This window comes from Microterricola gilva (assembly GCF_004217495.1).
In the GTDB taxonomy this organism is placed as follows: Bacteria; Actinomycetota; Actinomycetes; order Actinomycetales; family Microbacteriaceae; genus Microterricola; species Microterricola gilva.
The window spans coordinates 1,026,443-1,083,789 of the sequence record NZ_SHLC01000001.1 but is presented as its reverse complement, the minus strand read 5'-3'; the positions used below and the strand labels follow the sequence as shown (position 1 = coordinate 1,083,789).

The 57,347-nt window shown below is 68.4% G+C and carries 51 protein-coding genes (2 of these 51 running past the window's edge); 11 read left to right on the top strand and 40 right to left on the bottom strand.

Translation table 11 applies throughout. The features are described from left to right. Positions 1-408, top strand: partial view of a FadR/GntR family transcriptional regulator gene (locus tag EV379_RS04860; RefSeq protein WP_130505143.1) — the 3' portion only. 354 nt of this gene lie to the left of the window's left edge; 408 of the gene's 762 nt are visible here — the last part of the coding sequence; the start codon falls outside the window, past its left edge; it ends in the stop codon at positions 406-408. Between the two features lie 63 nt (positions 409-471). Here the strand turns inward: EV379_RS04860 and EV379_RS04855 are convergent, their stop codons facing one another. Further along, on the bottom strand, positions 472-2,001 hold the full coding sequence (locus tag EV379_RS04855) for an NCS2 family permease (protein WP_130505142.1): 1,530 nt from the start codon (positions 1,999-2,001) through the stop codon (positions 472-474). Between the two features lie 86 nt (positions 2,002-2,087). On the opposite strand from EV379_RS04855, the gene EV379_RS04850 reads away from it, so the two are divergent. Continuing rightward, positions 2,088-3,362 (top strand): uracil-xanthine permease family protein, encoded by a 1,275-nt coding sequence (locus EV379_RS04850; protein ID WP_130505141.1) that lies wholly within the window; start codon positions 2,088-2,090, stop codon positions 3,360-3,362. Positions 3,363-3,450: 88 nt separating this feature from the next. On the opposite strand, the gene EV379_RS04845 is transcribed toward EV379_RS04850, so the two are convergent. From EV379_RS04845 to EV379_RS04815, 7 genes are all read right to left on the bottom strand, one after another. Next, a complete protein-coding gene (locus EV379_RS04845) occupies positions 3,451-3,786 on the bottom strand; it encodes a peptidase (protein ID WP_130505140.1) in 336 nt (111 codons plus the stop codon). Next, positions 3,783-4,961, bottom strand: a complete 1,179-nt coding sequence (locus tag EV379_RS04840) for an inorganic phosphate transporter (protein ID WP_130505139.1) — start codon at positions 4,959-4,961, stop codon at positions 3,783-3,785. Before EV379_RS04840 ends, EV379_RS04845 begins: the two co-directional genes overlap by 4 nt. A 140-nt stretch (positions 4,962-5,101) precedes the next feature. Further along, positions 5,102-5,611 (bottom strand): 8-oxo-dGTP diphosphatase, encoded by a 510-nt coding sequence (locus tag EV379_RS04835; RefSeq protein WP_130505138.1) that lies wholly within the window; start codon positions 5,609-5,611, stop codon positions 5,102-5,104. A gap of 10 nt (positions 5,612-5,621) precedes the next feature. Beyond that, positions 5,622-6,653: a 6-phosphofructokinase gene (locus tag EV379_RS04830; protein WP_130505137.1), complete on the bottom strand. Its 1,032-nt coding sequence runs from the start codon at positions 6,651-6,653 to the stop codon at positions 5,622-5,624. A 108-nt stretch (positions 6,654-6,761) separates the two neighbouring features. Further along, entirely contained in the window at positions 6,762-8,888 is a 2,127-nt protein-coding gene (locus EV379_RS04825; protein ID WP_130505136.1) for a DEAD/DEAH box helicase, read from the bottom strand. 163 nt (positions 8,889-9,051) lie between these two features. Further along, positions 9,052-9,411, bottom strand: coding sequence for a DUF6804 family protein (locus EV379_RS04820; protein ID WP_130505135.1), 360 nt, complete (start codon positions 9,409-9,411; stop codon positions 9,052-9,054). 122 nt (positions 9,412-9,533) lie between these two features. Then, a complete protein-coding gene (locus tag EV379_RS04815) occupies positions 9,534-11,438 on the bottom strand; it encodes a DUF2207 domain-containing protein (RefSeq protein ID WP_130505134.1) in 1,905 nt (634 codons plus the stop codon). 63 nt (positions 11,439-11,501) lie between these two features. On the opposite strand from EV379_RS04815, the gene EV379_RS04810 reads away from it, so the two are divergent. Together EV379_RS04810 and EV379_RS04805 are read left to right on the top strand one after the other, a co-directional pair. After that, positions 11,502-11,780, top strand: a complete 279-nt coding sequence (locus EV379_RS04810) for a metal-sensitive transcriptional regulator (protein WP_055833353.1) — start codon at positions 11,502-11,504, stop codon at positions 11,778-11,780. Beyond that, complete coding sequence (locus EV379_RS04805) at positions 11,773-13,134, top strand: M20/M25/M40 family metallo-hydrolase (protein ID WP_242616240.1); 1,362 nt, start codon at positions 11,773-11,775, stop codon at positions 13,132-13,134. Before EV379_RS04810 ends, EV379_RS04805 begins: the two co-directional genes overlap by 8 nt. 2 nt (positions 13,135-13,136) lie before the next feature. On the opposite strand, the gene EV379_RS04800 is transcribed toward EV379_RS04805, so the two are convergent. From EV379_RS04800 to EV379_RS04775, 6 genes are all read right to left on the bottom strand, one after another. Continuing rightward, positions 13,137-13,727, bottom strand: a complete 591-nt coding sequence (locus EV379_RS04800; RefSeq protein ID WP_130505133.1) for a GDSL-type esterase/lipase family protein — start codon at positions 13,725-13,727, stop codon at positions 13,137-13,139. A 495-nt stretch (positions 13,728-14,222) separates the two neighbouring features. Then, positions 14,223-15,095: a glycerophosphodiester phosphodiesterase gene (locus EV379_RS04795; RefSeq protein ID WP_130505132.1), complete on the bottom strand. Its 873-nt coding sequence runs from the start codon at positions 15,093-15,095 to the stop codon at positions 14,223-14,225. A 177-nt stretch (positions 15,096-15,272) separates the two neighbouring features. Next, complete coding sequence (locus tag EV379_RS04790) at positions 15,273-16,133, bottom strand: aldehyde dehydrogenase family protein (RefSeq protein WP_130505131.1); 861 nt, start codon at positions 16,131-16,133, stop codon at positions 15,273-15,275. Continuing rightward, positions 16,130-17,674, bottom strand: a complete 1,545-nt coding sequence (locus tag EV379_RS04785) for an aldehyde dehydrogenase family protein (RefSeq protein WP_130505130.1) — start codon at positions 17,672-17,674, stop codon at positions 16,130-16,132. The genes EV379_RS04790 and EV379_RS04785 overlap by 4 nt, the downstream gene beginning before the upstream one ends. A gap of 12 nt (positions 17,675-17,686) precedes the next feature. Next, positions 17,687-18,676: a deoxyribose-phosphate aldolase gene (gene deoC / locus EV379_RS04780; protein WP_423203255.1), complete on the bottom strand. Its 990-nt coding sequence runs from the start codon at positions 18,674-18,676 to the stop codon at positions 17,687-17,689. Positions 18,677-18,747: 71 nt separating this feature from the next. Beyond that, positions 18,748-19,692 carry a sugar-binding transcriptional regulator gene (locus tag EV379_RS04775; protein ID WP_130507305.1) on the bottom strand — a complete coding sequence of 315 codons (945 nt, stop codon included), beginning with the start codon at positions 19,690-19,692 and terminating at the stop codon, positions 18,748-18,750. Between the two features lie 119 nt (positions 19,693-19,811). Here EV379_RS04775 and EV379_RS04770 point away from each other — a divergent pair, with 119 nt between their 5' ends. Then, complete coding sequence (locus EV379_RS04770; protein ID WP_130505128.1) at positions 19,812-20,774, top strand: ROK family protein; 963 nt, start codon at positions 19,812-19,814, stop codon at positions 20,772-20,774. Between the two features lie 38 nt (positions 20,775-20,812). On the opposite strand, the gene EV379_RS04765 is transcribed toward EV379_RS04770, so the two are convergent. Further along, positions 20,813-22,027: an MFS transporter gene (locus EV379_RS04765; RefSeq protein WP_130505127.1), complete on the bottom strand. Its 1,215-nt coding sequence runs from the start codon at positions 22,025-22,027 to the stop codon at positions 20,813-20,815. A gap of 23 nt (positions 22,028-22,050) precedes the next feature. On the opposite strand from EV379_RS04765, the gene EV379_RS04760 reads away from it, so the two are divergent. Continuing rightward, positions 22,051-22,698: a hypothetical protein gene (locus EV379_RS04760; RefSeq protein WP_130505126.1), complete on the top strand. Its 648-nt coding sequence runs from the start codon at positions 22,051-22,053 to the stop codon at positions 22,696-22,698. A 187-nt stretch (positions 22,699-22,885) separates the two neighbouring features. Here EV379_RS04760 and EV379_RS04755 read toward each other — a convergent pair whose 3' ends face one another. Genes EV379_RS04755 through truB form a run of 4 tightly spaced genes read right to left on the bottom strand, consistent with a single transcriptional unit; the run spans position 22,886 to position 25,607 of the window. After that, entirely contained in the window at positions 22,886-23,821 is a 936-nt protein-coding gene (locus EV379_RS04755) for a bifunctional riboflavin kinase/FAD synthetase (protein WP_130507304.1), read from the bottom strand. Further along, positions 23,821-24,267 (bottom strand): hypothetical protein, encoded by a 447-nt coding sequence (locus EV379_RS04750; protein WP_242616239.1) that lies wholly within the window; start codon positions 24,265-24,267, stop codon positions 23,821-23,823. The genes EV379_RS04755 and EV379_RS04750 overlap by 1 nt, the downstream gene beginning before the upstream one ends. 36 nt (positions 24,268-24,303) lie before the next feature. Next, entirely contained in the window at positions 24,304-24,672 is a 369-nt protein-coding gene (locus tag EV379_RS04745; protein WP_130505124.1) for a hypothetical protein, read from the bottom strand. Next, a complete protein-coding gene (truB, locus tag EV379_RS04740) occupies positions 24,669-25,607 on the bottom strand; it encodes a tRNA pseudouridine(55) synthase TruB (RefSeq protein WP_130505123.1) in 939 nt (312 codons plus the stop codon). Before truB ends, EV379_RS04745 begins: the two co-directional genes overlap by 4 nt. Positions 25,608-25,673: 66 nt before the next feature. Between truB and EV379_RS04735 the strand changes: the two genes are divergently transcribed. Continuing rightward, on the top strand, positions 25,674-26,711 hold the full coding sequence (locus EV379_RS04735; protein ID WP_130505122.1) for a ketopantoate reductase family protein: 1,038 nt from the start codon (positions 25,674-25,676) through the stop codon (positions 26,709-26,711). 27 nt (positions 26,712-26,738) lie between these two features. On the opposite strand, the gene EV379_RS04730 is transcribed toward EV379_RS04735, so the two are convergent. Beyond that, positions 26,739-27,353 (bottom strand): nucleoside/nucleotide kinase family protein, encoded by a 615-nt coding sequence (locus tag EV379_RS04730; protein ID WP_130505121.1) that lies wholly within the window; start codon positions 27,351-27,353, stop codon positions 26,739-26,741. A 71-nt stretch (positions 27,354-27,424) separates the two neighbouring features. Here EV379_RS04730 and EV379_RS04725 point away from each other — a divergent pair, with 71 nt between their 5' ends. Then, entirely contained in the window at positions 27,425-28,318 is an 894-nt protein-coding gene (locus tag EV379_RS04725) for an HhH-GPD family protein (protein WP_130505120.1), read from the top strand. A 131-nt stretch (positions 28,319-28,449) separates the two neighbouring features. Here EV379_RS04725 and EV379_RS04720 read toward each other — a convergent pair whose 3' ends face one another. From EV379_RS04720 to nusA, 8 genes are all read right to left on the bottom strand, one after another. Continuing rightward, positions 28,450-29,754 (bottom strand): ABC transporter permease, encoded by a 1,305-nt coding sequence (locus EV379_RS04720; protein ID WP_130505119.1) that lies wholly within the window; start codon positions 29,752-29,754, stop codon positions 28,450-28,452. Further along, the gene (locus EV379_RS04715; RefSeq protein ID WP_130505118.1) at positions 29,751-30,452 is read right to left on the bottom strand and encodes an ABC transporter ATP-binding protein; all 702 of its coding nucleotides are present in this window, start codon (positions 30,450-30,452) and stop codon (positions 29,751-29,753) included. The genes EV379_RS04720 and EV379_RS04715 overlap by 4 nt, the downstream gene beginning before the upstream one ends. Further along, positions 30,449-32,110: an efflux RND transporter periplasmic adaptor subunit gene (locus EV379_RS04710; protein ID WP_242616238.1), complete on the bottom strand. Its 1,662-nt coding sequence runs from the start codon at positions 32,108-32,110 to the stop codon at positions 30,449-30,451. Before EV379_RS04710 ends, EV379_RS04715 begins: the two co-directional genes overlap by 4 nt. 3 nt (positions 32,111-32,113) lie before the next feature. Then, complete coding sequence (locus tag EV379_RS04705) at positions 32,114-33,094, bottom strand: hypothetical protein (protein WP_242616237.1); 981 nt, start codon at positions 33,092-33,094, stop codon at positions 32,114-32,116. Positions 33,095-33,323: 229 nt separating this feature from the next. After that, the gene (rbfA, locus tag EV379_RS04700; RefSeq protein WP_130505116.1) at positions 33,324-33,791 is read right to left on the bottom strand and encodes a 30S ribosome-binding factor RbfA; all 468 of its coding nucleotides are present in this window, start codon (positions 33,789-33,791) and stop codon (positions 33,324-33,326) included. A gap of 124 nt (positions 33,792-33,915) precedes the next feature. Beyond that, positions 33,916-36,768, bottom strand: coding sequence for a translation initiation factor IF-2 (gene infB / locus EV379_RS04695; RefSeq protein WP_130505115.1), 2,853 nt, complete (start codon positions 36,766-36,768; stop codon positions 33,916-33,918). A 90-nt stretch (positions 36,769-36,858) separates the two neighbouring features. Next, positions 36,859-37,116, bottom strand: a complete 258-nt coding sequence (locus tag EV379_RS04690) for a YlxR family protein (protein ID WP_082491918.1) — start codon at positions 37,114-37,116, stop codon at positions 36,859-36,861. Positions 37,117-37,198: 82 nt separating this feature from the next. Further along, positions 37,199-38,197 carry a transcription termination factor NusA gene (gene nusA, locus EV379_RS04685; RefSeq protein ID WP_130505114.1) on the bottom strand — a complete coding sequence of 333 codons (999 nt, stop codon included), beginning with the start codon at positions 38,195-38,197 and terminating at the stop codon, positions 37,199-37,201. A gap of 174 nt (positions 38,198-38,371) precedes the next feature. Between nusA and EV379_RS04680 the strand changes: the two genes are divergently transcribed. Then, complete coding sequence (locus EV379_RS04680; RefSeq protein WP_130505113.1) at positions 38,372-39,862, top strand: alanine/glycine:cation symporter family protein; 1,491 nt, start codon at positions 38,372-38,374, stop codon at positions 39,860-39,862. A 368-nt stretch (positions 39,863-40,230) separates the two neighbouring features. Here EV379_RS04680 and serA read toward each other — a convergent pair whose 3' ends face one another. The 10 genes from serA to EV379_RS04630 form a co-directional block, all read right to left on the bottom strand. Continuing rightward, positions 40,231-41,823 carry a phosphoglycerate dehydrogenase gene (serA, locus tag EV379_RS04675; protein ID WP_130505112.1) on the bottom strand — a complete coding sequence of 531 codons (1,593 nt, stop codon included), beginning with the start codon at positions 41,821-41,823 and terminating at the stop codon, positions 40,231-40,233. 135 nt (positions 41,824-41,958) lie between these two features. Further along, positions 41,959-42,321 carry a bacitracin resistance protein gene (locus EV379_RS04670; protein ID WP_130505111.1) on the bottom strand — a complete coding sequence of 121 codons (363 nt, stop codon included), beginning with the start codon at positions 42,319-42,321 and terminating at the stop codon, positions 41,959-41,961. Then, positions 42,318-42,848 (bottom strand): DNA polymerase III subunit gamma/tau, encoded by a 531-nt coding sequence (locus EV379_RS04665; RefSeq protein ID WP_130505110.1) that lies wholly within the window; start codon positions 42,846-42,848, stop codon positions 42,318-42,320. The genes EV379_RS04670 and EV379_RS04665 overlap by 4 nt, the downstream gene beginning before the upstream one ends. Next, positions 42,845-43,597 (bottom strand): copper homeostasis protein CutC, encoded by a 753-nt coding sequence (locus EV379_RS04660; RefSeq protein WP_130505109.1) that lies wholly within the window; start codon positions 43,595-43,597, stop codon positions 42,845-42,847. The genes EV379_RS04665 and EV379_RS04660 overlap by 4 nt, the downstream gene beginning before the upstream one ends. Positions 43,598-43,602: 5 nt before the next feature. Continuing rightward, a complete protein-coding gene (locus tag EV379_RS04655; protein ID WP_130505108.1) occupies positions 43,603-44,970 on the bottom strand; it encodes an alpha-L-fucosidase in 1,368 nt (455 codons plus the stop codon). Then, positions 44,970-46,547 (bottom strand): M81 family metallopeptidase, encoded by a 1,578-nt coding sequence (locus EV379_RS04650; RefSeq protein WP_341273544.1) that lies wholly within the window; start codon positions 46,545-46,547, stop codon positions 44,970-44,972. The genes EV379_RS04655 and EV379_RS04650 overlap by 1 nt, the downstream gene beginning before the upstream one ends. A gap of 14 nt (positions 46,548-46,561) precedes the next feature. After that, positions 46,562-47,542, bottom strand: a complete 981-nt coding sequence (locus EV379_RS04645) for an ROK family protein (RefSeq protein WP_130505106.1) — start codon at positions 47,540-47,542, stop codon at positions 46,562-46,564. A 1-nt stretch (position 47,543) separates the two neighbouring features. Continuing rightward, positions 47,544-48,500: a carbohydrate ABC transporter permease gene (locus tag EV379_RS04640; RefSeq protein ID WP_242616236.1), complete on the bottom strand. Its 957-nt coding sequence runs from the start codon at positions 48,498-48,500 to the stop codon at positions 47,544-47,546. Continuing rightward, entirely contained in the window at positions 48,490-49,401 is a 912-nt protein-coding gene (locus tag EV379_RS04635) for a carbohydrate ABC transporter permease (protein WP_130505105.1), read from the bottom strand. Before EV379_RS04635 ends, EV379_RS04640 begins: the two co-directional genes overlap by 11 nt. A gap of 34 nt (positions 49,402-49,435) precedes the next feature. Further along, positions 49,436-50,686, bottom strand: coding sequence for an ABC transporter substrate-binding protein (locus EV379_RS04630; protein ID WP_242616235.1), 1,251 nt, complete (start codon positions 50,684-50,686; stop codon positions 49,436-49,438). A gap of 281 nt (positions 50,687-50,967) precedes the next feature. Between EV379_RS04630 and EV379_RS04625 the strand changes: the two genes are divergently transcribed. Beyond that, positions 50,968-52,137 carry an ROK family transcriptional regulator gene (locus EV379_RS04625; RefSeq protein WP_130505104.1) on the top strand — a complete coding sequence of 390 codons (1,170 nt, stop codon included), beginning with the start codon at positions 50,968-50,970 and terminating at the stop codon, positions 52,135-52,137. Positions 52,138-52,235: 98 nt separating this feature from the next. On the opposite strand, the gene EV379_RS04620 is transcribed toward EV379_RS04625, so the two are convergent. Both EV379_RS04620 and EV379_RS04615 read right to left on the bottom strand, forming a co-directional pair. After that, positions 52,236-53,528 (bottom strand): alpha-L-fucosidase, encoded by a 1,293-nt coding sequence (locus tag EV379_RS04620; protein WP_278044020.1) that lies wholly within the window; start codon positions 53,526-53,528, stop codon positions 52,236-52,238. An 82-nt stretch (positions 53,529-53,610) separates the two neighbouring features. Continuing rightward, a complete protein-coding gene (locus EV379_RS04615; protein WP_130505103.1) occupies positions 53,611-53,955 on the bottom strand; it encodes a hypothetical protein in 345 nt (114 codons plus the stop codon). 113 nt (positions 53,956-54,068) lie between these two features. On the opposite strand from EV379_RS04615, the gene EV379_RS04610 reads away from it, so the two are divergent. Next, positions 54,069-57,347, top strand: the 5' portion of a protein-coding gene (locus EV379_RS04610) for an nSTAND1 domain-containing NTPase (RefSeq protein WP_130505102.1). 924 nt of this gene lie beyond the right edge of the window; only the first 3,279 of its 4,203 coding nucleotides appear in the window; it begins with the start codon at positions 54,069-54,071; its stop codon lies off the right edge, out of view.

The window sequence follows — 57,347 nt, the reverse complement described above, 5'->3', positions numbered from 1 at the left end:
GAGATCGAGGACACGATCGTGCTCCGCAGCATCCTCGAGTGCGGTGCGGCCAGGCAGGCGGCCATGTGCGAGCTCAGCGGCGTCGACAGGGAGCGGCTCTGGCAAGCCCTCGAGGACTGTCGGGACGCCGCCCCGAGCGACTACCGCAGGCACGACTCCAGGCTGCACCTTCTGATCGCCGAACTCGTCGGCTCCCCCAGCCTGGTTCCGCTCGTGGCCGATGTGCGCATGCGTGTGAACGAGCTGCTCGACGACATCCCGCTGCTTGCCCCCAACATCGCGCACTCGAACGAGCAGCACGAGGCGATCGTGCGTGCCATCCTGCGCGGCAATCCGGATGCAGCGGCCGAGGCCATGAGCGAGCACATCGCCGGCTCGGAAGCCCTGCTGCGCGGCTTCCTCGGCTAGCACAACGCCAGAAACGACGAAGGGTCGGGTGCCAGCGGCATCCGACCCTTCTATGCGTCTCGACTACGCGCCGAGCATGGCCTCGATCGGGCCGCGCACGAAGTAGAGCAGGAAGCCGGCCGCGACGATCCAGAGCAGCGGGCTGATGCCCTTGCCCTTGCCGGAGAGCGAGCGGATGAGCACCCACGCGACGAAGCCCGCGCCGATGCCGTTGGCGATCGAGTAGGTGAGCGGCATCACGATGATCGTGAGGAACACCGGCAGCAGCACGGAGAACTCGCTGAAGTCGATGTCCTTGATCTGGGTCATCATCAGGGCACCGACGATCACGAGGGCGGCGCTGGCCACCTCGGAGGGCACGATCGAGGTGAGCGGGGTGAAGAACATGGCGATCAGGAAGAGCAGACCGGTCACGATGTTCGCGAAACCGGTGCGGGCGCCCTCACCGATGCCTGCGCCGGATTCGATGAACACGGTGTTCGAGGAGCTCGAGCTGAAGCCACCGGCGACCGCGCCGATGCCCTCGACGACAAGCGCGCTCTTCAGGCGGGGGAAGTCGCCGTTGGCGTCGGCCAGCTTCGCCTCGTTGGAGAGGCCGGTCATGGTGCCCATCGCGTCGAAGAAGTTGGTGAACACGAGGGTGAAGACGAGCATGAGGGCGGCCAGGGCGCCGATGCGCTCGAAACTGCCGAAGCTGACGTCGCCGACCAGGCTGAGGTCGGGAAGGCTGACCCACTGCGCAGGGAGTTCGGGGACGGAGAGGCTCCAGCCGCCGGGGTTGGGCTTGCCGTCGACGAAGGACGGGCCGAGCTTCATGACCGCTTCGACGATCACGGCGATGACGGTGCTGCCGACGAGACCGATGAGCAGTGCGCCCTTCACCTTGCGGGCAACGAGCACGCCGGTGATCAGCAGGGTCACGATGAAGACGAGCGTCGGAACGGTGGCGACCGAGCCCTCGACGCCCAGGCCGACGGGCGGCGAAGCGGCACCGGTGGAGGTGACGAAGCCGGCGTTGACGAGTCCGATGAACGCGATGAACAGACCGATTCCGACGGTGATCGCGAGCTTCAGCTGGATCGGGACGGCCTCGAAGATCAGGCGGCGCAGGCCGGTGGCGGCCAACAGCACGATGATCAGGCCGTTCACGACGACGAGGCCCATGGCCTCCGGCCAGGTGACCTGACCGACGACGCTCACCGCGAGGAAGGAATTGATGCCGAGACCGGCGGCGAAGCCGAACGGCAGACGGGCGATGAGGCCGAACAGGATCGTCATCACACCGGCCGTGAGGGCGGTGACGGCGGCGACCTGCGGGAACGCGAGCATGTCGCCGTTCACGTCGGGGTGGCCGCTCAGGATGATCGGGTTGAGGATCACGATGTACGCCATCGTCACGAAGGTGACGATGCCGCCGCGCATTTCGGTGCCGAAGGTGGAGCCGCGTCGGGTGATTTCAAAGTAGCTGTCGAGTCGAGACTTCAACCCTGTCGGTGGTGTGGTTGGCGTCTCAGTGGCCGTTGACTGCGAGATGGCTAGCTCCTTGCGCTGAAAAGGTGTGAATTCCCCGGCCAATTCTAAGGGTTTTGCCATCAAACGCACGAAATCGCCGCCAACACTCCCTACGATCGTCTGAGGCCATTCGCCGTCAACCCCCCTCACAGATCGGAATCTGCAGCATGCACCTGCCCTGGACGCTTCACGGCGATGGAAAGAACGTGGAGGCGAGCGCGGTCGTGCTCCCCGCGGAACGGCTCAGCTGGCCGCGCACGATCGGGCTCGGCACCCAGCACGTCGTCGCCATGTTCGGTGCAACGTTCCTCGTTCCGATCCTCACCGGATTCCCGCCGAGCACGACGCTGCTGTTCTCCGGTATCGGAACGATCCTGTTCCTGCTCATCACGGGCAACCGCCTGCCGAGCTACCTCGGTTCATCCTTCGCCTTCATCGCCCCGATCACCGCGGCAAGCGTCGGCACCGACCACAGCAACGCGCTGTTCGGCATCGTCGTCGTCGGAGCGATGCTCGCGGCCGTCGGCCTGATCGTGCAGGTCACGGGAACCGGCTGGATCGACGGTCTGATGCCACCGGTCGTCGCCGGTGCCATCGTGGCCCTGATCGGTTTCAACCTCGCCCCGGCCGCCGGCGCCAACTTCGCCAAGGCCCCGCTGACGGCGCTCATCACGCTCAGCGCCGTCATCCTCAGCGCCGTGCTGTTCCGCGGCATCCTCGGTCGGCTCTCGATCTTCATCGGTGTCGTCGTCGGCTACCTGGCCGCCGTGCTCTTCGGCGAGGTCAACTTCGACGCCGTCGCCGCGGCCCCCTGGTTCGGCTGGCCGACGTTCGCCTTCCCCGGGAACCCGTTCACCGATTCGGCCGTGCTGGCGACCCTGCCAGCGTTCATCCCGGTTGTGCTCGTGCTGATCGCGGAGAACGTCGGCCACATCCGCGGTGTCGCCCAGCTCACCGATCCGAGCGTGAACAAGCTCACCGGCCGCGCACTGTTCGCGGACGGCCTGGCGACGATGCTCGCCGGAAGTTTCGGCGGCTCAGGTACGACCACGTACGGCGAGAACATCGGCGTGATGGCGGCAACCCGTGTCTACTCCACCGCCGCCTACTGGGTGGCCGGCATCTTCGCGATCCTGCTCGGCCTCTCCCCCAAGGTCGGCGCCGTCATCAACACGATCCCTGCCGGCGTGCTCGGCGGCGTGACGACCGCGCTCTACGGCCTCATCGGCATCATCGGTGTGAAGATCTGGCTCGACAACAAGGTCGACTTCAACAAGCCGATCAACCAGTTCACGGCCGCGACGGCCCTGATCGTCGGCATCGCCGACTACACGATCAACCTGGGTTCGTTCACCTTCAACGGCATCGCGCTCGGCACGATCGCCGCCATCGTGATCTACCACGTGATGAACGCCGTCTCGCGTCTGCGCGGCACCGACTAGCCGGAGCCGGGCGCACCCGCGCCAGATACGACAGAACCGCCGTAGACATGTCTACGGCGGTTCTGTCGTATCTACGGCGCTACGGGGTTCAGCCCAGCAGGTGCTCGCCGATGATGAGGTAGATGCCGACGAGCACGGCGATGCCGCTGATGCCGAAGCAGACCCACGCACCGTACAGAGCGGCCCGCTTCTGGCCGGCGCTCAGCGGGCTCTTGCGTGCCGCCTTGGCCGCGCGCTTCTCCGCGTGGCGGAGCTCAGCCGGCGTGATGACGGTGATGGCGTCGGTGAATTCGGCCGGTGTGACGATGGGCGTGCGCCCTGACACCGTCAGCAGGCGAATGCCGAGTGAGAACGCCGCGACGACGATGCAGGTGCCGACGAGGGCGGAGATGAGGACGAGGCCGAAGGCCGACCAATCGATCACGGCTTGACCTTCTTCTTCGGCTCGGGGTTCGTGCTGATCTGGACGGCGAGGCCGGAGTCTGCCACCTCGCTGACGACGTTGTGGTGCGAGATCTCATTCCGGCGCGAGCGGAGGAAAATGCCCAGGATGACAGCGACACCGACGACGGTGTCGATGATGATGCCGATCGGGCCGAGCAGCGCGACAAACGCAGCGACCGCACCGACCGCGGCGGCGGCCGGCAGGGTCAAGAGCCAGCCGACGCCGATGCGCCCGGCCGTGCCCCAGCGAACGGTCGAGCCGCGGCGTCCGAGGCCGGAGCCGATCACGGAGCCGGAGGCGACCTGCGTGGTCGAGAGGGCGAAGCCGACGTGGCTGGACGCGAGGATCGTCGCGGCCGTTGCCGTCTCGGCCGCGAAGCCCTGCGCGGGCTTGACCTCGGTCAGGCCGGTTCCCAGGGTCTTGATGATGCGCCATCCGCCCATGTAGGTGCCGAGCGCGATCGCGATGGCACAGGTCACGATGACCCACCACTGCACATCGGAGCCGGCGGGCTGCGTGCCTGCTGCGACGAGGGTCAGCGTGATGACACCCATCGTCTTCTGGGCGTCGTTGGTGCCGTGGGCGAGCGCGACGAGCGAGGAGGAGAAGATCTGCGCGTAGCGGAAGCCGTCGCGCCCGTCGGGCTTGCCGTCGTAGCGTCGCGTCACGGCGTAGGCGATCTTGGTCGCCAGATAGGCGATGAGGCCCGCCGTCAGCGGGGCGAGCAGCGCGGGCAGGATCACCTTCGAGGTGAGGACCGCGAAGTCGATCGCTCCGGTCCCGAAGCCGACGAGGGCAGCGCCGATCAGGCCACCGAAGAGTGCGTGGCTGGAGCTCGACGGAAGGCCGAGCAGCCACGTGAACATGTTCCACACGATCGCGCCGATGAGGCCGGCGAAGATGAGCTCTGGTGTGATGAGGACACCGTCATCACCCTCTTTGATGATGCCGCCGGAAATCGTCTGGGCGACCTCGGTGGAGAGGAATGCGCCGACCAGGTTCAACAGGGCCGCGACGGTGACCGCGACCTTCGGCTTCATCGCACCGGTCGCGATGGGGGTTGCCATCGCGTTGGCGGTGTCATGAAAACCGTTAGTGAAATCGAAAAACAGTGCAAGCGCGATGACGAGCACGACGATCAGGGTGATATCCACCGGCGTCTTTCTTTAGGGGAAGAGGAGGTCGGTGAGAGTTCACCGGAAATTCACGAGGAATGGCTTGCCGAAATCGAAGAACTGCGGAACACCACGTCGATACTTACACCCGAATCGACAGAGGTCAACCTGAGTCTGGGTCAGTCAGATTGCGGAGTGGCGGAGAGTGTCGCATCCACGACGCTTGCGAGGTCTTCACCGAAGGTGAAGCTGCGGTCGACCCCTCCGCCCAGCAGCACCGCCGGCAACCAAAAGCGGGCGTCATCCCACATTTCCGCGTACGGAACGGCGTCCAGATCGAACCACTCAGGATTCAATTCATCCGATTCGCTTGGATGACGCTCCCACCGTTCGCACACGAACACGTGCGACGCCTGGCTCCACGATTCCCGGTGCGGGAAGTGGTAGCTGAGCCTGCCGCGGGCTTGCAGATCCTCCGGCCGCACGACGACGCCGGATTCCTCGGCGACCTCGCGCACCGCGGCATCCGTCGGCGTCTCCCCCGGCTCGAGTTTGCCGCCGAGGCCGACGAAGTTGCCCTGGCCGAGGCCGAACTTCTTGCGCCCGAGCAGTACCTGCCTGACGCCGCGCTCGTCGGTGCGCAGCAGGTAGACGACGCAGACCTCTGGCAGGGCGGGAGCAGACGACACGGCCGGGTTCCTAGCCGAAGAGGATGCGGGCCTCGTCGAAGCGGTCCTGCGGCACGGTGTTGAGCCCGCCCGTTGCCTCGGCGATGCTGACCGTCTTGATCTCGGTTCCCCGGAGGGACACCATGGAGCCCCACTGGCGCTCGTAGACGGCCTCGACGGCCGCCATGCCGAGACGGGTTGCCAGCACCCGGTCGTAGGCGCTCGGGGCGCCGCCGCGCTGAATGTGGCCGAGAACGGTCGCGCGGGACTCGATGCCGGTGCGCTCCTCGATCATCGGGGCGAGCAGCTCGGCGATGCCGCCGAGGCGCGGGCGGTTGAAGGCGTCCAGGCCCTTGTGCGAGTGCGCCTCGGTCATGCCCTCGAGGGTGAAGCCCTCGGCGACGACGACGAGCGGGGCACGGCCGCGCTCGCGCACGGACTCCACCCACTCGCAGATCTGATCGATGGACTGCGGCTGCTCCGGGATGAGGATTGCGTGCGCGCCGCCGGCCATGCCGGAGTGCAGGGCGATCCAGCCGACGTGGCGGCCCATGACCTCGAGCACCATGCAGCGGCCGTGCGAGTCGGCGGTGGTGCGCAGGCGGTCGATGGCCTCCGTGGCGATCTCCACGGCGGTGTCGAAGCCGAAGGAGTAGTCGGTGGCGGTCAGGTCGTTGTCGATCGTCTTGGGAACGCCGACGACGTTGATGCCGCCCTCGTCGTGCAGGCGGCGTGCGGCGGTGAGGGTGCCCTCGCCGCCGATCGCGATGATGGCGTCGATGCCGTTCTCATCGAGCATGCGCTGGATGTTCTCCGGCCCGCCGCCCTCGCCCTCGAAGGGGTTGGTGCGGCTGGAGCCGAGGATGGTTCCACCCTGCTTGGCGAGGCCGCGCACGTCATGGCGCGTGATCGGCATGATGTCGGCCTCGACGACGCCGCGCCAGCCGGAGCGGAAGCCGACGAACTCGGTGTCGTGCGAGATGACTCCCTTGAGCACGGCTCCGCGGATCACGGCGTTCAATCCGGGGCAGTCGCCACCGCTCGTCAAGATTCCGATCTTCATGCGCCCTACGACTCCTCTGTGCTTCTCATGCTGTGATTCCGACTCGCTCCGCGGCAGGGCTCTGCCGCGTCGCCGCATCATCGGGGCGTTTCGCTCGGTTTCGCGAGTCTACAACGAACCGTCGATGGCCTGCCGCAGCAGGTGCGCGAGCGCATTCTGCTGCACCGAGTCTGCCGCGACGGCCTCCTCGTCCGAGCCGTCGAGGGCACGCGCGGCGAGCCCCTGCTTGCTGTCGATGAGCTCGGCGATCTTCGCGTCGATGGTGTGCGCCGCGATGATGCGCCACGCCGTGACGGGCTCCTCCTGGCCGATGCGGTGCACCCGGTCGATGGCCTGCGTCTGCTCCGCGGCCGTCCAGCTGAGCTCGGCGAGCACGACGTTGGACGCTGCCTGCAGGTTGACGCCGACGCCGGCGGCCGTGAGCGAGCACACGGCGACGGAGACATCCGGATCGTTGTTGAACGCGTCGATCGCGGCCTGCCTGGCCACGGCGCTCTGGTCACCGCGCAGCGAGACGCTCTTCAGCTCACGCTTGGCGAAGGTCTCCTCCGCGGCATCCATGACGTCGATGTGCTTGGCGAAGAACACGACCTTGCCGACGGAGCGGGCCAGCTGGGCCGCGTAGTCGGCGGCGAGTGCCGCCTTGGCCTGGCCGATCTTGCGCACCATCGTGAAGACGTTGTCGCCGGACTTCGCGGCCTTCGACTCCTCGAGCTCGGCGTGGGCGACGGCCCGCACGAAGCCATCGAACTGGTCTTCGTCGAGCTGGCCGAGGCTGAGACCCCGTGAGGAGACGAGGGCCAGGAAACGGTCGCGCAGCCGGTAGCCGAGCTCGCGCTCGGCCTGGCGGATGGAGCGGCCCAGGTCGTCGTCGAGCTCGACGGGCAGATCGGCGATGCGCTTGGCCGGCAGATCGGTCGCGACGTCGACCTTGCGGCGGCGCACGATTCCCATGTCGATGACGGCGGCGCGCGCCTCGGCGTAGAAGCCCATGTCGGCCGGTGTCAGGCCGGACTCCTCGAGCTTGGCCAGCAGCGCCGGAGCCGGCTTGTCGCCGTTGATCCAGCCGAGGTACTGCCAGATGGCGCGGAAGTCGTCGACGTCGTTGATCAGCGGCGTTCCGGTGAGCGCCATCAGCAGGGGGTTGCCGCCCGGCGTGGTTTGGCGGATGCGTTCGGAGAGCGCGAGCACGTGCTTCGAGCGCTGCGACTGCAGGTTTTTGATGAAGTGCGCCTCGTCGACGACCATGCCGCGGAAGCCGAGGGTGCCGAGCCAGCTGCGGTGGCGGTCGAGCACGTCGTAGTTGACGATGACGACATCGGCGAAGGCGTCGAGGGTGTCGCCGTCACCGTGGATCACCGTTGCGCGGCGGTGCGGCGTCCAGCGCTCGACCTCGCGGGCCCAGTTCATCTTCACGACGTTGGGCACGACGGCGAGCAGGGGGTAGGCGTCGGCGACGGATGCCGCGAGCACGCTCTGCGCCGTCTTGCCGAGTCCCGGCTCATCGGCCAGGAGGAAGGTGCGGTGCCCCTGGCGGACGCTCTCGACGAAGCGCGCCTGGTGCTTCATCAGCTCCATGCCCTTGGGCGAGAGCCTGTCGATCTTCGGCGCCTCCGGCAGCTCCATCGTGGCCGCCTGCCCGCCGGATCCGTACTCGAAGGACTTGAACAGCGGGCTGAGCAGCTCCCAGTTTGCGAGGCGGCGCACCGGAACAACGGGGGCGGCAGCGCGCGAGAAGTCGGGGGCGAGGAACGGGTTGGCGAGCTGGCGGGACTTCACCGACTGCGGGATGACCTGGTTCTCGGGGACCACGGGCGCTGCTTCCGGCTCGCGCGTGATGATGAGCTCATCCGGGGTGAGTTCCGCACCGGACTCGAGCAGCCAGTCCCGACGGAACCGCTGCGCGACCGCGCCGACGGAGGCGTCCGGCTCGAGCAGGGTGATCAGGCTGGTGTCGCGGGCGGCGGTCTTCGCCAGGATCTGCGCAATGCCGTCGAGGCGCTTGAGCAGCTCGGCCCTGGTGGCGTCGCTGATCTCCGGGTCGGTCTTCACACGCGCGCGCTCCTCGCGCATCAGCAGTGCGATCACCTGGAACTTGGTGCGGTTGGTCGGCCCGACCTTGCCGCCCTGCGCCTTGGCCTCGACCTCGCGCACCTTGCGGGCGAGGATCGGGATGATGGGCGCCTCGTCGTCACGACTGCGGGTGCGCTGACGTGAGCGTCGCTGTTCGGGCATTGTTCTCCAACTCTCGGATGCCTGCGTTCGCCCTCGACCGGTCGCTGCCCGGTGATGCCCGCGAACTACGCGCCGAACCCATCCCCAAGCAGCGTGCCGTGCACGGTCGAGGCGGTGACAGGGTCTGCCGACGCGGTATCAGTGTACTGCGCCGCGCGGATTTTCACGCCTTAGTCGGAACCTTGATGAAAATTCCGCTTGCGATGAAGATGAGTGCGGCGACGAACTGCAGCGAAACCCAGCCCTGACCGTGTAGTTCGATGACGATGATCGGGTTCCACAGCACGGCGATCGGTGCCAGGCCGATGAGCCACCACCACGCCTTGCCCTGCACCGCGAAGACGCAGATGATCAGGGCGAGGATGCTGACGACGAAGCGCACGATCGTGAAGGCGTCGACGTCGAGCAGGGCAAGTCCGACCATGAGGGCGATCGCACCGAGGAGACCGGGGGCGAGAGCCGGCCGGGTGAACTCGGGAGCGGCCGGGGTGTTCCCCTTGCGGGCGACGGGGCGATTCGACATCCCCCCAGCGTAGACGCAAGACGCACAGCGTCATGAAAGGCGGCAGCCATCAATCAGGCACGCTCAGCGATCGCCACCGATGCGTGTGCTGTTTCGACCGACTCGCCTGATCGGAGCAGTAGCTACACGCCCCCTCCACCGCCACCGCCGCCACCGCCGCCGCTGGAGCCGCCTCCCCCTGAGCCGCCGCTGGAAGAGCTCGAGCCGGAGCTGGACCATGACGTGCTCGACGCGGTCGCGAAGCTGCCGACGCCCGCCGAGAACGCCGCGACGTTGAATCCGCTGCGCCCGCTGTACCAGCTCGGGTCGGTGCCAGCGCGTTCGTAGAGCGATGCGAGCTCCGCCGACCATTCCTTCTCCTGCCCGAACAGCACCGAGTACGGCAGCAGCTTCTCGTGCAGCCGGAGCACCTGGTCCGGCGAGACCGGGCCGGGCGATCCGGCATCCGCCAGCGCCACGCCGGCCGTCGCCACTCCGCTCGCCACGGGGTCGCGGAGCGCCCCGCTCGGGCTCTGCAGCATCCGCAGTCGATCTGCCTCCGCGAGCCGGATGAACAGTTCGAGGCCGCGCAGCTGTTCCTTGGCGATCGCGCCCTGCCTGGTCAGGGGGCGGACGTCGATGAGCAGGATCAGCACAAAGACGGCCGCAACGATCGAGGCGAGCATGACGAACACGGGCCACACGCCGCCGCGGTCCGTGTCCAGGGCGATGATGCTGCCGATGACGGCGACCACCGCGGTGATCAGCACGACCGCCGCGAGCGCGATGCGCCCGCCGACACCGACCGGGCGTCGGAACCCCGCTGCCGTCGACCGTGCACGCGTGCTGCGACCGACAGAGACGAGCGCGCTGGCCAGCGCGCTGTCACTGGAGCCGAGCTTGCGCCTGGCGCCCGGTGCCGCGTTGTCGCCGAAGAGCGCCGCGAGCACGGGGGCGCCCTCAGCCGTGACGAGCGCGGGATCGTGCAGCTCCAACTCGAAACGCTTCTTCTTGGTCTCGATGATGCGCACGGCGCCGTTGACGGCGAGGTCGAGGATCGTCGCCGTGACCCCCTTGGTCTCGGCCCCGAGCAGCTCGGCGGCGAGCAGGGGGTCGACGCCGGGCGGCGACTCGTACTCGGCGATGACCAGCCCGCGCCCGGCCGCGCTGCGCCATCGGGTGCGCCTGGCCACGATCGCGGCGATCAGCCCGGCGACGCTGACGATTCCGGCGCCGAGCCCGATGAGTCCAGGTGTCGATGCCGCGAGAGACGCGTCTCTCGGCACAAAGGTGCCCGGATCGAACGCCATGGCCACGCTGAGATTCTCGAAGGCCCCGAGATCGGCGGCGCCCACCATGATCACCGGCGGCAGACTCTCGCCCACCACCAGCTGTTCGCACCGCGTCGTCGACCCCTCCGGGCCGCGGTAGCAGGCAACGTCGCCGGTGAACGCATCGCCGAGTGCGTCATCCATCGTCACGACCGCGTTCACCCGGTCGAACGGCTGGGCCCAGCCGGTGCCGTTGACGTCCCAGTAGAACTCCTGGACGTCGCTGTCGTCCGGATCGAGGGTGACGTTGTTCTGGGTGTAGCGGATGACGTAGCTCTGCGCGCCGTGCACGTAGCCGTCAGCGGCGATCGTCACCAGCAGGAATTCGTCGTCCTCGTCGTTCTCCTGCTCGAAGCCGCGCGCGACGCCGTTCTCGTCAGTGACGCTCAGCACCCGGACATCGGTGGGGTGGCCGTCGTAGCGGAGCGGGATGGCGCGACGGATGCCGCGGTTCTGATCGATCTCGGGGAAGACGGCGACCAGTGTCTCCGTCACGGCCAGGGTCGAACGGCCGTCGCTGTCGCGGCCGAGCAGGTACTCGGCATCGAGCGAGGCGAAACGGAAGTCATCGACTCCCAGCTTCGGACCAAGCGCGGCCACGGCGTGCTCGTCTGATGCTGTGGCCGGCTGGGTGATGAGTGCAGGCCCGACCGCCGTTGCGAGGAACAGCGCGGTCATGATCATGGCGCTGCCGAGCTGAATGACGAGACGCCTCATGCCCCAACAGTAGCGGTGCCGCGTACCCGCCCCCGGTATCGAATCCGGCGGTAGTCTTGCAGGGTGATCGAAGACATCAAGAAGCGCGCACTGCACCGCACCCGCATTCTCGAAGGACAGATGCGCGGGCTCGAGAAAATGATCGAGAACGAGGACTACTGCGTTGACATCATCACGCTCTCGCTCGCCATCCAGAAGTCGCTCGGCTCGTTGAACAAGCTGCTCGTCGAGAACCACCTGCGCACCCACGTGACGCATCAGTTCGAGGCCGGCGGCGAGGAACGTGACGCCGCCGTGACCGAGCTGCTGAAGGTGTTCGAGCTCAGCAACAACCGTGGTTGAGGCGCAGAGCGAACGTCAGCTGCTCGACGCCTCCACCTCGGTGGCGCGCCTGCAACAGCTGATTCGCATTCCCACCATGTCGCGCTCCGACCCGGCCGACACGGATTGGGCGGCCTTCGACCGGTTCCGCGCGCTGCTCGCCGAGCTCTACCCGCTCACCCATGCCACTCTCGAACTCGAGCTGATCGCCGGGCACTCCATGCTGTTCCGGTGGCGCGGGGCCTCGGATGCCGCCCCGATGGTGCTGATGGCGCATTACGACGTCGTCGCCGCGACCGCGGAGGGCTGGACCCATCCGCCATTCGACGCCGTGACCGTCGGTGACGGCCCAGACCGGATGATCTGGGGCAGAGGGACCCTCGATGACAAGGGCGCGCTCGTCGCCATCATGGAGGCGGTCGAAGCCCAGATCGACGCCGGATTCAGCCCTGCCAACGACATTTACCTGAGCTTCGGCCACGACGAGGAGACCGGCGGCAGTGGCGCGGTCGCCACCGTGGAGACGTTGCGGGCCCGCGGCATCCGGCCCGGCCTCGTGCTCGATGAGGGCGGCGCCATCGTGCGCGGCGTGCTGCCTGGCCTCACGCGACCGAGTGCGATGATCGGCGTCAGCGAGAAGGGCATCACCCACCTCACGCTGAGCGTCGAGCAGCAGGGCGGCCACGCGTCGACTCCCCCGCGAATGACGGCGACGCTGCGGCTGGCCCGCGCGATCACCCGCATGCACGCGCGCCCCTTCCGCGGCAGCATCAACCCGGCCATCGCCGAGATGCTCCGCACCGTCGGCGCGAATTCCTCCGGGGCGCTCTCCGCCGTGTTCCGGCACCCGCGGCTGTTCCGTCCGCTGCTGCTCGCCGCGCTCGGGCGCATGAGCGACGAGACGAATGCCCTCGTGCGCACAACCGCCGCCGTCACCCAACTGAGCGGGAGCATGGCACACAACGCGCTCGCCGAGCGCGCTGTCGCCACCGTGAACGTGCGGGTCGCCGTCGGGTCGAGCGTCGCGGAGATGGTGCGGCACGTGCGCCGCGCCATCCACGATCCCCTCGTGCAGATCGACGTTCAGGACGCCAGCGAGCCATCACCGGTCTCGCCGATGTCCGGTGCGGAATGGCAGTCGATCGTCGATGCGATCGCCGCCATCGATTCCGAGGTGCTCGCCACCCCCTATGTGCAGACCGGTGCGAGCGACAGCCGTCGCTTCACGGCGATCTGCGATGCCGTCTACCGTTTCACGCCGTTCGAGATGACGGCGGAGCAGCGCGCGACGCTGCACGCCGCGAACGAGCACATGCACGTGGACACCTGGGTGCGCGGAATCGGCTTCTACCGCCACCTCATCGCCGCGCGCTGAGGTCAGCGACCGACCGTGGCGCCGCTGGCATCGACGGCGATCGTGTCGATCGGTGTCGTCACGATCGGCACGGCGAAGAGCCGTTCGATGGCGGGACGCAGCTCGTTCAGCCAGCTCTCGTAGCCGGGGCCGGTGAGGTGCAGCCCGTCCTCGCTGTGCAGTGGGCCCAGCGCGCCCCGGTCGTCGGCGAACACCGGCCAGAGGTCGAGGTATTGCGCCCGCACCGTCGCCGAGAACTGGCGCAGGTGTCTGTTGATGTCGCGGATGGCCGGCGCGAACTCCGGCTCACGAGGCAGCACAGACTGCACGAGCAGGCGGGTCTGCGGCAGACGCTTGTGCGCGGTCACGAGGATGCTCTCGATGTTGCGCACGACGTGCTCAACGGACTTGCGCCAGGCGAGGTCATTGGTGCCGATGAGCAGTGCGATCGCATCGGGCTCCTCGGCCAGGAGCATGTCGATTCCGGCCAGCACATCGGCCGTCGTCGCGCCGCCCGTGCCGTGGTTGTGAACGTTGAACTCCGGGAACCACTCGTCCCAGCGTCCGCCCGCGGTCAGGCTGTCGCCGACAAACGTCAGTGATCCGGTCATCATGGCCCTCCCTTGACCATCATCACCCCGAAGGCTGGAGATTGGCTAGATGATGCGAAGCACAAGCACAGATTCGGCAGGCACTTGGCTTCGGTCGCGGCCTCGTGCCTCGGCTGCTCCCTCAAGCCAGCGTGGGTCTCCGCGAGCCAGCGTGAGTTTCCGCACTGTGAACCTCTCTCCGCACGCTGGCTTGAGCAAGCGCGTCGACGAGGAACGAGGAGGCGCGCCTGCGAAGCCCCGAGCGCGTACGCGAAAACGGTTGCCCGGCATCCGGCCGGTCACGCAGCGCACTCGGCTTCGGTCGCGGCCTCGTCCCTCGGCTGCTCCCTCAAGCCAGCGTGAGTCTCCGCGAACCAGCGTGGGTCTCCGCGAGCCAGCCCGAGTGTCCGCACTGTGAACCTCTTCTCCGCACGCTGGCTTGAGCAAGCGCGTCGACGAGGAACGAGGAGGCGCGCCTGCGAAGCCCCGAGCGCGTATGCGAAAACGGTTGCCCGTGACCTATGTGCCGGGGGCGTTGTCGGCGAGCCAGCCGTCGAGGTCGCTCGGGGTGTCCGTGATGATGCCGTCGACGCCGAGCGCCTGCACCTCCGCCCAGCTCCGCTCCGAGTTCAGCGTGTAGCAGACGACACCGATCCCGACCTCGTGCAGACGTTGCAGCGCCTGCGGTGCTGCCGTCACCGACTGCGCCGTCGTGCCGAGCGCGAGAACGCCGAGGCGCAGCGCCATCGGCACGGGATCGGCAGGCAGTTCCCGGATCAGCAGCATCCTGGGCTGCTTCGGCGCCGCACTCTGCAGATTCTGCAGCGTCTCGATGCTGAAGCTCTGCAGCAGCACGCGCGATCCGACGCCGGAGCGTTCGATCGCCGCCACGACGATCGCCAACTGCTGCGGCGTCCAGTCGGCCTTCAGCTCGACGAGGAGCCGCTTGTCGTAGCCGCCTGCCAGCTCCAGGAACTCGTCGAGGCTCGGCATCCGTGTGTCGACGAAGTCCTCGCCGTAGAAGGCACCGACATCAAGGCGCTTCAGCTCGGCAACGTTCAGATCGGCGACGCGTTTGGGCGAGCCTGTCACGCGCTTGAGCGTCGTGTCGTGGAAGATCATCGGAACGCCGTCTCGGCTGAGCTGCACGTCTGTCTCGACGAACTGCATCGACGGGTTCTCGAAGGCCGCCGTGAATGCCGCGATCGTGTTCTCGGGTGCGACCGAGCGGTCGCCGCGGTGACCGGCGATGAACGCCGCGTCCCCCGGCAGCCGGAGCGAGCCGAAGACATCGGAGGCGAACACCTCGGGGGCGCCGGGCGTGAGGACCAGGGTGTTGAGCAGGGCGAGCGACGTAGCCGTGGCGAGGATCGCTGCAACCCGAGCTTTCACGTGGTGACCTTTCGACCGTTCCGCGCCCCATCGCGCGGTCTGATAGTCGAAACACTAGCGCAGCCGTTATCTTTTCGTTACTCAAAGAATAGAGCCGCCGCCACCCCAGATCGGGTGGCGGCGGCTCTCCCAGCGGCCAGCGCTCAGCGGCGTTCGCGGGCGTCGACGATCCGGCGCCTAGATCAGACCCTTGGTGTGCCAGACGGTCTTGGTCTCGGTGAAACCGGTGATGCGGCCGAGCGTCGGTGCCGCGGCATCCGCGCCGTTCTCCGGCGTGAACACGCGCTTGAGCGTGTCGGCCGCGGCCACCTGCAGCGAGATCCAGTCGAGGTCTCCCCCGCCGACCAGGTCGATGGCGTTGACGTCGGCGTGGCTGGCCAGCCAGGGCGCGATCTCGGCAGGCGAACCGGTGAGGATGTTCACGACGCCGCCGGGGACGTCGCTCGTCGCCAGCACCTCGCTCAGGCTGATCGCGGCGAGCGGCAGCTTCTCGCTGGCCACGACGACGACGCTGTTGCCAGCGACGAGGGCGGGAGCGACGGCCGAGACGAGGCCGAGCAGCGAGCTATCCTGCGGCGCGATGATCGCAACGACGCCGGTCGGCTCCGGCACCGAGATGTTGAAGTACGGGCCGGAGACCGCGTTGGCGTTGCCCGCGACCTGCACGTACTTGTCGGCCCAGCCGGCGTACCAGACCCACCGGTCGATCGCCTCGTCGACCTGGGCGGATGCCGCAGCAGCGGTGACGCCCTCCGCATCGCGGATCTCGGCGACGAACTGCGCACGGCGCCCCTCGAGCAGCTCGGCGATGCGGTACAGCACCTGCCCGCGGTTGTAACCGGTCGCGCCTGCCCAGCCTCCGACGGCCGAGCGGGCGGCCACGACGGCGTCGCGGGCGTCCTTGCGGCTGGCGAGCGCCGCGTTGGCGAGGAACTCACCGTTGGCAGAGAGCACCTCGTAGGTGCGGCCGGACTCGCTGCGCGGGAACTTGCCGCCGATGTAGAGCTTGTAGGTCTTGGGAACGGCGAGACGGGTCATTTGCTGGCCTTCTTTGCGGTCTTGGCCTTCGGGGTAACGGCACTGGTTGAGGCTGCACTGGTGGTTAAGGCATTGGCGGCCTTGGCCGCCGCCGCGGTGCTACTGGAGGCCGGCTTCAGGTACGCGGCGAGGCCGTGACGGCCGCCCTCGCGGCCGTAGCCGGACTCCTTGTAGCCGCCGAACGGGCTGGACGGGTCGAAGCGGTTGAAGGTGTTCGCCCAGATGACGCCGGCGCGCAGCTTGTCGGCCACGGCCAGGATGCGGCTGCCCTTGTCGGTCCAGATGCCGGCGGAGAGGCCGTACGGCGTGTTGTTGGCCTTGGCGATCGCCTCGGCCGGCGTGCGGAACGTCAACACGGAGAGCACAGGGCCGAACACCTCGTCGCGGGCGATGCGGTTGCTCGTCGCGACGTTGGTGAAGATCGTCGGGGCGAACCAGAAGCCGTTCTCCGGGATGGCGCAATCGGCGGTCCAGCGCTCTGCGCCCTCCGACTCACCGATGTCGCTGAGCTCGCGGATGCGCTCCAGCTGCTCGCGGCTGTTGATGGCGCCGATGTCGGTGTTCTTGTCGAGCGGGTCGCCGAGGCGCAGCGTCGAGAGTCGCGCCTTCAAGCGATCGACGACCTCGTCGTGGATGTTCTCCTGCACGAGGAGGCGGCTGCCGGCGCAGCAGACGTGCCCCTGGTTGAAGAAGATGCCGTTGACGATGCCCTCGATGGCCTGGTCGATCGGAGCGTCGTCGAAGACGATGTTCGCGGCCTTGCCGCCGAGCTCGAGCGTGAGCTTCTTGTCTGTACCTGCCGTCGAGCGGGCGATCATGCGGCCGACCGCGGTCGAGCCGGTGAACGCTACCTTGTTGACGTCGCCGTGGTTCACCAGCGCCGAGCCGGTGTCGCCGGCCCCGGTGATGATGTTGACGACGCCGGGCGGGAGGTCTGCCTGCTGCAGGATCTCGGCGAAGATCATTGCGGACAGCGAGGTGGTCTCCGCCGGCTTGATCACGACGGTGTTGCCAGCGGCAAGCGCAGGGGCGATCTTCCACGCGAGCATCAGCAGCGGGAAGTTCCACGGGATCACCTGGGCCGCGACGCCGAGGGATGCCGGGTTGGCGCCGAGTCCGGCGTGGTCGAGCTTGTCTGCCCAGCCGGCGTAGTAGAAGAACCAGGCGGCGACGAGGGGCACGTCGACGTCGCGGCTCTCCTTGATCGGCTTGCCGTTGTCGAGGGTCTCGGCCACGGCGAGCTCACGGGCGCGCTCCTGCACGAGACGGGCGATGCGGAAGAGGTACTTGCCCCTGTCGCTGCCCGACATGCGCGACCACGTCGTGTCGTATGCACGACGGGCGGCCGCGACGGCCAGGTCGACATCCGCATCGGAGGCGTGCGCGATGGTCGCGATGTGCTTCTCGGTGGCCGGGGAGATGGTCTGGAACGGAGTGCCGCGCCCCTCGACGAACTCGCCGTCGATGAACAGTCCGTAGTCGCTCTTCAGGTGCAGGATCGCCTGCGACTCTGGAGCAGGTGCGTATTCGAGGAAACTCATTGTGTCTGGTCCTTAGTCGATCGTCACGTAGTCGGCGCCGGAGTAGTGCCCGCTCGCCATCTTCTGTCGCTGCATCAGCACGTCGTTCAGCAGGCTGGAGGCTCCGAAGCGGAACAGGTGCGGCGTGAGCCACTCCTCGCCGACCGTCTCGGCAACGGTCACCACATACTTGATGGCGTCCTTGGACGAGCGGATGCCGCCGGCCGGCTTGACGCCGACCTTCTCGCCCGTGAGGCGGTACCAGTCGCGCACGACCTCGAGCATCAGCAGGGTGACGGGGAGGGTGGCGGCGGGGGCCACCTTGCCCGTTGAGGTCTTGATGAAGTCGGCTCCGGCAAGGATCGCCAGCCAGGAGGCCCTGCGGACGTTGTCGTAGGTGTTGAGCTCGCCGGTCTCCAGGATCACCTTAAGGTGGGCGTAGCTGCCGTCCGGGCGCTTGCACGCCTCCTTGACCGCGACGATCTCGTCGTAGACGAGCCCGTAGCGACCGGAAAGGAACGCGCCGCGGTCGATGACCATGTCGATCTCGTCCGCTCCGGCGCGCACGGCGTCGGCCGTGTCCTCGAGCTTGATCGAGCGCGAGGCCCGGCCGCTCGGGAACGCCGTCGCGACGGCGGCGACACTGATGCCGCCGTTGTCAGGGTCGCCGTGGGCAGCGCCGAGCGCCTCGACGGCGTACGGGACCATGTCGCCGTAGACGCAGACGGCCGCGACGCGCGGGCAGCTGGGGTCTCCGGCATCCGGTGTCATCGCCTTGGCGACGAGCGAGCGCACCTTGCCTGGGGTGTCAGCACCCTCGAGGGTCGTCAGGTCGATGAGCTTGATGATGGTGTCGAGCGCCCACGCCTTGGACGTGGTCTTGATGGAGCGCGTGCCGAGTGCCGCAGCGCGCTGCTCGAGGCCGACGGCGTCGACTCCGGCGATGCCGTGGAGGTAGCGGCGCAGATTCGCGTCGCTTGGTTCACCGCCGATGAGCGCGAGCGCGCGTTCGGTGGGAATGATCTGGGTGCCTGTCACGAGGTGTCCTCACTGTTTGGGCGGTTGTGTTGAGTGTTGAGGGGTGCTGCTCTGGCCTACTGGCCGAGGAGGGCGTTGGCCGTGTCTTCGTCGGTCACGAGGACCTTGCAGAGCCCGCTGCTCACGACGGCCCCGGCCACGGCGTGTTTGGCCGCTCCGGATATGACCGCGATGGTCAACGCGGCGTTGCGCAGATCGTCGAGCCGGAGCCCGACGGTGCGGTCATCGAGCGCGGGGTCGACGATGTTGCCGTTGCTGTCGATGTAGCGACCGATGACGTCACCGACCGCGCCCTTGCGCACGAGCTCGCTGACATTCTCCGCCGTTATGTAGCCGCTGTCGACGTGTACGGAGTTCTGATCGGCCGCTCCCGCGCTGAACAGGTAGGCGTTGGCCGTTCCCGCCATTTCGAGCACGGCGGCGACGGAACGGTCGGCCTCGATGGCCCGCTTGGTCTCGATGCGCTCGAGGATGGCCGGGCTCGGCAGCAGAGTCGCCTGGCCGCTGGCCTTGCTGGCGATCGTGACGGCCGTGGTCGCGGCGGTGCCTGCACGCCGGTTCAGGCTGACGCCGCCGTTGATCTGCACGACGTTGACGCCAGGCGCCCAGCCCTGCTTGAGGTGGATGGAGACGTCGTGCAGCGTGCGACCCCAGCTGAGGCCGAGTGTGCGCGGGATCGGGCGGAGCGAGGTGAGGTAGTCGGCGGCGGCCTGCGCCGTGCGCGACTGCAGCTCGTCGTCGTCGGCAACGCCGGCGGAGGAGACCACGACGGCATCCTTCAGGCCGAGCTTCTCCCGGAGCTTCCGCTCGACGGGAAGCCGGCGTGCCCGGGGGTGCACGATCTCGATGCGGATGAAGCCGTTGGCTTTGGCCTGGGCGAGCAGACGCCCCACCTTCCAGCGCGTCAAACGCAGTATCGAACCGATCTCGTCCTGCGTCTTGTTCTCTTCGTAGTACAGCTCCGCAGCACGGATCGACAACAGTTCGTCGCTCTCGACCATCACTCGCCTTTCCTCTCTTCCAGAGTAGGCCGGACGCGGCGCGCATCGCAACACTCGTAGCCGTCTCTGCTCATATGAGCAGGACGGATGCCCCCGCCGCGCACCCCTATGCTCGATGCATGCCTGCATCCCTCGCCATCGCCCTTGACATCGGCGGCACCAAGGTCGAAGCCGCGCTCGTCGATGAGCACGGCGCCGTCCTTCCGTCGAGCCGCCACCGCTTCCCCACCGGGCGCGGGCAGAGCGCGGAGGAGCTCGCCGAGAGCGTGCGCTCCGCGATCCGCGGTGTTCTCGCCATGCTGAGCGGGCCGGATGCCGCATTTGACGCGGGCCTGGTGCGCGGCGTCGGCATCGGTGCGGCCGGCCCGATCAACCTCGGCGCCGGGCGGGTGTCTCCGCTGAATCTGCCCGTGTGGCGTGACTATCCGCTGCGCGAGCTCGTCGCCGACACCGTGCACCCCGTGCTGCCTGGCATCCCGGTGACCCTGCGCATGGACGGCCTCTGCATCACGCTCGCCGAACACTGGGTCGGGGCGGCCCAGGGCTACGACAACGTCATGGGCATGATCGTCTCGACCGGTGTCGGGGGCGGCCTCGTGCTCGGCGGCCACACCGTGCCTGGCCCGAGCGGTAACGCCGGCCACATCGGCCACGTCGAGATCGGCGGGCACGACGACCCCTGCCATTGCGGCGGCCTCGGCTGCCTGGAGGCCGTCGCGTCCGGCCCCCGCACGGTCGAGTGGGCCAACGCCCAGGGCTGGAGCGGCAGCACGGGCGAGGAGCTCGCCGCGGCCGTCCTGGCCGGTGACCCGATCGCCGTGCGCGCCGTCGAACGGGCCGGCCGAGCCGTCGGGCGCGCGATCGCCTCGGCCGCGAGCCTCGTCGACCTCGACGTTGTCGCGATCGGCGGCGGATTCTCACATGTGAGCCCGCTGCTGTTCGAGCACGCCAGGGCCGCAGTGGCCGAGCGCGTCGAGTTCGGCTACGTCACGCGGGTGCTGATCGTGCCGTCCGGGCTCTCCGGTGACGGCCCCCTCATCGGCGCCGCCGCGCTGATCCACCGCGCCGCCCTCGTCGCCTAGCAACAGCCGCCGCGACGGCTGCGGCTGCGGCGCGCGGCTCAGCGGTGGGCCGGGCCGTCCTCCAGCATGTGCGGGCGCGCGACCACCGATCCGGCGAATGCGCAGACCACGGCCGTCGCCATGAGGAAGAGCAGCGGCAGGCTCCAGCCCGAGCTCAGCTCGTGGAACACGCCGACCAACAGCGGGCCGAGCGCGCCGATCGTGTACCCGACGCCCTGGATGAAACCGCTGAGCGCGACGGAACCCTCGTGCGTGCGCGTGCGCAGATTGATCAGCACGAGCGAGAGCGGGAAGATCAGCGGCCCGAGCCCGGCCAACGCCACCCACAGCCAGGTGAGCTCTGCCGGAACGAGCAGCAGTCCCAGGTAGCCGACGATGAAGAACGCGACCCCGAGGTAGACGAGCACCCCGATGTGGCGGAGCCTCGCCGCGAGCACGGGAATCACGAGTGCGGCCGGAAGCCCCATCGCGGCGTAGAGCGAGAGCATCGCCCCCGCCTCTGCCGGCGTCTGCCCCGCGGTGTCGACGAGCAGCGCCGGCAGCCAGGCGAACATCGCGTAGGCGTTGAGGGAGGACGTCGCGAAGACGACGGCGAGCGACCAGCCGAGCGATGACCGCCAGACGCGCACCAGGAGCTCCGGCCGCGCCTCCTCCGGGAGTTCTGCGCCGCGCGTGCGGTGTCCGATCATCAGCGTCACCCACGGCAGCAGCGCGAGCATGCCGAAGACGGCCCACATGCCGAGCGAGAACTGCCAGCCAGCGGCCTCCGCGACGGGAACGGCGAAGAGCGGCGGGATGAAAGTGCCGACGGAGAGCGCGGTGGCGTAGAGCGTCGTCATCAGGCCGACGCGATCGGGGAAGTACTTCTTGACCAGCGGCGGCAGCAGCACATTGCCGACTCCGAGGCCGGCGAAGGTGATCGCGCTGCCGAGCAGCAGCATCGGCAGCGACACGGAGAGGCCGCGCAGCGTGTGGCCGACGACGATCGCGACGAGCGCGGCGATGAGCACCGGCTCGAGACCGAAGCGCCGAGTGAATACGGGCGAGAGGATGCCGAACAGCGCGAAGCACACAGGCGGGAGCATGCCGAGGACGCCGAGGGCGATCGGCGAGAGCGGGATGTCCTGTGTGATCTCGGCGGCGATCGGCGAGAGGGCCGCGACGGCCGTGCGCAGATTCAGGGCGACGAGCAGGATGCCGAGCAGCGCGAGGGTTCGCCCCGCCCAGAGAGGTCGGGCGGCTTGATCGGTCACCTATGAAGTCTAGGCTTGCTGGCATGAGCGATCTCGCCAAGCACCTTCCGCTGAGCCAGCGCGAGCGCGGCGACGAGTCCCAGCTCAGCGCCGATCGCTCCGCGGAGCTGAGCGCGGTGCTCACCCGTCTGGCCGACATCATCGAACGGATGCCGGCCGCCGACTGGCACGCGCAGAGCGCCCGCCCCGGCTGCTCGATGGCCGAGACGGCCACTGTGCTGCTCTGGCGCCTGCAGACCCCGCCCGGCGTCCGCCGCGCCGCCCTCCGCCGCCAGCTGCTGCGCACGCCGCTGCGGGCAGCGCGCGCCCTGGAGCTCCGCGTGCGGGCGAGTCCTGCCCGCTCCCCCGAGACAGCCGTCGCCGAGCTGCGTGCCCTGGCTGCGGCGCCCGGCCACGCCCGCGTCGCCGAGCTGGCGGCATCCGTCTGCGCAGCGCTCGACATCGCGAGCCCGCAGGGCATCGCGCTCGGGCTCAGCCCGATCGCCTCCGGCTCCGTCGCGCTCTACCAGCTTCAGCGCGCGCCGTACGCGGTGAAGGCGGCGGCCCGTGGCCACCGTTTGCGCGCCGTCGACGCCGAGTGGAGCGTCGGCTTCGGGCCGGCGCTGGAGTCGGACGCAGAGTCGATCCTGCTGTTCCTGTTCGGGCGCGCGCACAGCGTCCCCGGCGCCTGAGCGCGCAGGCCGGCCGAGCGCGCGGACGGCCGCGCACATCGCGTCCGTAACTCAGGCAGGATGGGGCCCAGCGACCGGATTCGCCCCGTCTGGCGGGCGAGCTGTCGGACTGCCTGAGTTACTGACACAACAGGGCGGCCGAATGGCGCGGTGGCGACGGCGGAGCGGCGCGCGGCCCGGCCGCGGCTCAGGCGGTGGCGAGGAGTGCGCGCGCCTTCTCGACGTCGTCGCCGATCTGCTCGATCAGCGGCTCGATGCCGGTGAACGCGACCATGCCGCGGATGCGCTCAGCGAACTCGACCTCGACGCAGTGCCCGTAGAGATCGAGGTCTTCGTCGATCACGTAGGCCTCGACCTGCTTGTGCGGAACGCCCTCGAATGTCGGGTTGTTGCCGACGGAGATGGCGGCGGGGAAACGCACGCCGTCGTCGACGAGCCACCCGGCGTAGACGCCGTCAGCGGGAACGAGGCCCTCGGACTCGGCAGCGAGGTTGGCGGTCGGATAGCCGAGCTCGCGACCGCGTGCCGCCCCGTGCACGACCTCGCCGCGCACGGTCGGGATGTGTCCGAGCAGGCGGGAGGCACCGGCGACGTCGCCGCTGTCGAGCAGCTCGCGGATCCAGGTGGAGGAGATGCGCCGATCGCCGTCCGGGTGCACATCGTCGATGACGTCGACGGCGAAGCCGAGCTCGGCGCCCATGCTGCGCAGCAGCTCGACGTTGCCTGCACCCCGCGCCCCGAAGCGGAAGTCATGGCCGACGAGCACGCGTGCGGCGTGCAGCGTGTCGACGAGGATCAGGCGCACGAAATCCTCGGCCGGCAGCGCGGCCAGTGCCGCATCGAAGCTGAGCATGAGGGTTGCGTCGACGCCTGTCCCCGCCAGCAGGTCGAGCTTCTGCCTGATGCTGACGAGCGCCGTCGGGCAGTCGTCCGGCGCGAGCAGGGCGAGCGGGTTGCGGTCGAAGGTGACGACGACCGAGGCGAGCGTTTCGGCATCCGCCGCCCGCAGCATGGCGTCGATCAACGCGCGGTGGCCGGCGTGCACACCGTCGAACTTGCCGATGCTCACCGCCGAGCGCGCCCAGTCGGCTGGCACCTGCTCGACGCCGGAGAAGATCCGCATCATGCGGCCCCGGATGTCGCGGCCGCGCGTTCCGACGCGCGCACACTGGCGAGCCACCACAGGCCGAGCCATGGCAGCACAAGGGGAATGAAGAGGTAGCCCATGCCGAAGACCGACCACACGGTCGCCTCGGGGAAGAGCTCCGGCATCGCGATGCTCAGCGCGCCGACGACGATCACTCCGACGGCCTCGAAGCCGATCGCGATCCACGCCACCCTGTTCCACACCGGGCCGGGCGCGATGAGGGCGATCGTCGCGACGATGTAGACCAGAGCCGCGATCGCCGAGAGGGTGAACGCCAGAGGCGCGGTGTCGAAGCGTTCGATGATCTGCACGACCGAGCGCCCCGTCGCGCCCAGCGCCAGAATGGCGTAGACCGTGATCAGAAGTCGACCGACTCCGCTTGAGCGGCCGACTCGGGGACGGGAGGAGGGCTGAACAGTCACAGTCGTCAATTATCGCAGGAGTGGGAGCGCCCCGCGTCACACACCCTGCACGGTCCAGATCTGCAGCATCCGGTAGAGCATCACGGCAACGGAGAGGGCGGCGACACCGAGGATGACGGTGCTCCAGCGACTCCGTTCGATCAGCGCCCAGAAGCCGGCCGCGATCGGCAGCAGCATCGCCGAGATCAGGTAGACGTAGAACTCGAGCACGCTGCCAGACGCCTCGTTGCCGGTCAGCGGTGCGACGATCGCGATCACCAGCTGCACGATGAGCAGGAGCTCGACGACGCCGAGCGCGCCGAGCACGAGGTCGCTCGGGGGCTTGCCTGCGAGGCCGCGCACGATGGCGATCAGCCCGGCGATCACGGCGACGGCGATCTGCAGATAGGTGAACCACTCGATCATGCGCCGGCCACCACATCGCTCGGGAAGTTGACGACGGACTTGCCGATGCTGCCGTCGGCTCCGCGCAGCTCGAGGAGGCCGACGAGGCGGCCGTCCGGCGCGATCGCCGCGCGCAACGCGCCCGGCGTCGTGATCGGCTGGGTGCTGCCGCGCTGGGCCGCGTCCACCTCGATGCGCTTGCCGTGGCCGAGGTCGATGGCCTGCTGCTCGCTGAGCTCGAGCCGCTCGAACAGTCGGGCCGCGGCGTCGGCGGGTGGGATCAGGGCGGTGGCTACGTCGATCGAGTCGAGCTCGCCGGCATCCGCGACGGAGAACGGTCCGATCCGGGTGCGTCGGAGTGCCGTCAGGTGGCCGCCGACGCCGAGGTCATCGCCGAGGTCGCGGGCGAGGGCGCGGATGTAGGTGCCGGAGGAACAGACGACCCGCACCTCGAGGTCGAGGTAGCCGTCGACGACGGTGCTGCCGAGGAGTTCGAACTCGGAGACGGTGACGGCGCGCGATTTCAGCTGCACCTCTTCGCCTGCCCGCACGAGCGCGTACGCGCGCTTGCCGTCGACCTTGATGGCGCTGATCGAGCTCGGCACCTGTTCGATGTCGCCGCTGAGGCGTTCGATGCCGGCCGCGATCGCCGCCTCGTCGATGTCGGCCGCGCGGGCCGCGGGCACCGCGCCGATCAGTTCGCCCTCTGCGTCATCGGTCGTGCTCGCGGCACCGAGGCGGATGGTGGCCAGGTATTCCTTGTCGAGTCCGACGACGTAGGTGAGCAGGCGGGTCGAGCTCTCGACCCCGAGGACGAGCAGGCCGGTGGCCATCGGATCGAGGGTGCCGGCGTGGCCGACCTTGCGGGTTCCCGCGAGACGCCTTGTCCTGGCCACGGCGTCGTGACTGGTCCAGCCCTGCGGCTTGTCGAGAAGGAGGATGCCGCTGCTGCTCACGACTCAAGGCTAACATCGCGCTCGTGTGGCCCCGTGCCCGGCCGGCCGACCCTCTACGCTCGAATCATGAGAATTGCGGTGATCGGGGCCGGTGCCCTCGGCGGCACCTTTGCCGCGCTGCTCAGCCGAGCCGGCCACGAGGTCGAGGTGACCGCGCGCGGGGCGCAGCTCAGCGCGATCCGGGAGCGCGGGATCCGCCTGAGCGGAGGCTTCGGCGTGGCCAACGCGCGCGTCGCGGCATCCGAGACCCTCAGCGCACGCCCCGATCTGGTGCTGCTCTGCACGAAGGCGCAGGATGCCGAAGAGGCGCTGGTGCAGAACGCCGCAGCTCTTGAGGGTGCCGCGGCGCTCGACGGCGGCGGCGGGCTCGACGGCGTGCCGGTGATCGTTGTGCAGAACGGCCTCGACGGCGTGCAGACCGCAGAGCGCGTCTTGCCGAACTCGGAGTGCTTCGGCCTGCTCGTGATCATCGCGGCCAACTACACGACGCCGGGCGAGGTGCGCGTCACGACGGCGGCGCCGAGCTACCTCGGGCGCGGAACGGGGCCGGCCGACGCCGAGACGCTCCGCTGGCGGGGCGTGCTCGCCGAGGCCGCGCCCGTCATCGCCCAGAGCAACTTCGTCGGGGCGCAGTGGACCAAGCTCATCGTCAACATGCTCAACGGCCTTCCGGCAATCACGGGCCTCACCGTGCAGGAGGTCGTCGCCCACCGCGGGCTCCGGATTGCGCTGACCCGCAGCATGCGCGAGGCCGTGCAGGTCGGCATCGCCAGCGGCGTGCGCTTCGGTTCGCTGCAACGGCTCAGCGACGCGCGGCTCCGCCTGTTCGCGCACATGCCGCTGTGGCTCGGCCAGCTGCTGCCGCTGTCGATGAAGCGGCGGATGGGCAACGTGCCGAACCTTGGGTCGACCCAGCAAAGCCTCCGCCGTGGGCAGCGCACCGAGATCGACTACCTGAACGGTGCCGTCGAGCGGGCCGGCCTGGTCGCCGGGGTCGCAACACCTGTGAACGCCGCGATCACCGCGCTCGTGCACGAGGTCGAGCAGAGCGGCGAGTTCCTCTCCGCCGCGCACGCCATCGGTCGCATCAACGCCTTCGGCTGAGTCTCAGCGCCCGCTGGCCCGTGGTGCTCAGCAGCTGTCGGCGAAGATGCGGCGGGGCAGCGCCGGCTCGGAGTTGTCGATGATCGCCGTTGCCTGCGTGCGCGGGGAGGCCTCGGCGAAGTAGAGCCTGTCGGCATCCCCGTCCGGCCCATCGACCGGTGCGCTGTCGAGGAAGACGCTGTAGTTCCAGAGGCCGCGCAGCTCCGGTCGGTTGATGAAACGGCCGTCGATGATCAGCGTCGCGTCGATCGGGCCCGTCTCCCACTTCGGCAGCACCTGGATGCCGCGCCTGGGGTCGAACGCCTTCGTCACGAAGCCGGTGCTGCCGCCCATCCGAAACGGTTCGATCAACACCCGGCGCAGCAGTGAGTAGTCGAAGCCGTAGCGGTAATAGCGCTCAGCGGTTTCCTCGCCGAACTTCGCCTGCTCATCGCGAGAGCGGTGGAACCATTCCAGGCTCGCCCGGAACACCGGGTGTTTGCGCTCCTCCAGCACCGCGGCGAGGTCGTCGCCGAACGCCGTCTTGCCGCTCTGCAGCGCGCCGTCGATCGCGACGATCGTGCGCCCGCGGCCGTAGTTGTGCATGATCTCATCGGCGAGGCCGCGGAGGAAGCGAACACGGGGGGTGAGGACGAGTTCCATGCCTCGAGCCTACGCCGGGCGCACACCAGGCGGCCCTGCCGGCTCCGCCGCTCCCGTCTACGCTGGAAGGGATGACTACCACCGCCGCCGCAACCGCCATACCGGAGACGATCGTCGCCTGGTTCCACGAGAACGGCCGTACCCTGCCGTGGCGCGAGCCCGGTTTCAGCGCCTGGGGCACCCTGGTGAGCGAGTTCATGCTGCAGCAGACCCCGGTCAACCGGGTGATCCCGCACCTGAACGCCTGGCTGGAGCGCTGGCCGACGCCGGCGGATCTGGCAGCCGCTCCCCCGGCCGAGGCTCTGCGCGCCTGGTCCAGCCTCGGCTACCCGCGCCGCGCACTCTGGCTGCACGCCGCGGCCGTCGAGATCACCGAGCGCCACGGCGGCGTGGTGCCGAGCGACGTCGACCAGCTGCTCGCCCTCAGCGGCGTCGGCGACTACACGGCGAGGGCGGTTGCGGCCTTCGCCTACGGCCTGCGGCATCCCGTCGTCGACACGAACACCAGGCGCGTGATCGCGCGTGCCGTGCAGGGTCAGGCCGAGCCGGCACCGCCCAGCCGGGCCCGCGACCTCGCCGCGATGGAGGAGCTGCTGCCGGAGGGGCTCGTCGACGCGCGCGACTTCAACGCCGGAATCATGGAACTCGGCGCGCTGGTCTGCGTCGCCAGGACGCCCCGCTGCGGCGACTGCCCGATCCGCGAGCAGTGCGCCTGGATCGCGGCAGGATCCCCCGCCTACCTCGGCCCGCGCAAGAGCGTGCAGAAGAAGTTCGAGGGCTCGGACCGCCAGGTGCGCGGGCTCATCATGAAGGAGCTGCGCGCGGCGCACAAGCCGGTGACGGCAGCCGAGATCGACACGGTGTGGCCGGATGCCGCCCAGCGCGAGCGTGCGCTGCGCGGCCTTATTGCCGACGGGCTCGCCGTGGCATCCGCCGAGGGCGGCTACACGCTGCCGCACGAGTAACCAGCACGCATCCACGGAATCGGCCTGGCTGGCGTGGGCCCGCGAAAACTGCACGGGCCCGGAGTATTCACCGGGCCCGCGCGGTTAATGCGGGCCAGACTGCACGGGTGCTCCTCGGCACCGTCGGGCAGCTACACGCCGTGGCGCAGCGCCGAGATCGGCTCGATCCTGCTCGCCTTCGCCGCCGGGTACGCACCGGCGGCCAGCCCGACGAGGGCCCCGAGCACCGCACAGCCGAGGACCATCGGCAGGTCGATGATGGGCGTCCACTGCTGCACGAGCGAGACGCCGACGACCGCGAAGACTCCGAGGGCCGCGCCGATCAGACCGCCGAGCAGGCCGATCACCACCGATTCCAGCATGAACTGGGCCCGGATCTCACGCCGGGTGGCACCGAGAGCGCGGCGCAGGCCAATCTCGCCGACACGTTCTGACACCGAGAGCAACGTGACGTTCGCGATGCCGAGACCACCGGCCAGGAGAGCGATCAGGCCGAGAATCAGGAACACGACATTGACGTCGGCCTGCACGCTCTCCTGCAGCTCGGATCCCGTCTGCGGGGCGACGACCTCGAAGTTGTCCGGAGTGTTCGGGTCGAGGGCGATCGGCGCCTGCTTGCCGACGACGCCACCGGCACCGACCGCGATTCGGACGTGCAGTTCCTCGGCCGCGCGCAACCCGAAATCGGCCTGGGCCGTGCCAGCGGGAATGATCACGGCGTCGAGCATGTCGGTGCGGCGCTGCATCTTGTCGACGATGCCGATCACCGTGTACGAGCGATCGCCGATGAAGATTGCCGGTTGCCTGTCGATGCGGTTCACACCGAGTTCCTCGGCCGCCCGCGTGCCGAGCACGACGACGCGGTCGGCCCGCTCATCGTGGCCGGCGTCGAAGAACCGCCCGGTGACGATGCGGCCGCGCACGGCATCGAGCAGACCCGGCGATGCCGCGAGCACAGCCGGCCCGCTTGTCTGGGCCGCGGACGGATCGTTCACCGGGACCGAGGTGATCCGTTGCCCTGCAACGTCGACGGCGCCGACGAGGCCGGCCTGTTCGACACCGACGAGGCGCTCGACGCGCTCTGGGGCGTCCCACGGCAACGCGGTCTTCGGCTTGGAATTGCCGAACATCGCGCCGGTCGTGCCCGGCGTGACCAGAACCTGGGTCGCGGCCACGGAGTCGAACTGCCTGGCGATCTGCCCGGCCGCCGTCTGCGCGAAACCGATCGTCACGACGAGCGATGCGATGCCGAGCACGGTTCCCATCGTCGTCATCACGAGCCGACCCGTGTGCCCACCGATGCCGTGGCTCACCTCGACGAGCAGGTCTTGGGCGGTGAAGCGGTCCGCGCGTTTGACCGGGTTCGGTGCCCCCTCGCGGCGGCGGAACCGTTCTGAGACGGATGCCAGTCGGCCGCGGATCCAGCCGGCGGTCATCGCAGCACGCTCACACGGCCGTCGTCGATGCGGATGCCGCGGCTCGCGCGCTCGGCGACGGCGTTGTCGTGCGTGATCACGACCAGTGTCAGGCCGTCGGCGTTGAGTTCCTCGAACAGGTCCATCACCTCGCGCGAGGTCTTCGCGTCGAGGTTGCCCGTCGGCTCATCGGCCAACAGCACGCGCGGCTGGGCGATCACGGCGCGGGCGATCGCGACGCGCTGGCGCTCACCGCCGGAGAGCGTCGTCGGCAGGAAGTCGAGGCGATGACTGAGGCCGACGCGCTCGAGCGCTTCGTGGGCACGCGGCATCCGCTCCGCACGGGGCACACCGCTGTACAGGGTGGAGATGAGGACATTGTCGAGAACGGTGCGCCGCGGCAGCAGGTGGAATGACTGGAACACGAAACCGATGCTGCGCCCGCGCAGCGCCGCGCGTTCGTCTTCGCTCAGTGAGCCGGTGCGCACGCCGTCGAGCAGGAACTCGCCGACACTCGGCCGGTCGAGGAGCCCGAGCACGTTGAGCAGCGTCGACTTGCCCGATCCGCTCGGCCCGACGATCGAGAGGTAGTCGCCACGGTTGATGGCCAGGTTGACGCCTTTCAACGCCTGAACCTCCGGCGGGCCGGGGAACGAGCGGGTCACGTCAACCAACTCGACCACGGTCTCCCTGGGCGAGTCGGCGGCGGTGTCGGTCATCGGCCGACCACGACCTGCTCACCCTCAGCGATGTCGCCGCTGATCTCGACGAATCCCTCCGCGGCAAGACCCGTGGTGACGGCGACGAGCTTGGTGTCCTTCTCACCTGGCACGACGACCTCGACCCGGGACTCTCCCCCGGCCCCCGCGGTGAGCGCGGCTGCGGGAACCGCGAGAACCTCGCCGGCCGTCGCGCCGATCGGGATCGCGATCCGCACGTTCTGGCCCTGCAGCGACTGCACCTGCTCGGGTGTCGGGTTCACCAGCGCCAGCGTCACGTCGTAGCGGACTCCGGCCTCCTTGCCCGTTGCCTTGCGCGGTGCAAGCGCGGTGACGGTCGCGCTGAGCGAGCCGTCGTCTCCCACGGCGACCGTCGCCGTGTCGCCGACGGTCAGCAGTTTCGCGTCGCTCTCGGCCGCGGATGCCGCGACGATGAGCTCGGCGCCGGATACTCGCATCACGGCGGACTGCGCGACGGTGCCACGCTTGGCCATCACCTCGTCGACGCGGCGCGGCAGCCCGGAGAGGTAGAGCACCTCGCTGGCGGGCAGGAAGGTGAGCGTACCCTGTTCGGCCGCGGCCAGCGCCTCCTGCGCATCGGCGAGTGCACGCTGGGCGAAGTCGACGGCGGATGCCTGTGCGCCGGTGTCCGGCGCGGCGAGAGCGACGTCCCGCTTCGCATACGCGAGGCGCACCGCATCTTCGGCATCGGCAACGGCGTTCGGGTTCTGCGGTTCGCCGGCCACAGGAGGAGTCTTCGCGTTCTCCCGGGCCGTCACGAGTGCGCGCTCCGCTGCACGGATGTCGTTGTCGAGCGCGACCCGCTCTGCCCCAGATGGACCGGAGCCGGCGTTGGCGAGTTCCCGCTGCGCGCTGGCGACACCGGCTTCCGCCGAGCGGACGGCGTCACGCGCACCGCGCACGACGTCGTCGGTGCCATCGGCCGGCTGCGGCGCCGGATAGCCGACGCGGGCGTAGAGCTCGGCTACGGCGGCCGCCGTCGCCGCGTCGAATGACTCAGAGCCACCCGGATCGATGCCGAGCGAGCGCAGCGCATTCTTGAGCTGGGCAACGTCTGGCCCGGCCAGGCCGAGACGCAGCGTGCGATAGACGGGGAGCTCGCCAGGCAGCACGATGACGGGCCGACCGGCAACCTCGAGGGCGACGGATGCCGGCCCGAAGGTTGCCCCGACCTCCGGCACCCGGCCGGTGACGACGGCCGGGCCGGTGCGGTCCCCGGCCTCGAGGGTGACGTCGACGGAATCCGCGTAGACGACGTCGCCGCGCAGGGTGACGTCGTTCGAGAGGGTGCGCAGCTCGACGGGCACGGTGATGAGACCGGGCTCCGGGGGCTTCGCGTCGGCGGCGGCCTGCCCAGGCGACACGATCACGGCGCTGAGCGCGACACCGGCGACGAGCGAGACGATCGCGACGGCCGCGAGCACCCAGAGCGAGCGGTTGCCGTGCAGCACCCTGCGCCATCCGACGACAGCCGGATCCGGCTTGACCGCGGGCGCGGTGGCGTCGTCGGCGTCGTCAGCGGCGGCCGTGTCGCCGCGCAGAATCGCGTCAACCTCGGATGGAGCTTCGTCTGGCGTCAGCGAGTCTGCGCCGGAATCGGCGTCGGACGTCGCGCCCTTCTTGCGGCCGCGCAGCATCGTCTACTTGCCCGTCGCGTACTCGGCGAGCATGGCGTCGAGCTCGGACTTGTTGTCTTCGACGAACTGGGTCTCGAGTGCGAACTGGGCCTCGAGGCTCTTCTGCATGTAGTCGGTCTTCGTGGAGCAGCGGAAGTCCGCGAGTGCGAGATCGATCTCCTTCTGTCGCAGCTCCTCCATGGCGGCGGCGTCCAGCTCGAGCGGCATGCCGGATTCGTCGAACTCCTGGTTCTCGTAGAGCGCGTTCTGCTCCTCGGAGATCGACATCTGCGCCTCGCTCTTGCTCGTGAACTCCGAGTAGCCGGCATCCGCCATGCAATCGGCCCACTTCGCGTCGAGTTCCTTGATGGCCGGCTGCTCCATAGCCTTGGTGTAGAGCTCGTTCATCTTCTTGAACAGCCCGGCGAACTTGGGGTCGGTGAATGCGTCCTGCGCGCCGCCCTGCACCTCGTGCTGTGCTGCGCCCTGGCAGCCTGCGGTCTCCCAGTTGTACTCGTAGCTGCCGTCTCCGGCCTCCATCGCCTCCATCTCCTCCTCGCTGGGGCCTGGGCCGTACAGCGTCTCGTAGAAGGCGGCCTGCTCACTCTCGGAGAGCGAGGCGGTGTACTCGGCGTTCGGGTCGACGTACTCCTCCGACTGGGCCTGCTGCTCGGCGATCTGCTCTTCGCTCTGGATCATGCCGTAGCCGTTGCTGGCGACCCATTCCTCGGTCTCGCGGTCTTCCATGTCACTCGAGCTGATCATGACGCCGCCACCCTGCGTGTTCGGCAGGTACTCGAAGCCCTCCTCCTTCATGCAGGCGGCGACCAGTTCCTCCGTCTCCGCCTGCTGGGCGTCGAGCTTCTCCTGGTCCATGTCGCCGTACATCGCGGTCATGTAGGTGTTGAGAGGGCTGTCCTCATAGCTGAGATCGCCTCCCCCGCCTGAGCCGCCTGCGGCCGAACAGCCGCTCAGCGCCAGCACGGAGACGATGGCAAGAGACACAAAGGACAGCGACGTTGATGCGCGCACGGGAACCCCAAACTCGTGTGTGATCGGAGCGGCGGTGCTGCAAATCCCCCTGGACAGGCGGTCGCTCCGCGATCGAGCCTAGTCCACCCTGTCTACCCCCACCGCGGCGAGCGTCGCAGCTTCTCCGCACACGCACACGAGGGCGGCCACCCGTTCAACGGGTGGCCGCCCTCGGCGGTGCGAATCAGTGCGTCGGCACGCGTCAGCGTGCGTCGGCCTCTGCGTCGTCCTCGTCGTCCTCGTCGTCGAGCTCGCGCGGCTTGACGTAGGGGTCCTCGTCGCCCGCATACTGGGCCTGCGCGGCGAGGCCGGCAACAGCGGTGTCGCGCTGGTGCGCCTCGCGCAGCAGGCCATCGATGTGTGCGGCGTTCTCCGGGATGCCGTCGAGCAGGAACTCCAGCGACGGCGTGAGCCGTGCGGTGAGGTTCTTGCCGACCTCGCTGCGGAACATGCCGGTGGCGGCCTTGAGGCCGGCGGCGGTGTCCGCGCGCTCCTCGTCGGTGCCGTACACGGTGTAGTAGACGGTGGCGTGCTGCAGGTCGCCGGTCATCTGAACGTCGGTGATGGTGACGAACCCGATGCGCGGGTCGCGGATGCCGCGTTCGAGGCGCTTCGCGATGATCACCTGGATACGGTCGGCCATCTTCTTGGCGCGTGCCTGATCAACCATGGTGGTTTTCCTCTCGGTGGGAACTGCTCTCAGTGGGAACAGATTGCAAAAGTGAAAGAACAATGGCCGAGCCAGAGAATGTCTGACTCGGCCATTGTTTCAGAGCGGGGCTCCGAGCCTGTGATTAGGCGCGGGGCTTCTCCTTGAGTTCGATCGTCTCGATCTCGTCACCGACCTGGATGTCGTTGAACTTGCCGAGGCCGATACCGGCTTCGAAGTCCGTACGCACCTCGGTGACGTCATCCTTGAAGCGACGCAGCGACTCGATGGCCAGGTTGTCGCCGACGACGATGCCGTCGCGGATGACGCGGGCCTTGGCGTTGCGCGTGATCGTTCCCGAGCGCACGATGACACCGGCGATGTTGCCGAACTTGGAGGAACGGAACACCTCGCGGATCTCGGCGACGCCCGACTGGACCTCTTCGTACTCCGGCTTGAGCATGCCCTTGAGGGAGTCCTCAATCTCATCGATCGCGTTGTAGATGACCGAGTAGAAGCGCACGTCGACGCCTTCACGAGCGGCACGCTCGCGCGCCTTCGTGTCCGGACGCACGTTGAAGCCGACGATGATCGCGTTGTCGATGGTCGCCAGGTTGACGTCCGACTCCGTGATCGCACCGACGCCGCGGTGGATGATGCGCAGCTGCACGCTGTCATCGACCTCGATCTTGAGCAGCGACTCTTCGAGGGCCTCGACGGCACCCGAAACGTCACCCTTGATGATGAGGTTGAGCGACTCGACCTTGCCCTCTTCGAGTGCACGGGTGAAGTCTTCGAGGCTGATGCGCTTGCGAGCCTTGGCCAGCTGAGCGTTGCGCTCTGCTGCTTCACGCTTCTCGGCGATCTGGCGGGCCATGCGGTCGTCATCGGTCACGATGAAGGTGTCACCTGCACGCGGAACGCTGGACAGACCCTGCACCTGGACGGGGCGCGACGGGAAGGCCTCGAGCACGGCGTCGCCGTTCTCGTCGGCCATCGCACGAACGCGACCGTACGCGGTGCCGGCGACGATGGAGTCACCGACGCGCAGCGTTCCCGACTGGATGAGCACGGTAGCGACGGCACCGCGGCCCTTGTCGAGCTTGGCCTCGATGGCCACACCGCGGGCGTCCTTGTTCGGGTTCGCACGCAGGTCGAGCCCGGCGTCCGCGGTGAGCAGCACGGCATCCAGAAGGTCCTGGATACCCGTGTTGTTGCGGGCAGACACGTCGACGAAGATGACATCTCCGCCGTACTCCTCGGCGACGAGGCCGAATTCGGTGAGCTGCTGACGGACCTTGGCCGGGTTGGCGTCGGGCTTGTCAACCTTGTTCACCGCGACGACGATCGGCACGTTGGCGGCCTGGGCGTGGTTGAGCGCCTCAATCGTCTGCGGCATGATGCCGTCATCCGCAGCGACAACGAGAATCGCGATGTCGGTGACCTGCGCACCACGGGCACGCATGGCGGTGAACGCCTCGTGACCCGGGGTGTCGATGAAGGTGATGGCGCGCTCGTGGCCCTCGTGCTCGGTCCAGACCTGGTAGGCACCGATGTGCTGGGTGATGCCACCGGCTTCACCCTCGACGACGTTCGCCTGACGGATGGCGTCGAGCAGTCGGGTCTTACCGTGGTCGACGTGACCCATGACGGTGACAACGGGCGGACGGATCTCGAGGTCCTCGTCCGTCTCGTTCTCGAGCTCCTGGTCGAGGTCCATGCCGAAGCCTTCGAGAAGCTCGCGGTCTTCCTCTTCCGGCGACACGATCTGGATCTTGAAGCCGAGCTCCTCGCCGAGCACCTGGAAGGTGGCCTCGTCGAGCGACTCCGTGGCGGTGGCCATCTCACCGAGGTGGAACAGCACCGTCACGAGCGAACCGGGGTTGGCATCGATCTTGTCGGCGAAGTCGGAGATCGACGCGCCACGACGCAGGCGCACAACCGTGCTGCCGTTGCCACGGGGAACGCTCACGCCGCCCAGCGACGGAGCCTCCCTCATCTCAAATTCTGCCCTCTTCGTCCGCTTGGACTTGCGAGCCTTGCTCTTGCCGCCACCGCGACCGAATGCACCAGCGGTACCACCGCCAGGTCCACGGCCACGACCGCCTGCACCGCCGCCTGGACGGGGCGCGAAGCCGCCGCCTGCGCCGGGAGCTCCACCGGTTCCACCGCCTGGACGCTGGAATCCGCCACCGGCCGGACGTGCTCCACCGGCGCCGCCTGGGCGCTGCTGGAATCCGGGGCGCTGGCCGAAGCCGGCCGGGCGCTGGCCCATGCCGGGACCGCCTGGACGCGGGGCGCCGGGGCGGGGAGCGGCCGGACGCGGGATGTTGCCAGGGCTTGCCGGGCGCTGGCCCATGCCCTGTGCACTCGCGAAGGGGTTGTTGCCCGGGCGCGGGTTGGCAGGACGCTGTCCCATGCCCTGGTTGGAAGCAAAGGGGTTGTTGCCCGGGCGGGGAGCCGGGGCACCTGGACGCGGGGCGCCTGGGCGCGGGATCGACGAGCCGGCCTCTGCCGGGGTCGGAGCCGGGGCTGCCGCTGCGGCATCCTTCGACTCGGCGGCGGCGGCCGGAGCAGCCTCTGCCTTCTCGGTCGTCGCCTTCTCGGCAGCGACCTTCTCGGCTGCAGCCTTGTCGGCTGCTGCCTTCTCTGCGGCAGCCTGACGCTCGGCAACGGTCAGCGGAGCGCTCGGCAGCGGAGCGGCCGGAGCCTTCTCCTGCACCGACTCCGCCGGGGCGGCCGGAGCTGCCGGGGCAGCGGGAGTCGGGGCCTTGGGGCCCGGCTTGGCCGCAGCGGCCGGCTTGGCCGCAGCGTGCGTTGCGGTTCCGACGAGGCCGGCGGCCTCGAGGGCTGCCTTCAGGCGGCGCGCGACGGGCGGCGCGATGCTTGACGACGGTCCCTTGACGTATTCGCCCATTTCTTTGAGCTTGTCAAGGGCAGCTTTTGTATCGACATTGAGTTCGGTAGCGATCTCATGTACGCGTGGATTTGCAGCCACAATTCTCCTGTTCCGGGCCTGCGCCCGGAAAGGGGCAGACCGTTAGTAACGGACGGGACTCATTTCGAGCCGCTCATTAGTTGTTACTCATTAGATGCTCACGGTGCCATTCAGCCTGTTCTCTAAGGTGATCGTGTCGAGTGCCGTTGTGACACGCAGCGCCCGCCCGAAGGCTCGACGTTGCACTGCCATGCGGTAGCACTCGATCGTCGGATGCAGCCACGCACCCCTCCCGGGCAGAGAAGCATTGTCATCGACAACAAGTTCTGATTCCCGGGCGACAACCCTCAGAAGCGAGGATTTCGGAGCGCGTGAACGGCAAGCGACGCACGTTCTAACGGGTTCCATCTTAGCACTCACTGTCTCATCGGGCCGACCGGCGGAAGGCGGCATCCCTGGGGCTGCCGCCTTCTGCATAAACAGCTGGCCCTTAGTCGTCTTCGAGAATCGAATCCGGCTGGATGTCAATCTTGGCGCCCGTCAGCTTGGCAGCCAAGCGGGCGTTCTGGCCCTCCTTGCCGATCGCCAGCGAGAGCTGGTAGTCGGGAACGAGCGCACGAACGGCCTTCGTCGCCTCATCGATCACGAACGCGCTGGTCACCTTGGCCGGTGACAGCGCGCTGGCGACGAACGTCGGCAGATCGGCCGAGTAGTCGACGATGTCGATCTTCTCGTTGTTGAGCTCTGCGGTGACGGCGCGGACGCGCTGTCCGAGCTCACCGATGCATGCGCCCTTGGCGTTGACGCCCGGCTCGGTCGCGCGCACGGCGATCTTGGTGCGGTGTCCCGCTTCGCGGGCGAGCGAGACGATCTCGACGACGCCGCTGGCGATCTCGGGAACCTCGAGCGCGAAGAGCTTGCGCACGAGGGACGGGTGGGTGCGCGAGACCGTGATCTGCGGCCCCTTCGTGCCCTTGGCGACACTGGTCACGAAGACGCGGATGCGCGAACCGTGCTTGTACTCCTCGCCGGGAACCTGCTCCTCCGGGGGGAGGATGGCCTCGATGGTGCCGAGGTCGACGTGGATCATGCGCGGGTTCGGCCCCTGCTGGATCACGCCGGCGATGATGTCGCCCTCGCGTCCACGGAACTCACCGAGCACGGCGTCGTCTGCCAGGTCGCGCAGGCGCTGGTTGATGACCTGCTTGGCGGCGAAGGCCGCGATGCGGCCGAAGTCACTTGGCACATCCTCGGCCTCGCCGATGATGTTGCCTTCGTCGTCGAGCTCCGGAACCATGACGGCGATGTGGCCGGTCTTGCGGTTCAGCTCGACGCGCACACCCTGAGGTTCGACGTGGCCGTGCGACTCGGGGTTGACGTGCTTGAGATATGCGGTCAGGATCGCCTGCTCGATAATCTGCACGAGCTCGTCGAAGGGGATTTCCTTCTCGCGTTCCATCTGACGCAGGACGCTGAGGTCGATGTCCATTTGCCGGCCTCCTCTATTCACATTCGCGCCACCGCAAAAACGTGCGGTGGCGTACCGATCTACGTTAGCCGACTCTCGCGCTGTTCGACACCACGATGGCAAATCGGATGCCGTCGTGGCGCCCCATCCGCCGAGGAAACTTCGCCTGTGCGCGCTCCGGGGGATACTGGGCAGATGGATGTAATCAGTGATTTCGTTGCGACTGCAGGCGATACCTTCTGGACCTGGATCGTTCTGCCCGTCGTAGCCGGGCTGGGCATCTACTTCACCGTTCGCAGCGGCGTCGTGCAATTCCGGCTCATTCCGGAGATGTTGCGCACCCTCACCGACAAGACCCCACGGGGCGAGGACGGCAAGCCGCAGTCCGTCTCGGCGTTCCAGGCCTTCACCATCTCCGCCGCCTCGCGCGTCGGCGTCGGCAACATCGCCGGCGTCGGAACGGCGATCGCGATCGGCGGCCCCGGTGCCGTGTTCTGGATGTGGACCATGGCCTTCATCGGCGGCGCGTCCAGCTTCGTCGAGTCGACCCTCGGCCAGCTGTACAAGGTCAAGGACGAATCGGGTTTCCGTGGCGGCCCCGCCTACTACATGCAGCACGGCCTGAAGGCCCGTTGGATGGGCGTCCTCTTCGCCGTCATCCTGATCCTCTGCTTCCCGCTTGCCTTCAGCTCACTGCAGGCCAACACCATCGCCGCCACCCTCAGCTCCAGCCTCGGCGGTGACGTTCCCGGCTGGCTCGGCTGGGCGATCGGCATCATCCTGGCCGTTCTGACCGGCTTGGTGGTGTTCGGCGGCGTGCGCCGCATCGCCTCCGTCACCCAGGCCGTCGTGCCGCTGATGGCGCTGCTCTACCTGCTGCTCGGCCTCGTGATCGTCGCCATGAACATCGAGAAGCTGCCGGAGGTCTTCGCCTCGATCTTCACCGACGCGTTCGGCTACAACGAGGTCATCGGCGCGACGATCGGCACGATCATCATGACCGGCGTCAAGCGCGGCATGTTCTCCAACGAGGCCGGCCTCGGCTCCGCCCCGAACGCCGGCGCATCCGCCGCCGTCACGCACCCGGTCAAGCAGGGTCTCGTGCAGACGCTCGGCGTCTACTTCGACACCTTCCTGATCTGCTCGATCACGGCGTTCATCATCCTGGTCTCCACCCCGGATCTCGCCGGAGCCACCCGCGGGATCGGGCTCACCCAGGATGCCATCGTCAGCAACCTCGGCTCCTGGTCGAACGTGCTGCTCAGCGTGATCATCTTCCTGCTCGCGTTCAGCTCGATCCTCGGCAACTACTACTACGGCGAATCGAACGTCGAGTTCATCACCACCAAGCGCTCCGTACTGACCGGCTACCGCGTCGTGGCTGTCGCCGTCATCCTGTTCGGCTCCGTCGCCTCGGCCGACCTCGTCTGGAACACCGCGGACGGCATCATGGGTGTCATGGCGATGGTGAACCTCATCGCGATCCTGCTGCTCTCCGGGGTCGCCTTCCGCCTGCTCAAGGACTACACGGCGCAGCGCAGGGCCGGCCACGACCCGGTCTTCACGCAGGCACGGATGCCGGATATCGGCGGCATCGAGTGCTGGGTCGACGAGCGTTCGGTCACCGGCACGGTCCCCGTGCTCCGCGACTCCGTGCACAAGGACCACCTGCACGAGGGGCGCTGACCGGGGCGACTGCTCGGCGGCGTCGCTCAGGGCTTCGGGGGCGCGCCTCCTCGTTCCTCGTCGACCCGCTCCCTCAAGCCATCGTGCGGAAACGCGCCGACGCGAGCGGCCACCGTGCAGTCCCCACGCTGGCGGGAGGACCCGTGCATTCCCCGCCCGCTCGACGACCCTGGCGGTCCCCACACTGGCTCGAGGACCCGTGCAGTCCCCACGCTGGCTTGAGGGAGCAGCCGAGGAACGAGGCCCCGCCCCCGAAGCCCTGACACACTCGGATTCCGGCGCAGTCGTTCAGCACACACAGGGGCACGCAGAAATGGCCCCACACCGTGACGGTGTGGGGCCATTTCTGCGTGTGCTGCGCGAGCTCGCTACTCGGTGATGTCGATCTCGACCATCACGTCGGCGGCGATCTTGTCGCGGACCGAGGCGAGCAGGCCGTCCGGCACCGGAGAGTCGACGGTCAGCACGCTGAGCGCCTGGCCACCTGCCTCGTGGCGGGCGATCTGCATACCGGCGATGTTGATGCCTGCGTCACCGAACTCGGCGCCGTAGACGGCGACGATTCCGGGGCGGTCGGTGTAGATCATGACGATGTGGTGCTGCGCGATCGGGATCTCGACGCCGTAGCCGTTGATCTCGACGATCTTCTCGATCTGCTTCGTTCCGGTGAGCGTGCCGGACACCGAGACCTGTGAGCCGTCGGCGAGAGCGCCGCGCAGGGTGATGACGTTGCGGTACTCGTCGGAGACGGCATCGGTGAGCTGGCGCACGGTGATGCCGCGCTGCTCGGCGAGCAGCGGCGCGTTGACGTAGGACACCGTCTCGCTCACCACATTGGTGAAGATGCCCTTGAGGGCGGCGAGCTTCAGCACGCTCACGTCGTAGGCGGCGAGCTCGCCGTGGACCTCGACGTCGACACTCGTCAGCGGGCTGGTGTGCGCGACACCCGAGAACACCTGGCCGAGCTTCTCGACGAGCGGGATGCCGGGGCGCACGTACGGGTCGATGACGCCGCCGGCGACGTTCACGGCATCCGGAACCAGCTCGCCGGCCAGGGCCAGACGCACCGACTTCGCGACCGAGACGCCGGCCTTCTCCTGCGCCTCGTCGGTTGACGCACCGAGGTGCGGCGTGACGATGACGTTCGGCAGGCTGAGCAGCGGGGAGTCGACGGGCGGCTCGGTGACGAAGACGTCGAGGCCGGCGCCGGCGATCACGCCGTCGCTGAGGGCGGTGAAGAGGGCATCCTCGTCGATCAGGCCGCCGCGGGCGACGTTGACGACGTACGCCGTCTTCTTCATCTTCGCGAACTGCTCGGTGCTGATCATGCCAACCGTCTCCGGCGTGCGCGGCATGTGGATCGAGATGAAGTCGCTCTGCGCGAGGAGTTCGTCGAGCGATACAGGGGTGACGCCGAGCTGCTGGGCCCGTGCGGAGGTGATGTAGGGGTCGTAGGCGATGACGCTGACGCCGAAGGCCTGCAGGCGGGCCGTGATGAGCGCGCCGATGCGGCCGAGGCCGATGATGCCGACGGTCTTCTCGTAGAGCTCGGTTCCGGTGTACGCGGAGCGCTTCCACTGGCCCTGGGCCAGAGCGTTGTGCGCGGCCGGGATGTGGCGGGCGAGGCTCAGGATGTGGCCGACAGTCAGCTCGGCGGCCGAGATGATGTTGGATGTCGGCGCGTTGACGACCATGACGCCTGCGGTGGTCGCCGACTTGATGTCGACGTTGTCCAGGCCGACACCGGCGCGGGCGATGACCTGCAGCTGGGGAGCGGCGGCGATGGCCTCGGCGTCGACCTGCGTCGCCGAGCGGACCAGGATGGCGTTGGCGTCAGCGAGCGCGGCGAGCAGCGCCGGGCGGTCGGTTCCGTCTACGGAGCGAACATCGAAGTCGGGCCCGAGGGCATCGACGGTGGCTGGCGACAATTCTTCGGCAATGAGCACGATCGGCTTGGGCACGATGTATCAGTTTCCTTATGTGGGTCGGATGCGAGGGGGAATCGAATGCGAATGAAACAGGGGTCGTGCGCCACGGCCATTGGGGCGCTGATACTCCCCCACTTTAGTGGAGCGTCGGCGACCGGTCTGACCGCATTACGTCCCGAGCAGGCTTGCCGGACCGAAGACCGTGTAGATATCGAGATAGAGCACAGCGGAGACCGCGAGCGCGGCCAGGTAGAGCCCGATCTGCTGCACGGGGCCGCGCCTCATCCCCAGCCAGAACGCGAGGCCGAACAGGATGATCGGCAGCAGCAGCGCACCGATCAGCACGACCCAGCCGAGCGCGGTCAGGGTGACGCCGAGGTTGTCGGCGAAGCTCAGCATGCCGAGCAGGTTGCCGAGCGCCTCCCACACGTCGTAGGCGAAGAACAGCCCGAACAGCACAGCGATGACCAGCGCCAGCCACTGCGGGGTCCGCGGGCGGGTCGTGGCCTGCTCACTCACCTCGGCGCTCATGCTCCGACCCCCACTCCGACGATGAACGGAACCGGCAGCAGCACGAGCACGCCGAGCAGAAGCCAGAACAGGCGCCAGCGCGAGCCGACCGCCGTCAGCCAGAGCGACAGCGCGAACCACAGCGCGGGCGCCAGGGCGGCGAGCCAGAGACCGAGGTCGAACATGAATCCGCCGACGATGTCGACCGAGCCGTTCGGAACGCGGCCGGCAGTGATCACCCAGCCAACGGTGTACAGCAGGTAGACGCCGCCGAGCACTCCGAGCACGATGAGGGCGACGGAGCTGGCCGCCGCGGCATCCGCAGCGGAGGCCGCGTCGTCGCTCTGGGGCTCGTCGAGCTGCGCCGCGGCACCCTCGTCGATCGGTGCGTCGCCCTGCACGCCGTCACGGACGGTGCCCGGCTCGCCGACGATCTTCCACCCGGGAGCCAGCGCGCCTTCAGCGCCGGATGCCGCTGCGCGGGCATCCAATGTCGGGTCGTCATCGCCGGCCCAGCTCAGGGCGTCATCATCGGGGTCGCGGGTCATGCCTCCAGCGTAGCCGCCAGCACGGCGGCGGCCGCCTCCGCGGCGACGCCCGCGTCGGTGCGGTCGTAGCTCTGCGCGCCTCCCCCTGGACCGCTCGGGGACGGGTCGTCGACGGTGACCTTGGCGGAGAGGTGGACAGCGTCGATCCCGGCCGCGAACAGTGCACCGATGTCGCCGACGCGCACTCCGCCGCCCGCCATGATCTGCAGCCGGTCGCCCACGTGGGCTTTCAGCGCGCGGAGCGTGTCGACGCCGTCGATGCTGCGCGCAGCACCGCCGGAGGTGAGCACGCGGGTGAGGCCGAGCTCGATCAGCGCATCGGCCGTCTCCAGCGGGGAGTCGACCGCGTCGATGGCCCGGTGGAAGGTGACCTGCATGCCGTCGGCCGCCGCCACGAGTTCGGCGGTCACGGCCCGATCGACGTCGCCGGATGCCGTCAGCGCCCCGATCACGACGCCGGCTCCGCCCGCTGCGCGCACGGCGCGGATGTCGCGCACCGTCGTGGCGACCTCATCGGTCGAGTAGACGAAGCCACCGGGCCGCGGACGCACCAGCACGTGAACGAAACTCGGCGCTGCGGCATCCAGAGCGGCCGCGACGGCCTGCTCGATGACACCGATCGACGGGGTCAGCCCGCCGACGCCGAGGGCGCCGCAGAGCTCGATCCGGTTGGCACCGACGGCCAGCGCCGTGCGCACACCCTCGAGGTCCTGGACGGCAATTTCGAGGGAGCGCGCACGGGAAGTCATGGCCATCACGCTAGCGGGTCGGCGAGCACCGCGACGGCCACGGCCTCGCCGCGGAGCGCATCGGGCACGGCCAACCGTGCGGGGACCCCAGGCGCCGCCGGGAGAACCTCGGCCGGCTGCGAGCCACCTGCGCCGAGCCAGTGCACGGTCGTTCCGGCCACAAACTCCGCGGGCAGCGCCGCCGTGCCCTGGGCGGGATCGGTCGCCTGGACGAAGAGCGTGCCGTCCTTCTGCGTGTACGACACGGCCTGTGCCGCGTCGCCGGCGCGGACCCACGGACGGGTGCCGTAGATCGCCTCGCCGTTTCCGCGCAGCCAGCTGCCCATGGCGGCCATGCTCTGCTGCTGCAGCTCGGGGATGGAGCCATCGGCGCGCGGGCCGACGTTGATCAGCAGGTTGCCGTTCTTGCTCACGACGTCGACCAGCAGGCGGATGAGCGCATCGCCGGAGAGCGTGTGCTCCGGACCCTCCGCCTGGTTGTAGCCGAAGGAGAAGCCGAGGCCGCGGGTGGACTCCCACGGCTGCTCGATGATGTCCTCCACGTGCCGGTACTCGCGCGTGATGAAGCCGTGGTACGGCACACCCCAGCGGTCGTTCACGACGCCGTGCGGGATCGTCTCGAGGTAGCGCTCGAGCAGGGCCGCGACGGCGTAGGGGTCGTGCCCCTTGCCACCGTCGGGCCAGTCGATGTCGTTCCACAGGATGTCGGGTGCGAATCGCTCGATCAGCTCGTCGAGCTGGGCCGCGCTGTAGCGGGCAAACCTGTCGTCGTTCCGGCGGAAGCGGAACAGGTCGGTGTCTGACTCGATCGGCGGGAAGTCGCTGACGTGCCAGTCGAGGGCGCCGGAGAAGTAGACGCCGAAGCGCTGGCCGGCTGCACGGGTCTCGCGGGCGATCTCGCTGATCAGGTCGCGCTTGGGTCCGCGCTTGACGGAGTTGAACGGCGTCGTGGCCGTGTCCCAGAGGCAGAAGCCCTCGTGGTGCTTGGTGGTCGGGATGACGTAGCGCGCTCCCGCGTCCACGAGCGAGCCGACGAAGGCTTGCGGGTCGAAGGCGTCCGCGTTCCAGTGGTCGGCCAGGTCTTCGTAGCTGGTGCCGGTGCCGTAGACGTCCTGGTGGCGCTCCCAGGTGGGGCTGCCCTTGATGCGGACGGTGTTGCCGTACCACTCGGCGTACTGGTGGTGCGCGTAGGCGTCCTCGGCCGGAACGTTGCGGGTTCCCGTCGGGGTTCCCCAGGCCGGGACCGAGTACAGGCCCCAGTGCACGAAGAAGCCGAGCTTGGCGTCGCGGTACCACTCCGGCACTGCGGCGTTCGGGTAGACGGGGCCGTTCTCGCCGAAGTCCGGCCCGACACGGGTCTCGAAGTTGAGCATCAGAGGTCCTCGATTCCTTCTGCGGTGCGACGGGTGACGATGGCGCGGAGGGCGGGCGTGCCGCTCCGATCAAACGGGAAGACGCCAGGTGCAAGGTGCGAGTGGCCGAGACGGAGCAGATCCTGGTCGACGCCGCCTGGGGTGAGGGCCAGCTTCCACCGCTCGCCCTCGACCGCGCCCGTGGTGAGTGCGTAGAGCTCTGGCTCGAGGTAACCGATCTTGACGAACACGATGTCGCACGCGCGCGGGTCGATGCCGAGCTGGGTGAAGTCGCCGATGTGGTGGAAGGGCTTCCGGCGTTCGGTGATGATCGCGTGCACTCCCCCGGACTTCACGACGACCTGGGTGCCGGCATCCGCGTCACCGTCGGTGATCGAGAGCACCTCTCCCGTGATCGCGACCGGCCCGGACGGGCCGGCGTCGACGCGCCCGCCGACCTCGAGCGACACCGTGGCGCCGACGCCGGCGGCGACCGCCTGGGCGACGGCGGCGGCGTCGAAGATCGAGGCGTGCACGACAGACACCGAGCCGTCGGCGAACTCGGGGCGCTCGAGCAGCTGGCCGAGCGTCCACGACACATCGCCTGCGCCGCCGGCTGTCGGGTTGTCGCCGGAGTCGCTGATCACGTAGGGGCGGGCATCGGATGTCGCGTTGGCGGCCAGCGCGGCGTCGATCGACTCGGCCAGCGGCAGCGCGTCGGCGACGAAGGCGAAGTCATCGCGCGCGTCCCAGTACAGGCGGCCGAGACGCTCGGTCTCCTCGCGGATCGCCTCGACGTCGTCACCGATGGTCACGACGACGGCCTGGCAGCGAGGCTCATCTGCCCAGGCGTATCCGACCCAGATCGAGGAGTCGATGACGCCGTCGCGCGCCTCGGCGACCGGCACCTCGGCGTAGATGGTGCGCGCGGGTTCGATCCGGGTGCTCGTCTTCTCGCCCGGCAGCAGAACGGGAACGGGCAGCCACGCCTTGTACGGGCGGCGGGCATCGACGTCGGAGCCGACGTCGGAGCGCAGGCGCTCGAGCAGATTGTGCACGGCGCGCTGCTTGGTGTTCCAGTGGTCCTCGTGCGGCGCCATGCGGTAGCAGGTGATGAGGTCGCTGACGTCGAGCAGGGTGCGCGAGACGTTGCCGTGCAGGTCCATCGAGGTCGAGACGAGTACATCGGGGCCGAGGGCGTCGCGCACGGCGGTGCCGAGGTCGCCTTCCGCGTCGACCAGTCCGACGACGCTCATGGCGCCGTGGATGTCGAAGTAGAAGGCGTCGAACGGACCCTGGCCACGGATGCCGTCGAGGATCTCGGCCTTCAGCCGCTCATAGGTCTCGCGGGCGACGGCACCGCCGGGCAGCGATCGGGCCTGCAGCAGTGGCACCCAGTCGGCCGCCTCGCGCAGCTCGGAGCCCTCCTCCATGAAGGGGTAGTAGCCGATGAGCACGTCTCCGCGCCGCTCGGTGAACGCCTCGTCGCCGCTGATGTGCGGAGAGAAGGTGCTCGACTCGATCGAGATTCCGCCGATGCCGATGCGGGGGCGGACGAGCCCGCCCTCGGCGACGGGCGAGAGGGGCCCGGTCCAGATGTCGGATGCTTCGGTCACAGTGCGTTCCTTACGAGGTCGTTCACGTTCATGGTGTTCGCGGTCGCGCCGCGATCGAGCAGGCGCCAGGCCAGCGCGGCGGCGCCGAGGGCGACCGAATGGCCGCCAAGCGCGCTCGGCACGACGACGAGCGGGTAGCCGGAGACCGGCTGGTTGTCGAGCAGCGTCGCGTTGAGGGCCGGTTCGAGCAGATCCCAGGCCCCGCGCACACCACCGCCGATGACGACATCCTGGACATCGAGGAGGTTGACGGCCGTCGCGATGGCCATGCCGATCGCCTCGCCCGCCGCGTCGAACGTGGCGATCGCGGCCGGGTCGCCCGCCCGGGCCTTCTCGGCAACGAACAACGCGGAGTCGGTGACGATGCCGCCGTTCCGTTCGCTGTAGCGCGCGCCGATCGAGCGACCGGATGCCAACGTCTCCAGGTGGCCGCGCTGGCCGCAGGTGCAGACGATCTCGCTGTAGCCAGGGGTGTGACCGATCTCGCCTGCCGCGCCGCGCGGGCCGACGAAGACGTCGCCGCCCATGGCGATGGCGCCACCGACTCCGGTGCCGAGCATGATCCCGATGGCGTCACTGCTGCCCGCGACCGCGCCGTAGCTCATCTCCCCGTGCAGGAAGGCGTTCACGTCGTTGTCGACGGCGACGCCGATGCCGAGTCTGGCGCCGAGGTCGACGGCCAAGGGGAAGCCGACCCAGTCGGTGAAGGATTCCGATGCGGCGGTGATGGTGCCCGTTTCCGGGTCGATGACCCCGGCCGCTCCGACGCCGGCGGCCGCGACGACGGTCCCGGTTTCCGCTTCAAGCGCGCGCACCAGCCCGGCGGCGGCTGCGCTCATCGCGTCGCCGCCCTCGCTGGCCGGCGCCCGCACCGTGCCGCTTGCGAGCACCGTGCCGAGCCGGTCGACGAGGAGTGCCGAGATCTTGGTGCCGCCGATGTCAATTCCGGCGACGATCAGAGTGTCGACGGAGCCCACGCTAGCGACCGCCCAGACCGGCCATCGAGATGCCCTTCACGAGGTGCTTCTGCAGGGCGATGACGAGGATCGTCGTCGGGATCATCGAGATGATCGCGGCCGCCATCTGCAGGTCCCAACGGGTTCCGGTGATGCCGGAGAACGTCGCGAGACCGATCGGCAGCGTTCCGTGCGCCGCGTAGTCGACGGTCACGATCAACGGCCAGAGGTAGCTGTTCCAGAAGGAGAGGAAGGTGAACACCGCGAGAACCGCCACGGCCGACTTCGAGAGCGGCAGCACGATCTGCAGGAAGGAGCGCACGGGCCCGGCGCCGTCGACGCGGGCCGCCTCCTCCAGCTCGAATGGGATGCCGCGGAAGAACTGCCGCATCAGGAAGGTGCCGAACGCGGTGAACGCGAACGGGAAGATGAGCGCCTGGTAGGTGTCGACCCAGCCGAACCACTGCATGACGGTGAACATCGGGATGACGAGCACCTCGGCCGGCACCATCAGCGTGGCAAGGAACAGCACGAAGACGGCATCCCGGCCCTTCCAGCGCAGACGACCGAAGGCGTAACCGGCCATCGTCGACACGGCCAGAACGACGAGCGTTCCGGCGATCGAGACGAAGAAGGAGTTGCCGATGTAGGTGAGGAACGGCCCGTACGTGAAGACGTCGGCGAAGTTGCTCCAGCGGATCTCCGAGCCGACCAGTGTCGGCGGCATCGCGAAGATCTCCTGGTTCGGCTTGAGGGCCGAGAAGAACGCGTAGATCAGCGGGGAGATGAAGATGAGCGCGGCGATGTAGACGAAGATGTGGCCGAAGACGAGCCGAACACGCTCGCCCCTGGTCATCGGGGCGCTGCCTGAGATGCGCTCCTTCTCGCGCTTCGCGCGTCGGCGGGGTGCCGGCGGCGTGCTGGCGGTGTCGAGCTCGGCGAGTGCGCCGGGGCCCATGGTCATGCTGCTAGTGCTCATAGTGCACCCACTTCTTCTGCACGCTGAACTGTGCGGCGGTGATCGCGATGATGACGGCAAAGAGGATCCAGGCGGCAGCCGCGGCGAGGCCGAGCTCTTGGAACTTGAAGCCCTGGTTGTAGATGAACTGCACGATCGGCTGCGTGGAGTTGCCCGGCCCGCCGCCCGTGAGCAGCTGCGGCTGGGCGAAGACCTGCATCGAGGTGATCATCGTCATGACGCTGGCGAAGAAGATCGACGGCGACACCAACGGCACCGTGATGCTCCAGATCATGCGCAGTCCCTGCGCGCCGTCGATGCGCGCGGCCTCGACGGTGGATTCCGGGAGCTGCTCGAGAGCGGCGGAGAAGATCAGCATGTTGTAGCCGAGGCCGGCCCAGACCGACATCAGCACGACCATGATCATGGCCCACTGCGGGTCGGCGAGGAAGTTCGGCAGCTCGATTCCGAACCAGCTCTGGGAGATGCCGTTGATGAGGCCCTGCGGCTGCAGCATCATCTTCCAGACCAGCACGTTGGCCACCATCGGCGTCACGACCGGGATGAAGAAGAGCACGCGGAGCGCGCCGCGACCGCGGATGCGGGAGTGCAGGGAGAGTGCAAGCAGGAACGACAGTGCGACGCTGATGGGCACGTACAGGATGGCGAACACGAAGGTGTTCCGCAGTGCCGGCCAGAAGTCAGGGCTGTCGGTGAAGAGCTTGATGTAGTTGTCGAAACCGACAAACGTCTTCTCACCGAAGGTGGGCCAGTTGAAGAAGCCCATCACGATGGAGAGGACGACGGGGACGATGGTGAACAGGGCGAGGCCCGCCAGGGCCGGGCTTACAAAGCCCAGCGCCTGACGGGATTCGCTCCTGGCAAGAGCCCCTCGACGAGGTGTACGGGTACCGATCGACATGTCGAGAGGTCTCCTCGCTTTCGTTATGGATTGATTACTTGCCGAACTGCGACTGCGCGGTCTCGAGCACGTTCGCCATGCTCTCCTGACCGTTGTAGACGCTGACGAGCTGCGGCTGGACGAAGGTGTCGACCTTCGACCAGTTGTCGCTGACGTACTGTCCCTGCACGTTCGAGAACGCGGCGGTGAACGCCTCTTCGACCTGCTCGCGGTACTCCGGTGCGAGCGACTCGAAGTAGAGCGGCTGCGAGGAGAGACGGGCCGGGTAGCTGCGGCCGGAGGAGGCGATGTAGTCCTGCGAGTCAACGCTGAGCAGCGAGCCGAGAACCTTCAGCGCGCCTTCCTTGTTCTCGCAGTCCTGCGCGATGCCGAAGCCCGAGCCGAGGATCAGGCCGAGCGAGCCCTCGGGGCCGGCGGGCAGCGGAGCCATGCCGGCTTCGAAGCCCGGGTCGTTGTCGAGGTAGCCGACGGCGTTCCAGGTGCCGTCAACGGCCATGGCCGCCATGCCGCTGGAGTACTGGTTCTCGCCCCAGCCGGTGTCGGATGCCGAAGCAACAGGCAGCGCGACGTTCTGCTCGGTGACGAGCTCGCCGTACCAGGTGGCGGCGTCAACGAAGGCTGGGTTGGTGAGGTCGAGCGTGCCGTCCTGCTTGACCGGCTGGACGCCGGCCTTGGCGATCGGGAGTGCCTGCCACTGGAAGCCGCCCATGCCGATGCCGAAGCCGGCGTGCTCAGGGGTGGTTGCGGCCTTGGCGGTGGCCTCGAAGTCGTCGAAGTCCCAGCCGACGGCGGGAACCGGTGCGCCGGTCTCGGCGAGCATGTCGGCGTTGTAGTAGGTGAGCATGGTGGCCATGTCGAACGGCACGCCGTAGAGGTCGCCCTTGTTGCTCAGGATGTCGAAGGCGCCAGGTGCGAACTCGTCGGCAACGATGCCGGCGGTCTTGAGGTCTGCCTCGGTCAGCTGGGCGAAGCCTGCGGTGTAGCTGGAGAGCATTCCGCTGTTCATGCCGGTGACGCAGGCCATGTTGCCTGACGCCATGTTCGTGGTCAGCTTCGTGAAGAAGTCACCCCACGGTGCGGTGCGCAGCTCGATCTTGAGGTCGGGGTTCTGCTCCTGAGCGATGGCGACCTGTGCCTCGAGTGCGGCGGTGTCGTCTTCGCTGCCGGCCCACATGTCCACGACGATCGTGTCGGAACCGCCGGAAGCGGCATCACCGGTGCTGCAGCCGGACAGGACCAGGGCTGCCGAAGCGGCGACGGCCGCTGCGATGTACATCTTCTTCATTGAAAATTGCCTCCTCAGGCACGAATCACCACGTGATCCGCTTCAGTGTGACTACGCACGAGCGAGCGCAAGCCTCGTTCGGTGCAAGGGGGAGTCTGAAAGTTAATTCGAGCTTCGAAACAACTTTCTTAACTTACTGCTGAAAGTTGATACTGTCAGATCGACCCCAAAAGCGTCAACTTTCATCGGATGTTTGTTTGTTACGTTTGAGTTACGGGCCAAAACGCCCCACCGCTGCACTCGCCCCACTAGTCTCGACTTACTTCGAGAACGAGAGAACTATGTCACTGACGACCCACCGCGCCGCCTCGACAGGTACCGAGCAGCAGGCCAAACTCATCGTGGAGCTCATCGCGCACGGCGAAGCCGCATCGAGAAGCGAAATCTCGCGGATTCTCGGGCTTGCGCCGTCGACCGTCTCGCTCCGTGTCGCCGAGCTCGAACGCCGCGGAGTGCTCGTGGAAGAGGGCGTCGGCGAGTCGAGCGGCGGCAGACGCCCCCGCATCCTTCGCCTGCGCGGCGGTGACGACTACGCGCTCGTCGCCGATCTCGGCGGCCGGCACGCTCGAATTGGTCGGGTGTCTTTCACGGGCGAGCTGCTCGAGACCCGCACCGTGCCCGTGCGCATCAACGACGGTCCAGAGGCGACGCTGGAGCTCGTGGCCGCGGCCCTGCGCGAACTCGGCACGGACTCCGACGCACAGCCGGGGCGCGTCCGCGGAGTCGGCATGGCGCTTCCTGGTCCGGTTGACAACACGATCGGCGGCGTCGAGCTGCCGTCGCGGATGCCGGGCTGGCAGAGCTTCGCCGTGCGCGACTGGCTCGAGAGCCACTTCGAGGTGCCTGCTGTCGTCGACAACGACGCCAACCTGATGGCGCTCGGTGAGCACTACGCCCAGCTCGGACCGGAGGCGCACAGCATCACTGTGAAGGCCGGCACCGCGATCGGCAGTGGAATCATCGTGAGCGGCGCCCTGCACCGCGGCGCGACCGGCGCGGCCGGCGACGTCACCCACACGCGGATCTCCGCCGCGGCATCCGAGCCGTGTTCCTGCGGGAACATCGGCTGCCTGGAGACGATCGCCAGCGGCGCCGGCATCGTGCGCCAGCTGCGCGGACGCGGCGTCGACGTGTCGACGACGGCCGAGGTCGTCGCGCTCGCGCGCGACGCAGACCCTCAGGCGACGACGCTGGTCCGCACGGCAGGCACCTACCTCGGCGAGGTGCTCAGCAGCGTCGTCAACTTCTTCAATCCAGACGCGCTCTTCCTCACCGGGGGCATGGCCTCCTGCGAGCCGTTCATCGCCGCCGTGCGCAGCCGGGTCTACGAGGGCTGCCACCCGCTCGTCACCCAGAGGCTCCGCATCGAGTCGGCCAGCACTGGGCCGGATGCCGGCCTCTACGGCGCCGCGCACCTGGTGCGCGAGAAGATCTCGGTGCTCGAGCGCTAATCCCCCGTCGGCACCCGCTCATGCCCGCCGCTGGTTGAGCTTGTCGAAACCGCCAGAGCGGATTTCGACAAGCTCAATCAGCGGAGAGGGCCAGAGGGCTAGTGCAGCAGCAGCTCGATCACGGGCATCGCGACATCCGGACGGCGAACGGGCAGCGCGAGCGTCAGCGTCCCGGCCTGCTGGCCGGCCGGCTGCAGAACGAGAGCCTGCTGCTCCGGGTCGGAGACTGACATCTTGATCCACGAGCCGTCGTGCAGGAAGCGGGCATAGCGCACGCGACCGGCGAGATTCGGCAGGTGCACGAATCCCATCGGCCAGCTGAAGAGGTGCAGGTAGAGCCTGTCGTCGCGCAGCGTGTAGACGCCCTCCCTGGGCGGAGTGTGCGGCGCGTGGCCGGCTCCCGTGATCGCGCGGCCGTGTAGCCGCATCCACTCACCGATCTCGGCCAGCAGCCTGGCATCGCGCGGGTCGACCGCTCCCCTGCCGTTCGGGCCGATGTTGAGCAGCATCTTGCCACCCATCGACACGGAGTCGGCGAGCATCCGGATCAACAGATCTGCGCTCTTGTGATTGTCGTTGTCGCGGTCGTAGCCCCAGGAGCCGTTCGTCGTCTGGCACGCCTCCCACACCACGGGCTCGCCGTCCTGCATGAGCGGCTCGGTCGGCTGGTACTGCTCCGGGGTGACGAAGTCGCCCGGAATCCCGAGTCGGTCGTTCACGGTGACGCCTGGCTGGAGCTCCCGGCAGAGCGCGAGCAAGCCTGCGGCATCCCAGTCCTCGGCCGACTTGCCGACCCAGCCCTGCTTCGTCTCCGGGTAGGTGAAGTCGAAGAACAGGTAGTCGATCTGGCCGTAGCCGGTGAGCAGCTCGCGCATCTGCGCGTGCAGGAAGGCGCGATAGCGCGCCATGTCTCGGCCGGCATTCAGTTCGGTCGCGTTCGCGTCGTCACGGCGAGGGTGGTTCCAGTCCACGGTGAAATCGGGGTGGTGCCAGTCGAGCAGCGAGTGGTAGAACCCGACACGCAGCCCCTCCGCCCGCATCGCGGTCACGAACTCGGCCACGAGGTCACGCCCGCAGGCGCGGACGGAGTTGAAGTCGCTCTGGGCCGTGTTCCACAGCGCGAAGCCGTCGTGGTGCTTGGTCGTCAGCACGACGTACTCCATGCCGGCGTTCTTCGCGGCGCGCGCGATCTCGGCGGCATTGAAGAGGTCGGGCTCGAAGTTCTCGAAGTACTGCGCGTAGTCCGCGTCGCTCAGCCGTTCGTTGGTCTGTACCCACTCGTGCCTGGCGGCACCACTGTAGATGCCGAAGTGGACGAACATACCGAATCGGCCGGTCGTGAACCAGTTCGTGCCGGACTCTCCGGGGGTGGGGGCTGCTGAGGTGGGCACGGCGCTGGGCTCCTGACGTATCGAGAATGTGGTCGACCCAGCCTAGCGTTAGACATCGGATGTCTGCACGCCGAGGCGTGAATCAGTCCCGGCAGGACGACTGCGGCACGAGGTCGGCGGGGGTGAGCCGCTCCGCGTAGTCAGGGTACGGCTCCTCTGCACCCTGCGCCGGTGCGAGATCGGCCGGGGTGAGACGCTCCGCGAAATCACGGTACGGCACCTCCGCCTTATGCGCCGGCGCAAGATCCGACGGAGTGAGACGCTCCGCGAAATCACGGTACGGCGCCACCCCAGCCGGGGCGCGCGCCTCGGCCGCCGGCCGATCGCCGGTCTCTGCGATCTGCGGCGAGCACGCCGTCAGTGCGCCGACCGAGACTGCGATGAGTGCGGCGGCGAGGACTCGTTGGGTTTTCTGTGTTGTGTTCATGGTTTCACTGTCGGTGTGGCCGGTATGACCCCGCCGCCCTCCCGGTATGTGTTCGGTATGGATCCGGGGCGTGCGGCGTTGACGCCTCTTAGCGATGCGCGCACAATGCAGCTGTGGAGATTCGCGTGTTCGGCGATCTCACGATTGCCGGTGGCCCGCTCGGCCCGAAAGAGCGTTCCCTCCTCGCCGCACTCGCGCTGCGATTGGGCTCCATCGTCACGCCCGGGGAGCTGGCCGAGGCGGTCTGGGGCGACGATGCACCCACGACATGGCCGAAGCAGCTGCAAGCGCTCATCGTGCACATCAGGCGGGTACTCGGTCGCACGGCGGTCGTCACCTCCCGTTCCGGCTACCGCCTCACCGTCGACAGCGACGCGATCGATGCCGTGCGTTTCGAACGACTTCTCGGCGCAGCTCGACAACACCGAGCCGACGGTGACCCTGCACGTGCCATTGACGCGATCGAGCGCGCTTTCGCACTCTGGCTGGGGCCGCCGTACGTCGACCTAGCCGAATGGCCTCCCGCGTTGCTCGAGGCGGCACGACTTGGCGAGGTGCGGGCCACCGCGGAGGAGGATCTGCTCGAAGCCCGGCTGGAGCTCGGCGAACACCGCGCGGTGGTGGCCGACGCCGAACATCTCGTGCGTTCTGCTCCGTTGCGCGAGCGCCGGTGGGCGATCGTGGCGACAGCGCTGTACCGCAGCGGCCGCCAGGCCGATGCGCTCGCGACCTTGCGCAGTGCACGCACCCGGCTGGCCGACGAGCTCGGCATCGAGCCGGGTGCAGAGCTTATCGCCCTCGAATCGGCGATCCTCCGCCACGAGGCCTCGCTCGACGCACCGGCGGCACCGCCTCAGTCGAACGGCGAATGCCCGTACCGCGGCCTGCTGGCATTCGGCGCCGAGGACGCCGCGACCTTCTTCGGGCGTGACGCCGACATCCAGCTCGCCCTCGCGCGGCTGAGGGGCTCGTCGTTCCTTGCGCTCGCCGGCTCCTCGGGATGCGGCAAGTCATCGCTCATGCTCGCCGGGCTCGTCCCCTCCCTGCGTTCGCTCGGACGGATCGTCGTCGTCGTCGGATCTGGGCGTGCATCATCCGCGGCCATCCGAGACGCCCTCTCGGATCGCCGCGGCGCCGACGTCGTTGTGATCGACCAGTTCGAGGAGCTCCTCAACGCCGGCCTTCCGATCGACGAGGTGGGCACCTGCTGCCGGCTGATCGCGGATGCCGTCGAAGCCGGCCGCACCGTCATCGTCGCTGTCCGCTCCGACTACCTCGACGCCTGCGCGGCCGAGCCGAGCATCGGCCCGCTCGTCGCGCAGGGAGTCCACCTCGTCGGGCCGCTCTCCCCCGCTGGCCTGCGGAGTGCGATCGAACAGCCGGCGCACCTCGCGGGGCTGCGTCTCGAGACGGGCCTGGTGGAGCTCGTACTTCGCGACGCGGCCGGCGAACCCGGCGCCCTCCCCCATGTTTCCCACGCCCTCGTCGAGACCTGGTTGCGGCGCGAGGGCTCAACGCTCACCGTGGCGGGCTATGAAGAGTCCGGTGGGATCTCCGGAGCCATCGCCCAGTCTGCTGACCAGCTGTACCAGTCACTCGACCCTCGGCAACAGCTGATCTGCCGCGCGACACTGCTCCGCCTCGTCGAGATCGGCTCCGATGGCGCACCGATGCGACGGCGCATCCGAATCGAGCCGCTCCGCAAGGACGCCATACATGAGCAGGTGCTCATCGGCTTGGAGCGGGCCCGTCTGGTCAGCGCCGAGGAGGACACACTCGTCGTCGCCCACGAGTCGCTGGCCACGGCGTGGCCAAGGCTGCGTGGCTGGCTCGAATCGGATGCCGACGGAGCGCGCGTCATGCATGCACTCGACACCGCCGCGAGCATGTGGGAGATGGAAGGGCGCCCCGATGAAGGGCTCTTCCGCGGTGCCCGGCTGCAGTCCGCACTCGAGTGGCAGGATTCACGCTCGCCGGAGCTGACCGCGGTTGAGGCAGACTTCCTCAGCGCGTCCCGCGGACGTGAGCAGGCGGCCGCCGCAGAACTCGCGCGGCGTGCAACGCACGACCGGCGACAGAATCGACGGCTGCGCGCTCTACTCTTCACGACCATCGCCATGCTCGCGGTGGCCGCAACCGCTGGCGGTCTCGTCGCCCTCAGCGCGCGGGAGACTGCGGCGCAGCGAACGGAAGCGACGATCGAGGCACTCACCAGCACCTCGCTCTCGCTGCGCACGACGGAGCGAGATGTGTCGGCGCTCCTCGCAGTGGAGGCCCACAGACGCTGGCCCGATGACCCCCGAACGCATTCCGCGTTGATGGGCGCAATGGAAGGCGCCAACGGCCTGCTTCGTGTGACGTACGTTCCGGGTGTTCGCGAGATGGTTGGCCGCGTCGTGCCCGGCACGCGACTTGTGGCCGTCGTCACAGACACACGCCGAACCCAGCTCTTCGATCTCGACACGGGCGAGCTCGTACGCACACTCGACATCGAGCGAGGCGGCGCCGATCTGAACGTCCACCTTGGCCCCGTGGTCAGCGCCGACGGCCGCCTTGTCGCCGTCGCAGAGCAGTCGGCATCGGGTGACGGCCCGGCGCTCGGCCACGCTTCGATCCGCTTCGCCGACGTTGCCAGCGGAGCGATGGCGCGCAGCCCTGTCGAGCTGGAGGGCGTGTTGTCGTCGATCGCGATCAGCCCGGACGGTACAACGGTCGCGGCCATCGACTCAACGGGTGCGTTATCGCTGGTGGATGCCGTGTCCGGCACGGTGAGGACCGTCATCGGCGTGCCGACCCACGCCGAGGTGTCCGACTCCGATCGGGCGGGTACCATCGGGTTCACCCCGGCCGGACTGCTCGTCTACGGCACCGTCGCTGGGGACGCACTCCTGATTGATCCACCGACAGGTGTGGTCACGGCCCATATCGCGCTGCCCGCAGCTTCGGCGAACGTGTCGATGTCGGTGCTCTCGGATTCGCTGGCCCTCGTGACCGGAGATCGGCGAATCTCGGCGCTCGACCTCTCTGCGCGCAGCGTCTCCTGGTCGCAGCAGTTCGAGGGCGAACAGGGCAAGCCATGCCCGTGGCTCGCGGCCTCGTCGGCGCGTGACAGCCTCTACTGCGGCGACCTGTGGGGCCGGATCGAGGAGCGCAGCCTCTCGGCCGGCGTTCCAACTGGGCGTCACCTCGACCTGCAGTTCGGATTCGTCGGCGCCCTGGCGGTCTCAGCGGATGGCCGAAAGCTCGACGTGGTCGGGCGCGGCACGGCCGCGTTCTCGCAGTGGATGCTCGATGACTCCGGGCCGGCCACGCGAGTGATCGCCGAAGGCTGGCGGGTGGGTGACGGCTACTCTGTCACCGGATCTCAGGTGCTGGCCGGGGTCGTTCCGCCC

What these genes read in the sequence shown, in the direction of transcription:
- EV379_RS04855 (WP_130505142.1), bottom strand. Translation starts at nt 2,001, where the DNA reads ATGGCAAAACCCTTAGAATTGGCCGGGGAATTCACACCTTTTCAGCGC.
- EV379_RS04850 (WP_130505141.1), top strand. Translation starts at nt 2,088, where the DNA reads ATGCACCTGCCCTGGACGCTTCACGGCGATGGAAAGAACGTGGAGGCG.
- EV379_RS04830 (WP_130505137.1), bottom strand. Translation starts at nt 6,653, where the DNA reads ATGAAGATCGGAATCTTGACGAGCGGTGGCGACTGCCCCGGATTGAAC.
- EV379_RS04825 (WP_130505136.1), bottom strand. Translation starts at nt 8,888, where the DNA reads ATGCCCGAACAGCGACGCTCACGTCAGCGCACCCGCAGTCGTGACGAC.
- EV379_RS04820 (WP_130505135.1), bottom strand. Translation starts at nt 9,411, where the DNA reads ATGTCGAATCGCCCCGTCGCCCGCAAGGGGAACACCCCGGCCGCTCCC.
- EV379_RS04815 (WP_130505134.1), bottom strand. Translation starts at nt 11,438, where the DNA reads ATGAGGCGTCTCGTCATTCAGCTCGGCAGCGCCATGATCATGACCGCG.
- EV379_RS04800 (WP_130505133.1), bottom strand. Translation starts at nt 13,727, where the DNA reads ATGATGACCGGATCACTGACGTTTGTCGGCGACAGCCTGACCGCGGGC.
- EV379_RS04790 (WP_130505131.1), bottom strand. Translation starts at nt 16,133, where the DNA reads ATGACCCGTCTCGCCGTTCCCAAGACCTACAAGCTCTACATCGGCGGC.
- EV379_RS04785 (WP_130505130.1), bottom strand. Translation starts at nt 17,674, where the DNA reads ATGAGTTTCCTCGAATACGCACCTGCTCCAGAGTCGCAGGCGATCCTG.
- EV379_RS04775 (WP_130507305.1), bottom strand. Translation starts at nt 19,692, where the DNA reads ATGGTCGAGAGCGACGAACTGTTGTCGATCCGTGCTGCGGAGCTGTAC.
- EV379_RS04770 (WP_130505128.1), top strand. Translation starts at nt 19,812, where the DNA reads ATGCCTGCATCCCTCGCCATCGCCCTTGACATCGGCGGCACCAAGGTC.
- EV379_RS04760 (WP_130505126.1), top strand. Translation starts at nt 22,051, where the DNA reads ATGAGCGATCTCGCCAAGCACCTTCCGCTGAGCCAGCGCGAGCGCGGC.
- EV379_RS04755 (WP_130507304.1), bottom strand. Translation starts at nt 23,821, where the DNA reads ATGCGGATCTTCTCCGGCGTCGAGCAGGTGCCAGCCGACTGGGCGCGC.
- EV379_RS04745 (WP_130505124.1), bottom strand. Translation starts at nt 24,672, where the DNA reads ATGATCGAGTGGTTCACCTATCTGCAGATCGCCGTCGCCGTGATCGCC.
- EV379_RS04735 (WP_130505122.1), top strand. Translation starts at nt 25,674, where the DNA reads ATGAGAATTGCGGTGATCGGGGCCGGTGCCCTCGGCGGCACCTTTGCC.
- EV379_RS04730 (WP_130505121.1), bottom strand. Translation starts at nt 27,353, where the DNA reads ATGGAACTCGTCCTCACCCCCCGTGTTCGCTTCCTCCGCGGCCTCGCC.
- EV379_RS04725 (WP_130505120.1), top strand. Translation starts at nt 27,425, where the DNA reads ATGACTACCACCGCCGCCGCAACCGCCATACCGGAGACGATCGTCGCC.
- EV379_RS04720 (WP_130505119.1), bottom strand. Translation starts at nt 29,754, where the DNA reads ATGACCGCCGGCTGGATCCGCGGCCGACTGGCATCCGTCTCAGAACGG.
- EV379_RS04715 (WP_130505118.1), bottom strand. Translation starts at nt 30,452, where the DNA reads ATGACCGACACCGCCGCCGACTCGCCCAGGGAGACCGTGGTCGAGTTG.
- EV379_RS04710 (WP_242616238.1), bottom strand. Translation starts at nt 32,110, where the DNA reads ATGCTGCGCGGCCGCAAGAAGGGCGCGACGTCCGACGCCGATTCCGGC.
- rbfA (WP_130505116.1), bottom strand. Translation starts at nt 33,791, where the DNA reads ATGGTTGATCAGGCACGCGCCAAGAAGATGGCCGACCGTATCCAGGTG.
- EV379_RS04690 (WP_082491918.1), bottom strand. Translation starts at nt 37,116, where the DNA reads ATGGAACCCGTTAGAACGTGCGTCGCTTGCCGTTCACGCGCTCCGAAA.
- nusA (WP_130505114.1), bottom strand. Translation starts at nt 38,197, where the DNA reads ATGGACATCGACCTCAGCGTCCTGCGTCAGATGGAACGCGAGAAGGAA.
- EV379_RS04680 (WP_130505113.1), top strand. Translation starts at nt 38,372, where the DNA reads ATGGATGTAATCAGTGATTTCGTTGCGACTGCAGGCGATACCTTCTGG.
- EV379_RS04670 (WP_130505111.1), bottom strand. Translation starts at nt 42,321, where the DNA reads ATGAGCGCCGAGGTGAGTGAGCAGGCCACGACCCGCCCGCGGACCCCG.
- EV379_RS04665 (WP_130505110.1), bottom strand. Translation starts at nt 42,848, where the DNA reads ATGACCCGCGACCCCGATGATGACGCCCTGAGCTGGGCCGGCGATGAC.
- EV379_RS04660 (WP_130505109.1), bottom strand. Translation starts at nt 43,597, where the DNA reads ATGACTTCCCGTGCGCGCTCCCTCGAAATTGCCGTCCAGGACCTCGAG.
- EV379_RS04655 (WP_130505108.1), bottom strand. Translation starts at nt 44,970, where the DNA reads ATGCTCAACTTCGAGACCCGTGTCGGGCCGGACTTCGGCGAGAACGGC.
- EV379_RS04640 (WP_242616236.1), bottom strand. Translation starts at nt 48,500, where the DNA reads ATGAGCACTAGCAGCATGACCATGGGCCCCGGCGCACTCGCCGAGCTC.
- EV379_RS04635 (WP_130505105.1), bottom strand. Translation starts at nt 49,401, where the DNA reads ATGTCGATCGGTACCCGTACACCTCGTCGAGGGGCTCTTGCCAGGAGC.
- EV379_RS04630 (WP_242616235.1), bottom strand. Translation starts at nt 50,686, where the DNA reads ATGAAGAAGATGTACATCGCAGCGGCCGTCGCCGCTTCGGCAGCCCTG.
- EV379_RS04625 (WP_130505104.1), top strand. Translation starts at nt 50,968, where the DNA reads ATGTCACTGACGACCCACCGCGCCGCCTCGACAGGTACCGAGCAGCAG.
- EV379_RS04615 (WP_130505103.1), bottom strand. Translation starts at nt 53,955, where the DNA reads ATGAACACAACACAGAAAACCCAACGAGTCCTCGCCGCCGCACTCATC.